This is a genomic window from Acidovorax sp. Root275 (assembly GCF_001428965.1).
Classification (GTDB): domain Bacteria; phylum Pseudomonadota; class Gammaproteobacteria; order Burkholderiales; family Burkholderiaceae_C; genus Acidovorax; species Acidovorax radicis.
Window position 1 is genome coordinate 148,886 of the sequence record NZ_LMJH01000011.1, and the last position, 53,951, is coordinate 202,836.

The following is a 53,951-nucleotide window of genomic DNA, read 5'->3' on the forward strand; positions in this document are numbered from 1 at the left end:
CGCCGCGTTGCCCCAGGTGGCGTGTTGCACGGCCACCATCCCGTTCACTGACACGCTCACCGCTTGCGCCAGGGGCTGCACCGCCGCCACATCGGCCACCCCCGCACCCACGATCAGTGCGCCATGGCAGGCCTGGTCGGCCAGGCGGCTCCATTCGCCCTGCAGCCCCCAGGCCGCAAACCGCGTATCGCACACCTCGATGGCGGCGCGCACCGAGGTCATGGCAGCCAGCACCTCGGCCGCACTGTAGGGCGTGGAGCGGGCTGGCAAATCGGCACCCAGCTCGTACACCAGCTCGGCCTCGACCCCCATCACGGCGAACCCTGCAGCAGACAAATGCACCGCCTGCACGGTTTGCGCCACAAACACCGAATCACGGGTGAGCGCTGCCCGCGTGGGTTGGGCCTGGGGCGACGCGGCGCCCACCTTCCAGCCTGCAATCTCCCCCCGCTCGCGCACCACGATGTCTTGCACGGCATAGGCCTCGGTCGCATCGCGCGGGCGCAGCGCTGCGGGCAAATCGAGCGGCCGGGGGGTGCGCCCCTGGCGGGCCATGGTGATGACGGCCGCGCTGGCAAAGGGATCGAAAGCGGTGTCGGGCATAGGGAAAGCGTCCTGGGCTGGGTCAAGTCGCTGGATTATGGCGACCTGCCACCTCCTACCATCAGCAACGATTGCCACCCATTAGCCGGCAAAAACACTTTGCCGCCGCCCGTGCCCTCCTAGAATGGGCCCCGCAGGAGAGCACGGCAGGCCACACGCCCGCCGCTGCACCGAAGGCGCAAACTCCCATACACGCTCAGGTCCCGTACTGCACCATTCATCAAAGCCGTCTGGAGAGCCGCCACGGGCACACCGTGGCGCACCGAAGGAGCAAACCGCGCGCCATGTGGGCTGTGTGGTGAATCTCTCAGGTACCAAGGACAGGGGGAGCGGCAGCTTGGCGGACGCGCGCCAACTGCTTGCTATATAAAAAATAGCTACCAACGCACGTCCATCAAGCGCTGAACCCTTAAAAGGCTTCAAAAATGCGCGTGATTGTTTTGGGTGCCGGCTTGCTCGGCGTGACTTCGGCTTATTTCCTGCAACAGCTCGGCCACGAAGTGACCGTCATTGACCGCCAGGGAGCCCCCGGCGCCGAAACCAGCTTTGCCAACGGTGGGCAGATCTCGGTCAGCCACGCCGAACCCTGGGCCAACCCCAGCGCGCCGCTCAAGGTGCTGCAGTGGCTGGGCAAAGAAGACGCCCCCTTGCTGTTTCGCCTGCGCGCCGACATGCGGCAGTGGCTCTGGGGCCTGGCCTTTCTGCGCAACTGCACGCCGGCGCGCACGCGCCACAACATCGAGCAGATCGTGAGCCTGGGCACCTACAGCCGCAGCGTGCTGCAGCAGTTGCGTGCAGCCACCGGCATCCAGTACGACCAGCGCACGCAAGGCATCCTGCACTTCTACACCAACGCGAAAGAGTTCGATGGCGCCCTGGCCCCGGCCGAGCAGATGCGCGCCCTGGGCTGCGAGCGCCAGGTCATCAGCGCCGACGAGGCCGTGCGCATCGAGCCAGCGCTGGCCCACATCCGCCCGCAGCTGGCAGGCGCCACCTTCACGGCCGAGGACGAATCGGGCGATGCCAACCAGTTCACGCGCGAGCTGGCCAAACTGTGCGAGGCGGCGGGTGTGCAGTTCCGTCTGGGCCACCACATCACGGCGCTGCGCGAGGCAGGCGGCAACATCGACCATGTGGAAGTGACCAACGCCGAGGGCCGCTTCGAGCGCGTGCAGGGCGACGCCTTCGTGCTGGCCATGGGCTCGTTCAGCCCGCTGCTGGCCCAACCGCTGGGCATCCACCTGCCGATCTACCCAGCCAAGGGCTATTCGGTGACCATGCCGGTCAAGGACGCGTCCAAGGCGCACCAGGTGAGCCTCACGGACGACGAGTTCAAGCTCGTGTTCTCGCGCTACACCAGCCAGCAGGGTGATCGTTTGCGCATTGCCGGCACCGCTGAATTGAACGGCTACGACCGCCACCTGAACCAGGTGCGCTGCGACGCCATCGTGCGCCGCGTGGAGCAGCTTTTTCCTGGTGCGGGCGACGCCAGCCAGGCCCAGTTCTGGACCGGCCTGCGCCCCGCCACGCCCAGCAATGTGCCGCTGATCGGCAAGACGAAGCTCGCCAACCTGTTCCTCAACACCGGCCACGGCACGCTGGGCTGGACGCACGCCTGCGGCTCGGGCCAGGCGCTGGCCGACATCGTGAGCGGGCGCGCGCCGCAGGTGGATTTCGACTTCCAGGGGCTGGAACGCGACCGGCGGCCGGCCGCGCTGCTGCCCTCGCGCACGACGGCCTGAACCGGCGGCCCGGCGTTATGGGGCCGCGCCCGTGGCCTGGGCCACGAAGGCGGCCACGGCCAACATGTCCTTTTCGCTCATGCGCTCGGCATACGAGGGCATCGCGCCGATGCCCGCCTTCAACGCCCGCAGCACGCGGCCCGCATCGGGCTTGAGTTCATCCAGCACCGGGCCGACCTGTCCCTCGGCGCCCGCAGCCTGCAGCGTGTGGCACACGGCGCAGGCGGGCTGGATCTTGGTGAACAGCTCCTTGCCGCGCGCCAGCTCGGCCGGGTCGGCGGCCCAGCTGGCACCCGCCCACAACAACGCCACCCCCACCAGCAAGCCACACCCCGGCACCCGATGCCGTCCGATAGCGGCACGCACCCACGCCAGTGCCACGGTGGAACTGGCTTTGCCAGGCCACGGCTGCCGTCCCCCCTCCGGGGGGACGGCGCAAAGCGCCTCAGGGAGGAACAAGGTCATGCCACGGTCAACGTGACGGCATGGTCGCGCCAGCTGGCGTTGTTGTAGCCGCCCAGGTTTTCCTCGCGCTGCTCGGCCTGCACGTTGCCCGCCGTGTCGGTGGCGCGGCTGGCCAGCACCTGCGTGCCGGCCTCCAGGCGCACCGGCAGTGCAAACTGCCGCCATGCGAAGGGCCCCAGGTCCGGTCCGATGAGTTTGGCCGCCTGCCAGGTCTTGCCACCATCGGCCGAGACCTCTACCCCCTTGATGCCCCGCGTACCCCCAAAGGCCACGCCGTGCACCTGCACCTGGCCCGCCTTGAGCGGGCCCTTGTCGGGCAGGGGGCCGTTGATCCAGGACTTGACGCCCATCTCCCACACCGAAGGCTGGTCGGGGCTGGCCTTGGAGCCGGGGGGCGACATGCGGTAGCCGTGCGACATGATGCGCGCCTGTGACTGCGCACTGGCGAAGGCCACGCGCTTGACGTACTTGATGTTGTTCACGCCCTGGTAGCCCGGAACCACCAGCCGCAGCGGCCCACCGTGCGCCAGGGACAAGGGCTCGCCATTCATCTCCCAGGCCAGCAACGCGTCGTCCAGCGCTTTCACGGGGACCGAGCGCTCTACCAGCACAGACAGCGGGTCCACACCCTCTGGCAGTTTTTCGCCACCGGTGCCCGTGAGGTAGGCCGCGCCGTCGGCCAGCCCGCCCAGCGCAGCCACCACGTTGCGCAGCGGCACGCCGCTCCAGACCACACAACCCGCAGCGCCCACGGACCAGGGCGTGCCACTGGGCTTGCTGGGGAAAAAGCCCCGTCCATTGCCCGAGCATTGCAGCACCGTGGCCACGGTCTCGACGCCCAGGGTTCTGAGTTCGGCCAGCGTCAGGCTGCGTGGGTTCTTCACCCCTTCGATGGCGACGCTCCAGGCATCGCGGTTGTCCAGGATGGCCGCATCAGGCGCGGGCAGGTTGTTGCGCACGTACAGCTGGTTCGACGGGGTGATGACGCTGGTGCCGAACGCGGAGCGCCGGGTTTCCAGGGTGCTGCTGCTGTGCACGATCAGCGCGTCCGGAGATTTCCATCCCGCATAGGCGGGCAGCGGCTTGGCAGGGCTCGTGGCCTGCTGCGCCCTGGCAGTGCCAGCCCATCCGGCCAGGCCCAGCGCGCTCAGGGCTGCGGCACTTCCGGCCAGCATGTGGCGGCGTGGCAGGGTCATGGAATCTTTCATGGAAACGTCTCCAGATAATGTGGGTGAACAAACGGTTTTCTCCCCGCCCTCGCCTGACAGGGGCATGCCGGGGCGGGCCCAGCCCGCATTCTGTGCGGCAGCCTTTGCCGTGGCGCGCAATGCGTCGTTAACAAAAGTAACAAACACAAAACATCGGAAACACTCGTACACAGGTACGAACGCCGTGGGCATATTCGCGCTTTGTTTTGGGGGGGAGGAAAGCGCAATGAACACAAACAGGAAACCCACCGGCGGCAAATGGGGAGTGCTGCTTTTCCTTTGGCTGAGCTCCAGCGCGGTGCAGGCCCAGCTGACGGCCATCGTGGCCGCGGAGCCCACCGCCCGCAAGGCGGCGCATTCCATCCTGCGCACCTCCGCCGAGTCCGGTCTGTCCAAGGCCGCTGGCCAGACGGTGGCGCTGACCACCAGCGACGAGTTGGCGGATGTGATGCGTGCGACGCGCAGTGCGGGCTACGACATCTTCATTGGCCCGGCCCAGGTGGCCGCATCCGCGCTGCAACGCGGCTATGAGCTGGTGGGCGCCACGCACAAATCGGACCGATACCTGCTGGTCGGGCTGCAGCAGATCGCAGCGGTGCCCGCGATGAAGGGCCGAAGGCTCTACTTGCCCCAGCAGGATTCGCTGTACACGTACATGGCGCGCGGCATGCTCAACGAGGCCGGGCTGTCGTTCCAGGATCTGCGCGCCGTGCAATACGAGAAGTTCCCCCAGGCGGGCCTCACGGCCCTGACGCTGGGTACGGCCGACGCCACCGTGGTGCGGGAGGACGACTGGGCAGAATGGTCTGCGGCACACCCGGGCATCGCGCGCGTGCTGGCCACATCGCAGCCCGTGCCGGGCGGGTTTTCCATTGTGGTGAAGAAAGATCTGTCTGCTGATGCGCGCAACAAGCTGGCCCAGTGGTTCAGTGCATCGTCCTCCGCCAGCGGCCTGCCGCCGGTGTCTGTGCGCCCGGAGGCTGTGGAATACCGCCGCGTTGCCGAGCTGGGCCTCTTCACGCCCACCAGCCTGCCGGGCGTGAACCGTATCACCGCGCGCGAGGCACAGAATCTGCAGGCGCAGGGCGCCACGCTGGTGGACACGCGCACCGAGAAGGAATTCAAGGCCAAGCGCATCCGGGGCGCCGTGTTTGCCGCTTATGTGGAAAAGAGCCTCAAGGACGTGGCCTTCAATGCTGCCCAGGACGATTTCCAGGCACTGGACAAGCTCCAGAGCCTGGACAAGGCCAAGCCCGTGATTTTTGCCTGCAACGGCGCCGAATGCTGGAAATCCTACAAGGCTGCCAAGGTGGCCGCCGCCAAGGGGTTCAAGTCGGTGTACTGGCTGCGCGGAGGACTGCCCGAGTGGGACGAAACCGGTCTGCCCACCGAAGGTGGCTAGGAGCCTGCGCAAGGCCTCCGGCCCCTGTCCTTACAATTGGTCGCTTCTCAACACCCAAGGGCGCGCAAGGCGCCCTTTGTATGGAAATAGCAATACTGTTCGCCCTCATCTTTCTCAACGGCCTGTTTGCCATGTCAGAGATCGCTCTGGTCACGGCCCGCAAAGCCCGGTTGCAAAAGCTGATTGATGAGGGCGATAGCGGCGCCGCCGCCGCCGTGAAGCTGGGCGAAGACCCCACGCGTTTTCTGTCCACCATCCAGATCGGCATCACGTCCATCGGTGTCTTGAACGGTATCGTGGGCGAGGCCGCGCTGGCCGCACCGCTGGCTGCGTGGCTTGAATCGCTGGGCGTGCCCCTGCCCTACGGGGGCTATGCGGCCACCGGGCTGGTGGTGGTGCTGATCACGTATTTCTCCATCGTGGTGGGTGAACTGGTGCCCAAGCGCATCGGCCAGTCCTACCCCGAAACCTTTGCCCGCCTGGTCGCACGGCCCATCAACTTTCTCGCGCTGGCCACCAAGCCTTTTGTGCTGCTGCTGTCCACCTCCACCCGCACGCTGCTGCGCCTGATGGGTGTGAAGGAAACCAGTGGCAGCCCCGTGACGGAAGAAGAAATCCACGCCATGCTGGTCGAGGGCACGACGGCCGGGGTGATCGAATCGCACGAGCACACCATGGTGCGCAATGTGTTCCGGCTGGACGACCGCCAGATCGGCTCGCTGATGCTGCCGCGCGGCGACGTGGTGTGCCTGGACGTCGATGCTCCGTTTGAAGAGAATCTGGCGCGCATCGAGGAGTCGGACCACGCGCGGTTTCCGGTGGTGCGCGGAGGCATGGACAACATCCTGGGCGTGATCAATGCCCGCCAGTGGCTGGCCCGCGCGCTGCGCGACCGCAGCCAGACCCTGGCCGACCAGACGCTGCAGGCCGTGCTGTACGTGCCCGAAACCATCACCGGTATGGAGCTGCTGGACAACTTCCGGCTGCAGGACGTGCACATGGCGTTTGTCATCGACGAGTACGGCGAGGTGCAGGGCATCGTCACGCTGCAGGACCTGATCGAGGCCATCACCGGCGAGTTCCAGCCGCGCGACCCCGAGACCTCGTGGGCGCTGCAGCGCGAGGACGGCAGCTGGCTGCTGGACGGCCACATCCCGGTGCCCGAGCTGAAAGACCGGCTGAACCTGGACTCCGTGCCCGAGGAAGAACGTGGCCGCTACCACACCCTCAGCGGCATGATCATGTTGCTGACCGGGCGCCTGCCCAAGGTGACCGACGCAGTGCAATGGGAAGACTGGAAGCTCGAAGTGGTGGACATGGACGGCAAGACCATCGACAAGATCCTGGCCACACGCCTGACGCCCGAGGAAAAGGCCGAGGCCGAGGACAGCCCGGCGGCCTGATCGCGACGGCCCTATTCGCCGTCCACAAAAACGGTCAGCACCCCGGTGTAGCCGTACAGATGGTGGTGCGCAATTTCACCCCCGGCAAAAAAGCCGGCCAGCGGCACATCGCCCAGCGCGTGGCGCACGATCTGCAGCTCGGCACTGGGCCCGCCAAAATGGGGGCCGCCCCGGCCCGAGCAGCTCACATAGATCGCCCCGCAGATGCGCCGCCCGGTCTGGGGCAGAGCGCTGGTGCCCCGCGCCGCAGCCCCCGGTGCCGCGGCCAGATCGCCCAGGGTGTCTGACGACACCATCGGCGCAGGCTCCAGCTCCTCGGGTTCCAGCTCCTCGCGAATCTCGGCGCAGATCCGCATCAGGTCGGCGCGCGCCGCTGCCACATTGCGCTGGCAGAACGCCAGGTGCATGCCAGCCTCCACATGGTCGGCCAGGGCCACGCCCCGGCGGCTGCCGTCGAGCCCCACGATGTGGCGCACGCGCGTATCGGTGCCGAAGTGCCCCGTGCGGCGCTGGCCCTCAGGCTGCTCGCCTGCGCTGACCAACCCGGCCAGCGTGGCGCGCACCTTGCGCAGCGCGGGCTGGGGGTCTCCACTGTCCAGCGAGACCTGCAGCGTATCGAGCAGCACATCCAGCGCGGGCTCGCCATCCAGCGCCAGAACGACGTTGTCCTGCGCGGCGGTGATGGTGCGCAGCGCGCCCACGGGCTGGCAGCCCTGCGTGACGCGCGACACCAGCGCCACCCCCGCGCCAAACGCCACGCCCGACAAGCCCCCGTCAAACACCCCACTGGCGCCGCCCTGGCCGGCCATGTTGCCGTCGCCGCCCACGGCAAACTGCACACTGCTGGTGCGGCTGGCAGAGAGGCCACCAAACAGGTAGCCGGTGTCGGTGCGTGCGGCCATCTCGGCCAGCAATTCGGTCAGTTCGGGGGTGCGGCCATCGGCATGCACCAGCGCCGTGTGGGCCACAAAGCCTGCGCCCGGGTGCGGCGCGTGCGTGGGCAGCGGTGCCACGCCGGAGAACACACGGTACTGGTCGGCCGGCACATCCAGCAGCATGACCGACAGCGCCGGCTCGTCAAAGTATTCGGCATTGTTGGCCGACACGCCCACACCCACGGTACCGGTCCAGTCCGTCACCTCGGGCAGCTCGCCACTCAGGTAGTCGAGCAGCGCCTGGGCTTCGTTGCCGTAGTGGTCGGTGACGTAAAGCAGGCCCAGGGTGGATGCCGAAGCGTATTCGGGCAGCGCCATCTGGGCGCGCAATTGCGCCAGCACCAGCGCGGCGGCCATGCGCCACTGGGGGTGGGTGGCGTGGCCGGAAGGGAAAAGTTTCATGGGGTGGATCTCCATGCCAGGGCGGTGGTGGGCCGGTGTTGCGCCCACCTGCGGGTTGTTGCCACACCCGCCCGCGTTGGCGTCAGCCCGCTCGCTTGCGGGCCGCTGGGCTGCGGGTGCGGCTGCTGGCTTTTTTGGCGGCGGGTTTTGCCGTGGTTTTGCGGGCCGCAGGCTTCGGGGTGGCGGTGGTCTTTTTGGTGGCGCCCGGTGCAGCGGCACGCTTGGCGCCGCCCTGCATGGTCTGCATGCCCTTGGCGGCGAATTGGGTGGCCATGCCGGTGGCCGTCTTGAGGGCTTCCTTGGCGAGGCCCGTAGCCATGTTCTTGGTGGTGTCGATGGCGGTCTGCTTGGCCGCGTCCTTCATGGCGTTGGCGGCGATCTGCTGGAACTGGCCGGTGAGCGCGCCCCACCACTGCATTGGGTCCACCACGGTGGGCGCGGCGGCGGCGGCCGATGCCTTGCTGCCCTTCGCCTTGGCCTTGGCAGGCTGGGCGGCGGGCTCGGCTTCCTCGCGCTCGTCTTCTTCTGCTTCTTCGGCAGCGCTCGCGCGGCCCGTGACACGGGCGGCAGCCCCAGCGACGGCGCCCGCCGCTCCGCTCACGGTGTCGGCGGCTTTCTGCACACCGCTCATCACGGTGTCGGCGGTCTTGAGCTTGAAGGCATTGGCCACGTCGCCCATGCTGAAGTTCATGCCCTTGAGCGTGGCCAGGGTCATCTTCTGCACCTCCAGCGCCTGTATGGTGGCGGCCAGCGCGCGCGAGTTCTGCTCCAGCCAGAACTGCACGGCCTTGAGTTCGTCGATGCGCTTCTCGAGTTCTTCGACGCTGATGGTGGGCGCCACCCAGTTGCTGAGGTTGGGCAACTGCGGAATGCTGTTGGACGCCCCTTTGGCCAGGCTCTGCAAAAAGTCAAAACCTGGGACAAGTTTGCCGAAACCGAAATTCGATGTGTCGCTCATGGCCGCTCCGCAAGAGGTGGACGAGGGTGATCTGTGGTGGAGGCACAGCTTACTCCAATGCGTTGCGCCCGCGAAGGCGCTGCGGCGGCGGGAACCTCAGTGTTTATGCCCATCCATCATGCTGCCCGCAGTGGCACCACCGGGTGCCGCCGTGCCCACAGGCACCGTCAGGTTGAGCTTGCTTTCCGCCCCCTTGGCATCCTGGAACACCAGGGTGATGGGCACCGAGCTGTCCTTGGCCAGGGGCGCCTTCAGGTCCAGCAGCATGACGTGGTAACCACCGGGCTTGAGCTCCACGGTCTTGCCCGCAGGCAGATCGAGCATGGGCACGGCGCGCATCTTCATGATGTCGCCTTCCATCTTCATCTCGTGCACTTCGGTGATGCCAGCGGCGGGCGATTCGGCGCGCACCAGGCGGGCGCCGTCCTTGGCGGTGAGGCGCATGAAGGCGCCCGTGGCCTTCTGGCCCTGCACGCTGGCACGGGCCCAGGCGCCTTCGACCTTGACGGCGGCCGTCTGTGCCCATGCGGGGGCGCTGGCCAGTGCTGCGGCCAGTGTGGAAACGAGGGCGGCGCGGTGAAGCAGTTTTTTCATGATGGATGTCTTTCGGAGGTCAGCTGGAAATGGGGTGGAGCAGGCGCGGGGCGGACCTGACTGTCAATGATTGTGCGCACCACCGCCGCCTGTGGGCAGAATCTCCAGCGCTGCCGCAGGGGACTTCAGGTCCGACAGCTTCTGGCCCGCCTTGGGCACGTCAGTCCAGTCGTTCTTGCCTTCGGCGCAGGCCTGGCGCACGGGCCAGTACACGGTGCCGGCCTGCTCGGGCGCCTGGGCCACGAGCACGAACTCGTCGTAATGGGCGCTTTGCAGCATGTCGTCCGGCGTCTTGGCCGTCCAGGTGATGCGCACCACGTCTTCGGTGATGCTGCGGCCGTGGCTGGTGTACGGCTGTGCAAGTTTTTCGCGCTGTACCTCCAGCGTCCAACCGGGCTTGGGCATGGGACGCGCGCCGCGCATGCCGGCCGGGATGTCCACCGCGACCTGCCGCGTGGGCGACGCGCCGCAGCCGTGGCCGACCTTGAAGCTCGCCTTGTAGCTGGCGCCTGCCGGGGCCACCTGGTATTCGAGCACCACATGGGCGGATGCAGAGCCAAAAAGGCCTCCAGCGCTTAATAGTAAAGCGGTGGCAGCTATATTTTTCATAGTTTTTGATTTCATATTCAGACCTTGCGTTTCAACGATTCATTGCCTTCAACACTGGCGCGCCCGAGGCGAGCGCCACCGCGGAACCGGCTTCGCCGGGCCGCTGGAGGCGTCCCCCTTGGGGGAAGCGGCGCAAGCCGCTCAGGGGGTTACTTTCAATTCAGCCAGGTAGGTGCGCTGCGGGTAGGGGTGGAAGTTCCAGAACTGGTAGTTGTTGAGGTTGTCGATGCCCACGGCAGCGCTCACCTGCTTGGTGATCTGGTAGCGCACACGCACGTCGGTGGTGAAGTAGCGGCTGGCGCCCTGGTAGGCAAAACCGTTCACGTCGGTGTTGTCCAGCGTGCTGTATTGCTTGCCGCTGTAGCGCGCACCCAGGGTGTACGACCACTTGTCGTCCGGCCGGTAGGTTGCCACGGCGCTGGCGCGCCACTCGGGGATGCGCGGCTGCCACTTACCCACGCTGGCGGGAAACTTGTCGTTGCGGGTGATCTTGGAGTCCGTCCAGGTCAGGCTTGACCCGAGGTCGAGCCCACGCAGAAGAACATTGGCGGCCTGGTACGACAGCTCGATGCCCTTGGTGCGGATGGCATCCACGTTCTGCACGTTGGTCACGTTGGGCGTGACGAGCACGTTGGTCTGCGAATACAGCGCGTCCTTGGTGCGCTCAAAAAACGCGGTCAGGCGCAGCAGCCCATTGCCCATATCCCGCTCGGCCGTCAGCTCGGTGGTCCAGCTCTTTTCGGGCCTCAGGTTCGGGTCGTTGTTGATCAGCGTGCCGCTGCCGTTGATGCCACCCTGGTACAGCTCGGCCACGGTGGGCATGCGCACGGCGCGGCCGGTGGAGGCCTTGAGCACCCACAGGTCGCTGGCCTGGTAGGCCACTGCAGCCTTGGGCGACACATAGGTTTCGTTGCGCTCGGGGTGGCTCAGCGTGGTGGTGGCATTGCTGGTCTGGCCGTTGCTGGCACTCCAGCGCTCGGCGCGGGCGCCCAGCACGGCCTTCCACTTTGGCGCGATCTTCCAGGTGTCTTGCGCCCACAGGCCAATGAGCTGGGTGTCGCCGTTGAAGGCCTGGTTGCGTGCACCTGCAGCGCCGTTGATCCAGTTCGTCGTGGCGTTCTCCACGGTGCGCAGCTGGTAGCTGTCGCGCTGCAGCCCAAAGTCCACGATGTGCGCGCCCTGCACCCCATCCGGACGCCAAGTGCCTTTGGCGGCCAGCGTGTTCCAGCCTGTGCCCTTGCTGTTGACGATGCGCCCTGCGCCACCGTTCAGCGCGGCGGGCAGCGCCACGGTGGCGGCCCGCAGGGTGTCGGTCTGGTAGTCGTACAGGCTGGCGGCCACCTCCCAGTCGAACGCGCCCTGGGTGTGGCTTTTGACCGAGAGCCCGTGCATAAAGTGCGTGAGGTTCTCGTTGGAGACATTGAAGTCCGTGGGCGCGAGCGTGTACGAGCGGCCGTTGATGTTGACCGTGCCGCCGTACACCGCATTGCCATTGGCGTCGCGCAGGTAGCTGGTGGGGCGCCCTTCGGATTCGTTGTGCCACCAGCCCAAGGTGTAGGCCGCCCGCACGGTGGGCGAAAAGTCGTAGGCGATCTTGGCCTTGATGTGGTCTTGCTGCGTGTGGTACTGCGTGGCCGTGCCCAGCAGGTACCAAGGCTGGTTGCTGCGGTTGTTGCCCGGCACCGCGCCGGTCACGGGCGTGCCCGCGTTGCCCACGGTCCCGGCGGACACCAGCCGCGTGGGGAAGGTGAGCGGCTGGCCTTCGCTGTCGGTCTTGTTGAAGTTGAGGAACCACGACCAGTCGCCATTCTTGTTGCCGACGGATGCGCTGACCTGCTTGCCCGCGTAGGTGGCATTGGTGCCGTACAGATCGAACGGCTGGTGCTGGACGCTGACCTGCCCATGCGCCTCGAACTTCGTGGGCATGCGCGTCACATAGTCCACCACCGCGCCCACGGAGTTGCCCGTGTAGGCGGCAGAGAACGGGCCGTAGAGCACGTCCACGCGTTCGATCTCCTCGGGGGTGACCAGCATCCAGCGCGGCGCGTTGGTGGGGCCGTTGCCCAGGTAGTTGCTCAGCAAGATGCCGTCGGCGAACACCATGGACCGCGCCGGGTTGCCCGTGCCCGAGGCGCGCGTGGACAACACGGCGTGGTTGTAGTCGCCGATGTAGCGCTTGCGCACCAGCAGGCTGGGCAGGTACTTGAGGGCGTCTTCGCTGTCGGTGGCATTGATCGAATGCTCGATCTGCTCGCGCGTCACGCCCTCGATGGTGGTGGGGATCTGCGTGGGCAGCGAGGTGGGCTGGCCGCCGCGGATGGTGACCACGCCCAGCTCCTTGACGGGTGCGTTGGTGCTGTCTGCGGTCTGGGCCCACACGGGCATAGCCCAGGACAGGGCAAGGGGAAAGGCACTGGCCACGGCCAGCGCCATGCGGCTTTTGCGCATGGGAACTCCTGAATTTCAAGCCAAATAGGCCGTCAGCGCTTAACTATCAAGCGCAAACAGCTATCAAACAAATAGCAATTTCAGGAGAAGGCCGGAGGCCCGCGCGGCGGCAGCGGCGCGGCGGTGCGCGCAGCAATGTGCGCGGCGGGTATAGGGCGCAGGGCATGCGCCAGGGGATGGACTACAGGCAGCTGCGCCTGTGACGCTGGGGGAGGAGCGCCCACATGCGCGCACAACGGGCAGTCCAGCGTGTGGCTGGGCACCTCCTTGGCGCCGTCGTCGGTCTTGACCAGCACCTTGATGGCGCCCGAGCCCGAACAGATCAGCTCCATCGCCTGCGGATTGACCAGGGGCGACGCCACCGCCACCCCCATGGACAACACAAACCACGCCAGCACAAGGCGGGCGAGCCGGCGAAGGCTGCGGATGGTTTGGAGGGAGGGCATGGTGCGGATTGTAGGGGGCGGGCGCGTGAACTCCTTGACGGAGGTCATCTGCGCGACGGACTGCGTCCCCGCCCGCACCTAGGATGCGTGCTGCATTCACCACCATGACGGAGACAACACCATGCTGACACTCTGCGGCTTTTCGGCCAGCAACTACTACAACAAGGTCAAGCTCGCCCTGCTCGAAAAGGGCCTGCCCTTCACCGAGGAACTGGCCTGGGTGGGCGAGACCGACCGCAGCGCTAGCCCGCTGGGCAAGGTGCCCTACCTGCGCACCCCCGAGGGGCCGCTGTGCGAATCGGCGGTGATCGCCGACTACATCGAGGCCGCCCACCCCGCGCACCCACTGGTCCCCGCCAACCCCTACCAAGCCGCCAAGGTGCGCGAGCTGATCACCTTTCTGGAGCTGCACCTGGAGCTGGTGGCACGCAACCTGTACCCGCAGGCCTTCTTTGGCGGCACTGTGAGCGAAACCGCCCGTGAAAAGGTGGGGGCGCAACTGGAAAAGAACATTGCCGCCTTCGGCCAGCTGGCGAAGTTCAGCCCCTACGTGGGTGGCGACACCTTCACCCTGGCCGATTGCGCCGCCATCGTGCACTTGCCGCTGGTCAGCTCGGCCACCAAGATCATCTATGGCCGCGACTACCTGGCTGGCCTGCCGGTGCGGGATTACCTGACCCGCATGGCCGAGCGCCCGCACGTGCAGCGCGTGAATGCGGATCGCAAGACCAATACCGCGGAGATGCTGGCACGGCCGCCCAAGCGCTGAGCACCCTTCTTCAGCAAAGGGCCGGGGCGTCATCCCTTGACCCTGGTCAACCAGGGGCTCTGCACGCAGGCGCACCATGCAGGTATCCGCTCACCCGAGGAGACACCACATGGACAAGACCCAAGCCGCCCCATTCCGCCAACTGCTGCTGGCCCAGCAATCCGGGCTGCGGGCGCAGTTGGCTGCGCAACGCGGCGGCGTCATAGGCCGTGCAGAGGCCGCTGCCGACCACTTTGGCCAGCCCGAGGACCCACGGGCCCAGCTGGCCACCGAGCGTGAACTGGAATTTGCGCTGGACGAACGCGAAACCACCCATCTGGCCGCCGTGGAAGCAGCTTTGGCCCGCATCGAAGCCGACACGTACGGTGAATGCACGGACTGCGGCACCCACATCACCGCCGCCCGCCTGCATGCCACCCCCGAAGCTGCGCGCTGCGTGCATTGCCAGGAGAAGGCCGAGCAGCATCGCCGCGCAGCCTGAATCGGCGCACGCTGCTCCAGCGTTCCGCCGCCACTTCCAGCAAAACCTCCGCCAACGCACCCATACTGGCTGCTATCCTTTACAGGATGCGCAGCCTGTTTCACCTTGCCTTTCACGTGACCGACCTCGATGCCGCCCGCCGCTTCTACGGCGGTGTGCTGGGCTGCCAGGAAGGCCGAAGCACCGACACCTGGGTGGATTTTGATTTCTTTGGCCACCAGATCTCGCTGCACCTGGGCACACCCTTTTCCAGCGCCCGCACGGGCCATGTCGGCAATCACCTGGTGCCCATGCCGCACTTCGGCGCCATCCTGGAATTGCCCGACTGGCATGCGCTGGCCGCACGCCTGAAAGCAGCTGGCACCGCCTTTGTCCTGGAGCCACAGGTGCGTTTTGAAGGCCAGCCCGGGGAACAGTGGACGATGTTCTTTCACGACCCGAGCGGCAATCCCATCGAGATCAAGGGCTTTCGCTCGCTGGACGCGGTGTACGCACCGTGAGCTACACCTTCGCATCGGCCACCATCCTGCTGTTGCTGATCACCGATCCGCTGGGCAACATCCCCATCTTTGCCAACGCACTGCGCGGCGTGGCGCCCGAGCGCCGTGCAAGGGTGATCCTGCGGGAAGTGCTGATCGCGTTTGCGCTGCTGATGGTGTTCCTGTTCTTCGGCGCGGAGTTTCTGCGGGTGATGAACCTGAGCGATCTTTCGCTGCAGATAGCAGGCGCCGTCGTGCTGTTTCTGATCGCACTGCGCATGATCTTTCCGCCCGAATCCGGGCCACAGGCCGAATTGCCTGGAGAGCCGCTGATCGTGCCACTGGCCATTCCGGCCTTGGCGGGCCCCTCAGCCCTGGCCACGGTGATGTTGCTGGTGGCCCAGGCCCCCGAGCGCCGTTGGGAATGGGTGGGTGCGCTGTGCGTGACCATGGCCGTGTGCGCCGTGGTGCTGTTGATGGCCGAACGCATCCAGCGCCTGGTGGGAGAACGCGTGGTGATGGCGTTTGAACGCCTGATGGGCTTGATCCTGGTCGCCATCTCGGTGGAGATGCTGATCCGGGGGATCAAGCAGCTCGCGCAGCAGCTGTAGCCGCCGCTCGCCCCCAACAGCGAGGGAGGGGAACCGGGGATTCCACCTCCGCTCCGCCCTGAGGGCTGGCATGCCAGCAACTACAGTGCGCCGCCGGCGCGCAAGCTCAACGGCGTTGCAGCAACGGGATGGTGCCCAGCGCGAACACCGAGTTGGGCACCCCCACCCGCGCCATCAAAGGGCGTGGCTTAGCGTTCAGCTTGGGCCGGGGTGCGACAGGCGCCATCTCCTCAGCAACCACCCCCTTGGCATGCTGCTCGGCCACAAGGTCCTGCAAAGTCACTGACTGCAGGTACTCCATGACCCGCGCGTTGAAGGTGGACCAAAGTTCACCCGTCATCGACTTCACCTGGGCAGCCTGGCCGACATCCAGGCTTTGCAGATCGTCAGTCTTGAGGTTTTCGACGGCCAGGATGATCTCGGCAACCGAGATCTGGTCGGTGTTCCGGGCCAGGGTGTAGCCGCCGCCAGGGCCGCGTGTACTGTCCACGAGCCCGGCACGCCGCAGGGCACTGAACAGCTGCTCCAGGTACGACAGCGAGATGCCCTGCCGTGCGCTGATCGTCGACAGTGCTACCGGCCGCATCTTCTGGCGCAGTGCCAAATCCGTCATTGCCGATACCGCAAGTTGTCCTCGGGTGGTGATCCGCATCGTTGCTACTCCTTGTGAACGTTGACAGTTCCAGACCGCTGCGCGAACCGCTGCGGAAAGGGGCCAAGGGTTCAATGTAGGGCGTTTGATACTTCGCGTATATTCGTTTTATCAAAGTAAATAATTCGCTTTTTCCGCAGTATCTACCCCCATGAACTTTAAACACCTCCGATATTTCTGGACAGTTGCCAAAGCCGGCGGCGTCATGCGCGCTGGAGAACAACTGCACACCACGCCCCAGACGCTGTCCGGCCAGATCAAGCAACTGGAGGAATGGCTGGGCCACGACCTGTTTCGCAAGCGCGGGCGCGGGCTTGAACTCACCAGTGAAGGCCGTGTCGCCCTGGGATACGCCGAACAGATCTTTGCGCTGGGTGACGAGTTGGAGAAATCCATCCGCCTCTCGCGTGGCCAGGCCAAGCCGCTGGAATTTCGTGTGGGGGTGGCCGACTCCATTGCCAAATCCGTGGCCTATCACCTTCTGGAGCCGGCGCTTGGAATGCCTGAGCAGGTGCACATGACCTGCCAGGAGGGGAAATTTCCAGAACTCATCGCACAACTGAGCCTGCACAAGCTCGATCTGGTGCTCGCGGACGAGCCGGTCTCCAAGAAGATCGGTGTCAAGGCGTTCAACCACCCTTTGGGAACCAGCGGCATGAGTTTTTTCAGCGCACCTGGCCTGAGGGCGCAGCTGGATGGAACATTCCCCCAATGCCTCCAAGGAGCCCCCATGCTCATCCAGGGGCCCATGTCCTCCGTGCGCCAGCAGCTCGATCACTGGCTCAATAAACACCATCTTCAGCCCCGGATCGTGGGAGAGTTCGATGACAGCGCCCTCATGAACGCCTTCGGCCGCGAAGGCCGGGGAGTTTTCACCTCACCCACGGTGCTCGACGCGGAAACCACCACCCAGTTCGGTGTCGAGGTGATCGGTCGCACTACAGAGCTGGTCGAGGAGTTTTTTGCAATCTCCGTGGAGCGGCGCATCACGCACCCTTGCGTGGTGGCAATTACCAAGGCGGCGAAGGCTGATCTTTTTGGGCGATGAGCGACCTCCCGATGCGGGCTACAACTGCGCAGGGAATTCCCCGCGAGGAGCTGCCCTGTCACAGCCAAAGCGGCTTTGCTCTGGCTACAGAAAACCGGTGCTCAGCAATGGGGTCAGTTGGCGCAATAGCTGAACACAGCCGCCACCTCCCTGAGCCACCAGGGTATTTGCCTCGTTGAGTACGCGCGACGGGCTAACGGAGGGCTGCCCTCATCACTTGCCCCAGCAGGACACAGCAATTGCCTGACACGTGTGGGCGCAGCGCCAGCCAAGGCCCACAAACAAAAACGCCCACTACGAAGTGGGCGTTTTGCTTAGCAGATGCCTGCTATTTTTTTGGTTGCGCGAGAAGGATTTGAACCTCCGACCTTTGGGTTATGAGCCCAACGAGCTACCAGACTGCTCCATCGCGCGGTAAGAAATAAATTATACCCTATTATTCAGCTGCTGCCGAATTATTTTCAGTTTCAGCTGCACGATCCACCAGTTCAACCAGGGCCATAGGGGCGTTGTCGCCCACGCGGAAGCCCATCTTCAGAATACGGGTGTAGCCACCAGGACGCGCATTGAAGCGGGGGCCCAGGTCGTTGAACAGCTTGGTGACACTGTCACGATCGCGCAGGCGGTTAAAAGCGAGGCGGCGATTGGCAACGGTGTCCACCTTGGCCAAGGTGATCATGGGTTCGATCACACGGCGCAGTTCCTTGGCCTTGGGGACGGTGGTCTTGATGACTTCGTGCTCGATGATCGAGTTCATCATGTTCTGCAGCATCGCAAGGCGGTGCGAGCTAGTGCGATTGAGTTTGCGGAGGCCGTGACCGTGACGCATGGTGCTTTTTCCTTATTTAAAATTAAATCAGGCAGCCGTATAAGGTACTGCCCGAGGCACTGTCCCCTTCAAGGGAACCAAAAACCGAGCCCTCCTATTCGGAGAGCCCAGAATTATAACTTAACGCTTGTCCAGACCGGCTGGTGGCCAGTTCTCCAATTTCATGCCCAGCGTGAGACCACGCGATGCGAGCACTTCCTTGATCTCGTTCAGCGACTTACGGCCCAGGTTAGGCGTCTTGAGCAACTCGTTCTCGGTGCGCTGGATCAGGTCACCGATGTAGTAGATGTTCTCAGCCTTCAGGCAGTTGGCCGAACGCACGGTCAATTCCAGCTCGTCCACAGGACGCAGCAGGATCGGATCGAACGTTGCGTTGCCGCGTGGACCTGCAGGTGCGTCGAACGCGGCCAGCTCGCCGCCTTCCAGCTGTGCAAACACAGCCAGTTGTTCAACCAGGATCTTGGCCGATGCACGCACTGCGTCTTCGGCAGTGATGGCACCATTGGTTTCGATCTCGACGACCAGCTTGTCCAGGTCGGTACGCTGCTCCACGCGGGCGCTTTCCACCGTGTAGCTCACGCGCTTCACAGGGGAGAACGATGCGTCCAGCACAATACGCCCAATCGACTTGGTCGATTCGTCTGCATAGCGGCGCAGGCTGCCAGGCACGTAGCCACGGCCCTTCTCGACCTTGATCTGCATGTCCAGCTTGCCGCCAGCCGACAGGTTGGCAATCACATGGTCAGGGTTGACGATTTCCACGTCATGAGGGGTCTGGATATCACGCGCCGTGACCACACCTTCGCCATCCTTGCGCAGGCTCAACGTGACTTCGTCACGGTTGTGCAGCTTGAACACCACGCCCTTGAGGTTCAGCAGGATGTTGACCACATCTTCTTGAACGCCGTCAATGGACGAGTACTCATGCAGAACGCCTGCAATGGTGACTTCCGTCGCTGCGTAACCCACCATGGACGAGAGCAGGACGCGCCGAATGGCGTTGCCCAGCGTGTGGCCGTACCCACGCTCGAACGGCTCCAGTGCGACCTTGGCACGATTGTGGCCAAGCTGCTCGACATTGATCGCCTTGGGTTTCAGCAAATTGGTTTGCATTCAGACTTCCTCTCAATACCCCCAGCTCGTTACACCGGTAAGGCTGGTGAAGCGCCTAAACCGCGATGCCTCGCGGTTTAGGGACGGTTTTCTCGAAATACGTACCGAGCGATTAGCGCGAGTACAACTCAACGATCAGAGATTCGTTGATGTCGGCGCCAAACTCATCACGGTCTGGCACCTTCTTGAAGATGCCTTCAGCCTTTTCAGCATTCACTTCCACCCAAGCCGGCATGCCTACTTGAGCGGCGAGTTGCAGGGCTTCCACAACGCGGTTTTGTTTCTTCGACTTTTCACGCACTGCAACCACGTCGCCCGTCTTCACGAGGTACGAAGCGATGTTCACGGACTTGCCGTTCACGGTGATCGCCTTGTGGGACACCAGCTGACGCGCTTCAGCGCGGGTCGAGCCGAAACCCATGCGGTACACCACATTGTCCAGACGCGATTCCAGCAGGAACAGCAGGTTGGCACCGGTGTTGCCCTTTTTGCCGTCAGCAGCTTCGAAGTAGCGACGGAATTGCTTCTCCAGCACGCCGTACATGCGCTTGACCTTCTGCTTTTCACGCAGTTGCAGACCATAGTCAGAGGTACGGGCACCAGAGGTGCGGCCGTGCTGACCAGGCTTGGAGTCGAATTTGGACTTGTCGGCGATCGAGCGACGGGCGCTCTTCAGGAACAGGTCCGTGCCTTCACGGCGGGAGAGTTTGGCCTTGGGGCCGAGGTAACGTGCCACTTGAGCTTCCTTTGTGTCATCTACCGCAAACCATTGCGGGAGCCGCCTGAGGCGCTTGCGCGTTCACAGGCGGCGGTGGGCTTAGAGAGATTAGATACGACGACGCTTTTGAGGGCGGCAGCCGTTGTGGGGCACCGGGGTCACGTCAGAAATCGACGTGATGCGGATGCCCAGTGCGCCCAGTGCGCGCACCGAAGATTCACGGCCAGGACCAGGGCCCTTGATTTCAACGTCAAGGTTCTTGATACCTTGGTCGATGGCAGCGCGGCCAGCCACTTCCGAAGCCACTTGAGCTGCGAAAGGAGTGGACTTGCGTGAGCCCTTGAAACCTTGGCCACCGGACGAAGCCCACGACAAGGCATTGCCCTGGCGATCAGTGATCGTGATGATGGTGTTGTTGAACGAGGCGTGCACGTGTGCAATACCGTCCGAAACGTTCTTCCGGACCTTCTTGCGAACGCGCTGAGCTGCGTTATTGGCAGGAGACTTAGCCATGATGATCTTTCAATCTTTATTTCTTCAGTGCAGCTGCACCCTTGCGCGGACCCTTGCGAGTGCGTGCATTGGTACGGGTGCGCTGACCACGCATTGGCAGACCGCGGCGATGGCGGAAGCCACGATAGCAGCCGATGTCCATCAATCGCTTGATGTTCATGGTGGTTTCGCGGCGCAGGTCACCTTCAATGGTGAACTGCTCGATTTGCTCGCGAATTTTTTCCAGATCGCCGTCCGTCAGATCCTTGATCTTCTTGGAGTAAGCGATACCAGTTGCTTCGCAAATCTTGCGAGCGCGGGTGCGACCAATGCCAAAAATGGCGGTCAAACCGATTTCCGCGTGCTTGTGCGGCGGAATGTTAATGCCAGCGATACGTGCCATATGCGTCCTCTAATACTTTCCAATCAACCTTGGCGCTGCTTGTGACGCAGATCCGTGCAGATCACGCGCACCACACCCTTGCGGCGGATGATCTTGCAGTTGCGGCAGATTTTTTTGACCGAAGCCGAAACTCTCATTGCATTCTCCTAAAACTTGTCCATCCGTCCCGGCTGTTTCGCACGGAACACAATTTGTGCCCGCGAAAAATCGTGGGGCGCCAACTCAACCGATATCCAGTTCTTGCAGGCAGTGTCGCGATGCGAACACTACCTTCCTCATCATCAACCGCCACCTGCATTGCCTTTGAAGTTGGCCTTCTTGAGCAGCGATTCGTACTGTTGCGACATCATGTAGTTTTGAACCTGGGCCATGAAGTCCATGGTCACAACCACAATGATCAGCAGCGAGGTTCCACCAAAGTAGAACGGAACGTTGTACTTCAAGATCAGGAACTCTGGCAGCAAACACACAAAGGTGATGTAGACAGCGCCCGCCAGAGTCAGGCGAACCAGAATCTTGTCGATATAACGTGCCGTTTGCTCACCCGGGCGGATGCCTGGAATGAACGCACCGCTCTTCTTCAGGTTGTCTGCAGTTTCCCGGCTGTTGAAAACCAGGGCCGTGTAGAAAAAGCAGAAGAAGATGATTGCAGCGGCATAGAACATCACGTAGATCGGCTGACCTGGAGTCAGTGCGCCCGAAATGTCCTTCAACCATCGCATCGATTCACCCGCACTGAACCAATTCACTACGGTTGCCGGCAACAGGATGATCGACGAAGCAAAGATCGGGGGAATCACGCCTGCCATGTTCAGCTTCAAGGGCAAATGCGACGACTGACCGCCATAGACCTTGTTACCCACCTGCCGACGAGCGTAATTCACCAATATCTTGCGTTGGCCACGTTCCACGAACACCACGAAGTAGGTCACCAGACCAACCACGAGGACGATGAAGATAGCGGCCAGAATGCTCATGGCACCTGTACGAACCAATTCCAAAAGACCACCGATGGAACTTGGCAGGCCAGCAGCGATACCTGCAAAGATCAGGATCGAGATTCCGTTGCCCAAACCCCGCTCTGTGATCTGCTCACCCAGCCACATCAGAAACATCGTGCCGGCTGTCAGGCTGACAACAGCCGTCATGCGGAACCCGAAACCAGGACTGAGCACAAGACCTGCAGAACTTTCCAGCGCCACCGCAATACCCAACGACTGGAACAGAGCAAGACCCAAGGTGCCATACCGCGTGTACTGCGTGATTTTCCTGCGACCGGCTTCGCCTTCCTTCTTCAACTGCTCGAATGTGGGAACCACATAAGTCATCAACTGCATGATGATCGATGCCGAGATGTACGGCATGATCCCCAGCGCGAAAACCGTGAAACGCGAAAGCGCACCACCCGAGAACATGTTGAACAGATTCAGTATCCCGCCTTGCTGGCCACTGAAGAGCTGCTGGAGTTGGGCTGGATCGATACCGGGCACAGGGATATGAGCCCCGATGCGATACACGACCAGCGCAAGCAACAGAAAAACCAGACGACGGCGCAGGTCGCCGAACTTACCGGTCTTTGCAATTTGAGCTGCGCTAGTAGCCACAGATGCCTTCCTTCAGAGCCACACTCAGGCGACGCTGCCGCCAGCAGCTTCAATCGCTGCCTTGGCACCAGCCGTAGCGCCCACGCCATTCAGCTTGACAGCCTTGGTCAGGGAACCGCTCTTTATGACCTTCACCACCTTAGCCAGTTCACCGATCAGACCAGCTTGCTTCAGAGCCAGCACATCCACCTCGGCTAGGCCGAGTTGATCCAATGCCGTCAACGTCACTTCTGCGTTGAACTTGAGCAAGTGCGACTTGAAGCCACGCTTGGGCAAGCGGCGTTGCAAAGGCATTTGACCGCCTTCAAAGCCAACCTTATGGTAACCACCGGCGCGAGACTTCTGACCCTTGTGACCACGGCCAGCGGTCTTGCCCAGACCGGAGCCGATACCACGGCCTACGCGGCGCTTGGCATGCTTGGCGCCGTCTGCGGGCTTGATGCTATTGAGTTCCATGATCTATCTCTCAGAGGACTTTGACCAGATAGCTGATCTTGTTAATCATGCCGCGCACTTCGGGCGAGTCCTGCAGTTCGCTCACGCTATTGAGCTTGCGCAGACCCAGGCCGCGAACGGTAGCGCGGTGCGATTCCTTGGTGCCAATCGGGCTGCGCACCAGTTGAATCTTGACGGTTTGTTGCGTAGTCATTTCCAGCTTCCTATCAGGCGAAGATGTCTTCGACCGTCTTGCCGCGCTTGGCGGCCACATTCGACGGGGTGGTCGAATTGACGAGCGCATCAAAGGTGGCACGGACCATGTTGTAGGGGTTCGACGAACCATGGCTCTTGGCCACGATGTCGGTGATGCCCACCACTTCGAAAACAGCGCGCATGGGGCCGCCAGCGATGATGCCGGTACCCTTGGGAGCTGGGTGGAGTTCCACCGAAGCCGCACCGTGGTGACCCTTCACCGAGTGGTGAATGGTGCCGCTCTTGAGCGAAACCTTGACCAGGTTGCGACGGCATTCTTCCATCGCTTTTTGCACAGCAGCAGGCACTTCCTTGGACTTGCCCTTGCCCATGCCAACGCGGCCATCACCGTCGCCAACCACAGTCAGTGCAGCGAAACCGAGAATACGGCCACCCTTCACGACTTTGGTCACGCGGTTGACCGCGATCATTTTTTCGCGCAGACCGTCGTCTTGACCTTCGGTCTGCACTTTGGGTTGAAATTTAGCCATTTTGTATTCCGCTCCGCTTAGAACTGCAGGCCGGCTTCACGGGCTGCGTCGGCCAGGGCCTTGACGCGACCGTGGTAGGCAAAGCCTGCGCGATCAAATGCAACCTTCTCGACGCCTGCAGCCTTTGCCTTTTCAGCAATGCGCTTGCCAATGGCCGTGGCGGCGGCGGCGTTGCCACCCTTGCCCGAACCACCGAGTTCCTTGCGCACGTCGGCTTCTGCAGTGGAGGCACTGGCCAACACCTTGCTGCCGTCGCCAGAAATCACGCTGGCATAGATATGGAGGTTCGTGCGGTTCACGGTGAGACGCGCCACGCCTTGCTGTGCAATGCGGATGCGGGTCTGGCGCGAACGACGAAGACGCTGCTCTTTCTTGGTCAACATGTTGCAGCTCCTTATTTCTTCTTGGTCTCTTTGATCGTGATCTTTTCGTCCGCGTAGCGGATACCCTTGCCCTTGTAGGGCTCGGGAGGGCGAACAGCACGAATCTCAGCAGCGATTTGACCGACGCGTTGACGATCGGCACCCTTGACCACCACTTCAGTGGGGGTTGGGGTAGCCACCGTAATACCAGCGGGCATTTCGATATTGACCGGATGCGAATAACCAACAGCCAGGTTCAGCTTGGAACCCGAAGCAGCGGCCTTGTAACCCACGCCAACCAAGCTCAGTTTCTTTTCGAAACCTTTGCTGACGCCGACCACCATGTTGTTGACCAACTGACGAATCGTGCCGCTCATGGCATTGGCTTCGCGGGAGTCATTGACAGGCTCAAAGCTGAGCTTGCCTTCATTGCTCGATACCTTCACCAGCACATTTTGTGCAAGCGACAGGGCGCCGCCAGAACCCTTGACAGAGATCTGGTCATCTTTCACGGACACATCCACGCCAGCGGGGATGGTCACGGGCATTTTTCCTACTCGGGACATTTCAGTTTCTCCTCAATGCCGCGGGTTAGGCCACGTAGCAGAGCACTTCGCCACCGACACCGGTAGCACGCGCTTTGCGATCAGTCATCACGCCCTTGGGCGTCGTGACAATTGCCACACCCAGACCGTTCATGACTTGTGGAATGGAATCACGGCCTTTGTAGACACGCAGTCCGGGGCGGCTGACACGCTCGATGCGCTCAATCACGGGACGACCTGCGTAATACTTCAGGGCAATTTCGAGTTCCGACTTGCCAGCTTCGGTTTTCACCTGGAAGCCGTCGATATAACCTTCGTCCTTCAGCACCTGGGCGATGGCAATCTTCACTTTGGAAGAAGGCACCAGAACCGTGGCCTTGGCGACCATCTGTGCATTACGGATGCGGGTCAGCAAGTCAGCGATGGGATCACTCATGCTCATGTTTAATCTCTCCTGCCTGCTTACCAGCTGGCCTTGGTGACACCGGGGATGTCGCCTGCAAAAGCCAGTTCGCGGATCTTGGCGCGAGCCAGACCGAATTGACGGAAGGTGCCACGTGGACGACCGGTGATTTCGCAACGGTTGCGCTGACGCGTGGGATTTGCATTGCGTGGGAGCTTTTGCAGACCTAAACGGGCCGCATCACGCTCTTCGTCGCTGCGCTTGGCATCGCCAGCGATTGCCTTCAGTTCCGCATACTTGGTTGCGTACTTGGCCGCCAGTTTTTCGCGCTTCAGTTCGCGCTGGATCAAAGCTACTTTAGCCATGCTTCGCCTCAGTTCTTGAACGGGAAACGGAAGCCAGCGAGAAGCGCCTTGGCTTCTTCATCGGTCTGGGCCGTCGTGGTGATGCTGATATTGAGACCGCGCAGGGCGTCGACCTTGTCGTACTCAATTTCAGGGAAAATGATCTGCTCTTTCACGCCGATGTTGTAGTTACCACGGCCGTCAAAAGCGCGACCGGAGATACCACGGAAGTCACGCACGCGGGGCAGAGCCACGGTCACGAAACGGTCCAGGAACTCATACATCTGCACGCCACGCAGCGTGACCATGCAACCGATGGCCTGACCTTCGCGGATTTTGAAACCAGCGATAGCTTTCTTGGCCTTGGTCACCACGGGCTTTTGACCAGCAATCTTGGTCAGATCAGCCACAGCGTTGTCCATCACCTTTTTGTCCGAGACTGCCTCGCTCACGCCCATGTTCAGGGTGATCTTGGTCAGACGGGGAACCTGCATCGGCGAGGTGTAGCCGAACTGCTTGATCAGTTCGGGAGCGACTTTGTCGCGGTAAATTTCTTGCAGTCGTGCCATGTTTACCCCTTAGGCCGCCTTGATTTCAGCGCCGCTGGACTTGAACACGCGAATGCGCGAACCGTCGGCCTGCACCTTGATGCCCACGCGATCAGCCTTGCCAGTAGCGGCATTGAAGATGGCAATGTTGGACTGATGAATTGGCATGGACTTTTCAACGATGCCGCCCGTCGTACCCTTCATGGGGTTTGGCTTGGCGTGCTTCTTGACCATGTTGATGCCGTCGATGACCACATAGGAGTCATCCTTGCGCAGCGACACTGTGCCGCGCTTGCCCTTATCGCGCCCTGTCAGCACGATGACTTCGTCGCCCTTGCGAATCTTGTTCATGGCGCGTCCTTAGAGAACTTCAGGAGCCAGGGACACGATCTTCATGAACTTCTCGGTACGCAGTTCACGCGTCACGGGTCCAAAGATGCGGGTGCCGATAGGCTCCAACTTTGCATTCAGCAACACTGCTGCGTTGCCGTCGAATTTGACGAGCGAGCCATCACCGCGGCGGATGCCCTTTGCGGTACGAACGACCACTGCGCTATAAACCTCGCCTTTTTTGACGCGGCCACGCGGAGCGGCTTCTTTGATACTCACCTTGATGATGTCGCCAACGCTTGCATAGCGACGCTTCGAGCCACCCAGCACCTTGATGCAAAGGACGGACTTGGCGCCGGTATTGTCGGCAACCTCTAACCGAGATTCTGTCTGGATCATTTCAATATTCCCAACTTGCACCAGAAGACCACGGCCCCAGAGAACTTCTCAAGGGCTGCAAATCAGCCAGTCAGTCTTGGGCCCGTCGTCCGCACCGCAAACCATTTGCAGCACTTCCCGCTGGGCAGAAACTTCACGTAGGAAACGCGAAGCCCTCGATTATTGCCAAAAGCTTTTGGGAAGTCAAGCGCCCTATCACACCGGCACGTGCAAATACTGTTGCGCCAGTGCCAGAAAGGCTTCGAGTTGCGGATCTGTCCCCAGTTCTTCGCGCAACAGCTCTGCGACAGAAGGCGCCAAAGCCATCGCCTTGCGGGCGTCCAAGAACAGCAGCCGGGAACGGCGGGCAAGAACGTCCTCCACCGTGCGGGCATACTCAAAGCGTGCGGCAAATCGCACCATGGCAACGGTCAATCCGCCTCCAAGCGCAGTCTGCGCACCGGGGAGCCCCAGAACGGCAGCCGCCTCCCCGCCATAGGAATGCAACCCTTGGGCATCGCTGATGCGGTGCTTGACAGCTTCTTTGGGCGTCCCGACCAAGGGTAAATGGTTCGTGACACCGGCTGGCTTTTCCGGAAGCAGTCCCGTGCTGAAGCATTTTTGCAACACATCTTCAGCCATCGCACGGTAAGTGGTCCATTTACCGCCCGTCACGGTGATCAGGCCGCTGCGACTGGCCAGCACCGTGTGCTCCCGGCTGATCTTCTTGGTGTTGTCGCCATCATCGTCCTGCGGCTTGACCAGAGGGCGCAGACCGACCCAAATACTCCGGATGTCCTCCACCTTGGGGGCGCGGGTGAGATAGCGGGCCGACTCTTCCAGAATGAAACGGACCTCCTCCCCAAATGGCTCGGGCTCGCGCACGATGTCCTGGCGCGGACTGTCCGTGGTTCCCAGAATGAGCTTGCCCAGCCATGGCACCGCAAACAGGACCCGACCGTCGGCGGTCTTGGGCACCATCAAGGCGTGGTCGGACGGGAGGAACTCCCGGTCCACCACGATATGAACCCCCTGGCTTGGCGCCACGATGGGCTTGACGGGCCGCCCGATGGCCTCGCCATCCATCTGGCGCAAGGTGTCCACCCAAACTCCGGTGGCATTGACCACGGTGCGTGCGCGCACCGTGAATTGCTGCCCGCTGTCGGAGTCTTCACAAGTAAATCCAACCACCTTGCCAGCCTCATGCACCAAGGCACGCGCGGGACAGTAATTGACCAGCAAGGCACCCAGACTCGCCGCAGTCCGCGCCAGCGCCAGGGCAAGACGGGCATCGTCGAACTGGCCATCCCAGTACTTGACGCCACCCTTGAGCCCCTCGGAGCGGGCTGTGGGCAGGCATTCAAGGGTGCGGGCACGGCCCAGAAATTGGGTCGCGCCAAGCCCGGCTTTTCCAGCCAGTGCGTCGTACATCATGAGTCCGATGCCGTAGAAAGGCGTCTCCCAGAATCGGTACGACGGCATGACGAACGGAAGAGGCTGCGCCAGATGCGGCGCATTGTTTAGCAGCGTTGTGCGCTCGTGCAGCGCTTCACGGACCAGAGCAATGTTTCCCTGCGCCAGATAACGAACCCCCCCGTGCACCAGCTTGGTGGCGCGGGAAGAGGTCCCCTTGGCAAAGTCGTGGGAATCCACCAAAACCACGCTGAAACCACGCGCCGCCGCATCCAGAGCGACACCAAGCCCTGTCGCCCCGCCGCCAATCACAGCGAGGTCGTATTGGTGCGGCTCGGCCAGACGGGCCAGCAGGTCGGCGCGTCGTGTGGGAAGGGGGGCTGTGGCAATGGTCATGGGGTGATTGTCCATGGGCGGAAGCAAAATTTAAGGGTTTACCCTTAAATTCTTGGCACTTCCAAAAGAGAAAACGCGCCTTCGGGCCAGAGACACCGAGGGCGATATGGAGCGAAAAAGGCAGCCAGAGACCTTGTGAGCCCTGGCTGCCGTCGGCGGGGTCGTCAGGAACGCGACCTCAGGAGATCAACGTGCCTTGCCGTCTTTCCATGCCTGCAACAGGGTGCCGTACGCAATCGTCTGACCCTTTGGCTTCTCATTGGCCAACTTGGCCCATGGCGCTTGCTTGTCGCTCAGCCACTTGGCGTTGTCGCTCTTCGGATTGAGCTTGGGAGCGCAATGCGCCATGCCAGCGCGCTCCAGGCGGGCCATCACCTGGTCCATTTCGTCGGCGAGCGTGTCCATGGCGCCCTGGGGCGTCTTCTCACCCGTCACAGCCTGGGCCACGTTCTTCCACCACAGCTGGGCCAGCTTGGGGTAGTCAGGCACGTTGGTACCGGTGGGCGACCATGCCACGCGGGCGGGGCTGCGGTAAAACTCCACCAGACCACCCAGTTTGGGTGCCAGGTCGGTCATGGCCTTGGACTGGATATCGCTTTCGCGGATCGGGGTCAGGCCGACGATGGTCTTCTTGAGCGACGTGGTCTTGGCCGTCACGAACTGGGCATAGAGCCAGGCGGCGGCGGTCTTGTTCGCGTCGTGGTCCTTGAAGAAGGTCCAGCTGCCCACGTCCTGGTAGCCGTTTTGCATGCCTTGCTTCCAGTACGGGCCGTTCGGGCCGGGGGCCATGCGCCACTTGGGCGTGCCGTCCGCGTTCACCACGGGCAGGCCGGGCTTGGTCATGTCGGCCGTGAAGGCGGTGTACCAGAAGATTTGCTGCGCGATCTGGCCCTGGGCGGGCACGGGGCCGGCTTCGCCGAAGGTCATGCCGGTGGCTTCCTTGGGCGCGTACTTCTTCATCCAGTCCACGTACTTGGTCAGCGCATAGACGGCGGCAGGCGAGTTGGTAGCACCACCACGGGCCACCGAGGCGCCCACCGGCGTGCACTTGTCGTCGGCCACGCGGATGCCCCATTCGTCGATCGGCAGGCCGTTGGGCGCGCCAATATCGGCCGTGCCGGCCATCGACAGCCAGGCATCGGTGAAGCGCCAGCCCAGCGACGGGTCCTTCTTGCCGTAATCCATGTGGCCATAGATGGGCTTGCCATCAATGTTCTTCACGTCGTTGGTGAAGAACTCGGCAATGTCCTCGTAGGCGCTCCAGTTGAGCGGCACGCCCAGGTCGTAGCCGTACTTGGCCTTGAACTTGTCCTTGATGTCCTTGCGGTCGAACAGGTCGGCACGGAACCAGTACAGGTTGGCGAACTGCTGGTCAGGCAGCTGGTACATCTTTCCATCGGGGCCGGTCGTGAACTTGGTGCCGATGTAGTCCTTGAGGTCGATGCCCGGGTTCGTGAACTCCTTGCCCGCGCCGCCCATGTAGTCAGTCAGGCTCATGATCTTGCCGTAGCGGTAGTGCGTACCGATCAGGTCCGAGTCCGAGATCCAGCCGTCATAGATCGACTTGCCCGACTGCATCGAAGTCTGCAGCTTCTCGACCACGTCGCCTTCCTGAATCAGGTCGTGCTTGACCTTGATGCCAGTGATTTCCTCAAACGCCTTGGCAAGCGTCTTGGATTCGTATTCGTGGGTGGTGATGGTTTCAGACACCACCGAGATTTCCTTCACGCCCTTGGCTTGCAGCTTCTTGGCTGCTTCGATGAACCACTTCATCTCGGCCATCTGCTGGTCCTTGCTCAGCGTCGACGGCTGAAACTCGCTGTCGACCCACTTCTTGGCTTCCGCCTCGCCCGCCATGGCGGCCTGGCCCGTCATGACCGCAACTGCCAGTGCCAGCGCTGTGTACCGCGTCTTCATAGTGCCTGTCTCCTCATAGTCATCTCCCCTTTTGGATGCAAGGGCCGCGTGGCTCCGGGGAAGGATCGAGCCGCGCGACGGGAACCTTGGTGGCCGCTCAGCCTTTGCGCATGATCAACGCGAGCAGCAGCATGGACAGCACGAAGCTGAACCAGATCGATGGGTCTTCGCCGAGGCTGAACCACTGCGCCAGCTTGCCGCTGATGCCCACAAAAATCAGATTCACATACGCGGCTGAGAGCAGGCCGATGAACAGGCGATCGCCGCGCGTGGTTTCCAGCGGCAGGAACCCCTTGCGCATCGCCGTGGGGGACTTGAGCTCCCACACCGTCATGCCCACCAGCATCAGCACGATGCATGTGAAGAACACTGCCACCGGCAGGGTCCAGGCCATCCACTCAAACATTTGTACCCCCCTGAGAGCCTGCGGCGCTTCCCCCCAAGGGGGCGCAGCCAGTGGCCGGGCGAAGCCCGTTCCACGACTGCCGCTGGCGTCGGAAGGCCTGCGCACCCTGCAGCGAACTGGTGTAGTTCATGGTTCTGTCTCCCTTCACGCTAGACGCGGCCCATCGCGAAACCCTTCGCGATGTAGTGCCGCACAAACCAGATCACGATGGCGCCCGGCACGATGGTCAGCACGCCAGCGGCGGCCAGCGTCGCCCAGTCCATTCCACTGGCGCTCACCGTGCGCGTCATGGTGGCCACGATGGGCTTGGCGTTCACGCTGGTCAGCGTGCGGGCCAGCAGCAGCTCCACCCAGCTGAACATGAAGCAGAAGAACGCTGCCACACCCACGCCCGCCTTGATCAGCGGCAGAAACACCGTCATGAAAAACCGCGGAAAGCTGTAGCCGTCGATGTACGCCGTCTCGTCGATCTCGCGCGGGATGCCGCTCATGAAGCCTTCCAGGATCCACACCGCCAGCGGCACGTTGAACAGCAAGTGCGCCAGCGCCACGGCAATGTGCGTGTCCATCAGCCCCACGGTGGTGTAGAGCTGAAAGAACGGCAGCAGGAACACGGCCGGTGGCGTCATGCGGTTGGTCAGCAACCAGAAGAACACATGCTTGTCGCCCAGGAACTGGTAACGGCTGAACGCATACGCCGCCGGCAGCGCCACGGTCAGCGAGATCACCGTGTTGATGCCCACGTAGATCAGGCTGTTGATATAGCCCGAGTACCAGGACTCATCGGTGAAGATGGTCTTGTAGTTGTCCCAGGTGAAGTTCTGCGGGAAGAACGAGAACGTCGACAAGATCTCGGCGTTCGTCTTGAAGCTCATGTTGACCATCCAGTAGATGGGCAGCACCGCAAACACCAGGTACGCCAGCAGAAAGATCGTCCGCTTGCGGAATCTGCGCTCAGGCATGATTGCTCCTATTTTTATAGCTATCAGCGCTTATCCAATAAGCGCTATCGGCATTTTTAATGCTCATTCCTGCACCTCGGGCTGCTGGGTGCCCACGCGCTGCATCCAGTTGTAGAGGATGAAGCACAGCAGCAGGATGATGAAGAAGTAGATCAGCGAAAACGCCGCCGCCGGCCCCAGGTCGAACTGGCCCACGGCCTTGGTCGTGAGGTACTGGCTGAGGAAGGTGGTCGCATTGCCCGGCCCGCCGCCCGTCAGCACAAACGGCTCGGTATAGATCATGAAACTGTCCATGAAGCGCAGCAGCACCGCGATCATCAGCACGCCGCGCATCTTGGGCAGCTGGATGTAGCGGAACACCGCAAACTTGCTGGCGCCGTCGATGCGCGCGGCCTGGTAGTAAGCGTCGGGGATCGAGCGCAGCCCGGCAAATGCCAGCAGCGCCACCAGCGGGGTCCAGTGCCATACGTCCATCAGCAGCACCGTCAGCCAGGCCTGTGTGGCGTTGCCGGTGTAGCTGTATTCAATGCCGATCTCTTGCAGCATGCGGCCCATGAGCCCGATGTCGGCCCGGCCATAGATCTGCCAGATGGTGCCCACCACGTTCCACGGGATCAGCAGCGACAGGGCCACCACCACCAGCACGGCGGACGACTTCCAACCCTGGGCGGGCATGGACAGGGCCAGCGCGATACCGAGCGGGATCTCCACCGCCAGCACCGACAGCGAGAACGTGATCTGCCGCCACAGCGCGGCATGCAGCTCCTCGTCACGCATCACGGCGGCAAACCATTCGGTGCCGACAAACACGCGCCGCTCGGGCGAGATGATGTCCTGCACCGAGTAGTTCACCACCGTCATCAACGGCAGGATGGCCGAGAAGGCCACGCAGATGATGACCGGCAGGATCAGGAACCAGGCCTTCTGGTTCACGGGCTTGGTCGTCGTGCTCATTGGAAACCTCCGTGCTGCGCACTGCGGTGCTGAGCGCCTTCGGGCGGCCGGGCGGCGCTCATGGAGTGACCTCCGCGGCCAGCAGTTGTTCGTTTTGATAGAAGCAGGTGTGCTCGCCGAGCACCTGCAGCCACACCGCGTCGCCCGCCGAGGGCAAGCGCGTCTCCGGCGTGAAGCGCGCCTTGAGCGTGTGCTCGCCCACCTTGGCGGTCAGCATCAGGTAGGTGCCGATGTCCTGCACCTGCACCACGGTGCAGGGCAATGCGCCGGCCTGCTGCGGCTGGGCCAGGGCCAGGTACTCGGGCCGTATGCCCACTTGCAGCGCACCGCCCGGTAGCGCGCGGCCCCCAGGGCTGGCGAGGCGCTGCCCGGCCACCGTAAGTTGAGCACCCTCGCTGTGCGCCGGCAGGAAGTTCATGCCCGGTGAACCAATGAAGTGACCCACGAAGGTGTGTGCAGGGCGCTCGAACAATGCATCGGCCGAGCCCACCTGCACCGCCTTGCCGCGCGTCATCACCACCACCTGGTCGGCAAAGGTCAGCGCCTCGACCTGGTCGTGCGTCACATAGATCAGCGTGAGCTTGAGCTCGTGGTGAATCTGCTTGAGCTTGCGGCGCAGCTGCCACTTGAGGTGCGGGTCGATCACCGTGAGCGGCTCGTCGAAGAGCACGGCCGCCACGTCCGCGCGCACCAGGCCGCGGCCGAGCGAAATCTTCTGCTTGGCGTCGGCCGCCAGGCCCGCCGCGCGCTGATTGAGCTGGCCGCTCATTTCCAGCATCTCGGCGATCACGCCCACGCGCTGCTTGATCTGGTCCTCGGGCACCTTGCGGTTGCGCAATGGGAACGCCAGGTTCTCGGCCACGGTCATGGTGTCGTAGATCACCGGGAACTGAAACACCTGGGCGATGTTGCGCTCCTGCGGGCTGGCACGGGTCACGTCACGCCCGTCGAACAGTACCTTGCCATGCGACGGCACGAGCAGGCCCGACATGATGTTGAGCATGGTCGTCTTGCCGCAGCCCGAGGGGCCGAGCAGCGCGTAGGCGCCGCCGTCCTCGAACTCCATCTTGAGCGGCATCAAAGCGTAGTCGCTGTCCTGCTGCGGATTCGGCTTGTACGAATGCGCGAGATCCAAACTGATACGGGCCATCTCAACGCCCTCCTTGTACGGCGCGGTGTCGCGCGGGCGCCCAAACCAGGCGGCCGTCGGCACCAAACACATAGGCCTGCGACGGGTCCAGATGCAGCGTGATGGCCGCCCCCAATTCAAAGTAATGCACGCCGGTCAGCTGCGCGACCAGGTCACCCCACGGCGTGGATGCGTGCACGAAGGTGTCGGAACCCGAAATCTCGGCCAGTTCAACCGTGCCGTTCACGCCTGCGTCGCCGGGACGGGCGTGAACGCGCAGCGCACTGGCGCGCACGCCCACGGTGACGCCACCCGCCGCCGCACCCTGGGGCAGCGGGATCGACAGCACCGTGCCACCCGGAAGCTGCACCCCCTGCGCGGCCACCGTGGCGGGCAGCAGATTCATCGGCGGATCGCTGAAGGCGCGCGCCACGCGCAGCGAGTTGGGCGCGTGGAAGACCTCGGCCGTGGGGCCGTACTGCAGCAGCTGCCCTTCGTCGAGCACCGCGGTGTAGCCGCCCAGCAGCAGGGCCTCGCCCGGCTCGGTCGTGGCATAGACCACCGTGGACTGCCCTGCGGCAAACAGTTGCGTGAGTTCTTCGCGCAGCTCTTCGCGCAGCTTGTAGTCCAGGTTCACCAGGGGTTCATCGAGCAGCATCAGCGGCGCGCCCTTGGCCAAAGCACGGGCCAGCGCCACGCGCTGCTGCTGCCCGCCCGACAGCTCGGCCGGATAACGGTCCAGGAACATGTCGATGTGCAGGCGGCTGGCGATCTCGCGCACCCGGGCGTCGATGTTCTTTTCGCCGCGCAGCTTGAGCGGCGACGCAATGTTGGCCGCCACCTTCATCGAGGGGTAGTTGATGAACTGCTGGTACACCATGGCCACGTTGCGGTCGCGCACCGGCATGCCGGTCACATCCACGCCGTCGACTGTCACGCGGCCTGCCGTGGGGGTGTCCAGCCCGGCCATGATGCGCATCAGGCTGGTCTTGCCCGCCTGCGTGGCACCCAGCAGCACCGTGACGGCGCCGCTGTGCAGCGCCAGGCTCATGTCATGAAGCCAGGTCTGCGGTCCTACCTTTTTGCTGATGCTGTCCAGTGCCAGCTGCATCACGCAACCTTTCTAGTAGGCCCCTCCCGGGGCCGTAGGGATCTGGCGCCGACTGCGCACGCAGTCCGGCACCTCGTTTTCGATTGCGTTCATTTTTGTTCTTTTCTGATCGTATTGAATCAAGGTTTACCCTTAATGAGTTCCTTTTTGTTCGATTTAAAGTATCCGCACCCCATAGCCAATTAATACGCGTGAATACGAATCCTCGACAACTGCTGCTGCTGGAAGAAGTCCGCGCGCGCAAGTCCGCCACGGTCGAGCAACTGGCCGATACCCTCGGCGTGACGCTGCAGACCGTGCGCCGCGACGTGCAGCGCCTGGCCGAATCCGGGCTGCTCACGCGTTTTCATGGCGGCGTGCGCGTGCCCAGCTCCACCGTGGAGAACCTGGCCCACACCCAGCGCGAAACGCTGCATGCCGAGGGCAAGGCGCGCATTGCCCGCGCCGTGGCGAGCCAGGTGCCCAACGACTGTTCGCTGATCCTGAACATCGGCACCACCACCGAAGCCATTGCCAAGGCCTTGCTGCACCACCGCGGCCTGCGCGTGATCACCAACAACCTCAATGTGGCCGCCATCCTGAGCGGCAACCCCGAGTGCGAAGTCATCGTCGCTGGCGGGGTAGTGCGCACGCGCGACCGCGGCATCGTGGGCGAGGCGGCGGTGGACTTCATCCGCCAGTTCAAGGTCGACATCGCGCTCATCGGCATCTCAGGCGTGGAGCCCGACGGCTCGCTGCGCGACTTCGACTACCGCGAGGTGAAAGTCGCACAAACCATCATCGAACAGTCGCGCGAGGTCTGGCTGGCGGCCGACCACAGCAAGTTCAACCGCCCGGCAATGGTGCAGCTGGCCACTCTGGCGCAGATCGACCGCCTGTTCACCGATGCACCACCGCCCGAGCCCTTCCCGGCCCTTCTGCAAGATGCTGAAGTCATCTGCACGGTAGCTGCATAGCTTCACCTATCCTTTGCCCTCATGACCTACCTGCTCGCACTCGACCAAGGCACTTCCAGCTCCCGCAGCATCGTCTTTGACGAGCAGGGCCACATCGTGGCGCAGGCGCAGCTGGAGCTGCCGCAGATCTACCCCCAGCCCGGCTGGGTGGAACATGACCCGCTGGAGATCTGGCGCACCCAGCTGGCTACGGCGCGCGATGCGTTGGCCAAGGCCGGCATTGCCGCCAGTGCCGTGCGCGCCGTGGGCATCACCAACCAGCGCGAGACCACCGTGCTGTGGAACCGCAAGACTGGCCAGCCCGTGCACCACGCCATCGTCTGGCAGGACCGGCGCGCCGAACCCGCCTGCGCCCAGCTGCGCAGCCAGGGCCGCGCGGCCACCATCCAGGCCAAGACCGGGCTGCTGGTGGATGCGTATTTCTCGGGCACCAAGCTGCAGTGGCTGCTGGACCACGTGCCCGGCGCGCGCGATGCGGCCGAGCGCGGCGAGCTGGCCTTTGGCACGGTGGACAGCTGGCTGATGTGGAAGCTCACCCACGGACAGGTGCATGTGACGGACGTGAGCAACGCCTCGCGCACCATGCTGTTCAACGTGCACACCAACCAGTGGGACGATGAGCTGCTGGCGCTGCTGCGCATCCCCAGATCGCTGATGCCCGAGGTACAGCCATCAAGCTCGCACTTTTGCGACATCGCCGCCGACCTGCTGGGCCACGCCGCGCCCGTGGGCGGTGTGGCAGGCGACCAGCAAAGCGCGCTGTTCGGCCAGGCCTGTTTTACCGCCGGCATGGCCAAGAACACCTATGGCACGGGCTGCTTCATGCTGATGCACACGGGCGGCAAGTTCCAGACATCGCACAACGGCCTGCTCACCACCAGTGCAGCGCAGACGGGCCGCCAGCCCGAGTTTGCGATGGAGGGCAGCGTCTTCGTCGGCGGCGCCGTGGTGCAGTGGCTGCGCGACGGCCTGCGCGCCATCTCGACCAGCAGCGAGGTCGAATCGCTGGCGCAAAGCGTGCCGGATTCGGGCGGCGTGATGATGGTGCCGGCCTTCACCGGCCTGGGCGCCCCGTACTGGAAGCCCGACTCGCGCGGCACCATCACGGGCCTCACGCGCGGCACCACGCTGGGCCACATTGCGCGTGCCGCCCTGGAGAGCATTGCCTACCAAAGCGCCGCCCTGCTTTTGGCCATGAGCCGTGATGCCGTGGCCGCTGGCGGCGCACCGGTCAGCGAGTTGCGCGTGGACGGCGGTGCCTGCATCAACGACCTGCTCATGCAGTTCCAGGCCGACCTGCTGGGCATTCCGGTGGTGCGCCCTGCGGTCATCGAGACCACTGCGCTGGGCGCCGCCTACCTGGCAGGGCTGTCGAGCGGCGTGTACCGCAGCACCGACGAACTCTCGCAACTGTGGCGCGCCGATCGCCGCTTTGTGCCGACCCTGAGCAACGCGCGTGCCCAGGAGCTGATGGCGAACTGGGAGCATGCGGTGCGGCAAACGACAGCGGCGTGAGATAGGGGACGCGCCCCGGAGTCGCCTCCGGCGCCTAGACACAGCCGCCAGGGGCGGCGGTTCTTCGGGCACGTCAATGGCACATGCCGGGCCCCGCCCCCAACGAGGGCGGCTTCGCACGGTTCGGCGCTACCATCGTGGCCCGTTCACATTCGCGCGACCGCCCCATGACCGCCCCCACTTCCGCAACCGCCAGCCCGCAACTCCCTACCATCGCCTTCATCGGCGGCGGCAACATGGCCAGCGCCATCATTGGCGGGCTGATCCACCAAGGCCACCCGGCCAGCCAGATCGAGGTGGTCGAACCCTGGGCCGAGGCGCGCGACGCGCTGCGCAAGAACTACGGCATTGAAGCCCAGCCTGAAGCCGGGCCCGCCTTGCAGCGCGCGCGCATCGTGGTCTGGGCCGTCAAGCCCCAGACCTTCAAGGACGCCGCCTCCCAGGCCAAGGCCCACACAACAAACGCCCTGCACCTCAGCGTGGCCGCCGGCATCCGCTCGGGCAGCATCGCCCAATGGCTGGGCACCGAGCGCATCGTGCGCACCATGCCCAATACACCGGCCCTGGTGGGCAAGGGCATGAGCGCGCTGTATGCCCGCCCTGCGGTGAACGCGATCGAGCGCGAGAGCGTGGAGGCCATCATGGCGTCCACCGGCGAGTTCCTGTGGGTGGACAGCGAACCCCAGCTCGACGCCGTCACCGCCCTGTCGGGCTCGGGCCCCGCCTATGTGTTCTATTTCCTCGAAGCCATGACACGCGCCGGCATGGGCATGGGCCTCTCCAACGCACAGGCACACCAGCTGGCCGTGGGGACCTTTGTGGGGGCGTCAGAACTGGCCCGCCGCTCCGAGGAGCCGCCGGCCGTGCTGCGCCAGCGCGTCACGTCCAAGGGCGGCACGACTTACGCTGCCTTGCAGTCCATGGAAGCGGATGGCGTGGGGGCCGCTTTCGAGCGCGCCATGGAAGCCGCGCGCAAGCGGGCCGATGAACTGGGGGATGAATTTGGGGCGTGAACGTTGGGGGGCGGAGAGGTTCGTTGCAGCCCCCTAGTCCCGGCACGCGGAGGGCCCCGGCCGCCAGGCGACGCAGCCAGCGCCCGTTATCCGCGTGACTCAATATCCAGCCCGTGCCTGCGGGCACTTCGCCTTGCTGGCAGGTTTGATCTCCACCACCTGCCAACTGGCATCCAGCATCCAGGCACTGGTCCGTTTGCGCGTGATCTGCTGGCCTTTGCCCAGGCTGCTGACATTGACCGCGATGGCCTTGTCAGATTTTCCGTAGCGGCATTCCACCTCAAACTCCAGGCCTTCCCTGGCGCTGACCGTTGGCAAGGGAACCTCCACCAGCTTCAACGGCGGTTTGGCCAATTCGGCAGGGGGCATGCTGTCGTAGGCGCTGCTGGCGTCCACCACAAACCCTGCGCGCGAAAAATGCTCCAGGCCACTGGCAGGCGCAGCGCCGCCGGATGAGCGCACCCAGAACCCCGCGCTCTTGCCCGCCACGGTGTCCGACGACAGTGGCGCCCACTGCTGGCGCAATTCTTTGCGCGACGGCAGCGCTGCGCTGGCAGGTGCCAATGCCATTGCAGGGACAGCCGCCGGGGCAGGCGCCGCCGCAGCCATGGCTTTTGGGGCCGGTGCTGCCTTCGCTGCAGGCGCGGCGGCTTCCTCGCCCTGGAACTTGTACTTGCCGTCAAACGGCACATCCCCCCAGGCACTGGCACAGGCCTCGACATGCAACTGCATGCCCCCCGCTGCGCGCTTCAAGGTCATCGTGCAACGGCCTTCGCGAAAATCCCAGCCGCCAGGCGCATCGGCCAACTTGCCTTCGCCAGCGCCACTGCGCAATTGGCCCGCCTTGCCCATCTCGGACACCTCCAGCGTGAACTTGCCGTTGGATTTGACGGTGAGCAACCGCTCAAAACGGCTGTCGCTGGCCTCATAGACACCCGCTTTGGGGTAAGGGCTGTAGTCGGCCGCCAACACGGGCGCCGTCAGACACGACAGCACCACGCCCACGGACAAGAAACGCAGGGCACGCGCAGTGTTTGTTTTATTTTTCATGCTGCCAGGGAGAAGGAGTTTTTATGATCAGGGACACACGCCGCACGCCCAACGCTGCGGCAGGCAGTGTCGCCCTGCGGCGGGCTTTGCATTGCGCTGCCGTGCGGCGGCGCGATCTTACCGACCGGAGTGGGATCTTTGGGGCTCCTTGGCACAATCGCTCGGCCATGTCACAACTCTTACATCCCTTTGAAGCCTGGCACCACACGTCATGCGCTGCCGACAGCACCGTGGTGGTTCCGGATGGTTGCCGTGACCTGATCCTGCATGCCCTCCCCCACCAGCCGCCCATCTGGTTTGTGACCGACCTGGCGGACAGCACCTACACCGTGCCCGGCACGGTGGGCGAGCGCTACTGGGGGTTTCGCATGCAGCCGGGCACGCAGGTAGATGCAGAGCGCCTGCTGGCCCTGCTGCAGAGCCAAACCATGAACGAACCCCACGATGCCCTGCCGTTGCTGCACGACTGCATGGCGCTGGATACGCGGGTGGCCGATGCCCTGCAAAGCCTGGCGCGCCACAGCCAGGTGGCCCAGGCAGCGCGGCAACTGGGTGTGTCGGAGCGCACCCTGCAACGGCTGGTGCAGGCCGCCACCGGCCGTGCGCCGGCCTATTGGAAGTGCCTGGCCCGCGTGCGCCGTGCTGCGCAGGCGTTGCCGGGGGCACCGTCGCTCGCGGAGTGCGCAGCGGACCATGGCTACACCGACCAGGCCCACATGACGCGCGAATTTGGTCGCTGGCTGGGCCGCACGCCCGCAGCGGTGGTGGCTTCGCCGCAGTGGCTGGCGGCTATTGGCGCTTCTGGCTATTGCTGATGGAGCACGCCAATCCCAGGTAGTGGGACACCTGCTTGGCGGTGAGATCTTCTACCGTGCGCAATTTGAGATGCCTGCGCTGTTTTCCCGCCCCCTCCAGCACCTTGAATGCATCCGGGAGCTGGGCGCCGTCGCCAAACTCCAGCGACACATGCTGGGTGTACGCAAACAGGCCACAAAAGGGCTGGGGTGCCGAGAAGAGGATGCCGCCGTACTTGACCTCCTCGCGCACATCGCGCCCCAGGCCAAGAACAAGGGCACGCGCGCCCTGCAGCAAGCCGTGTTGCTCTGGATGGTGCTGCTTAATGTCCAGCAGCAGTTGATGGACGCGGTCTTCGGCCATGGATGGAGAGGTGCGATAAGGGGTTTGAATGAAAGATGCCGACTGGCTGGAGGCTCTGAGGCAATGTAGCGAAGGGCGTGGAAACCGGCTTGTAAAAACCCGCCACCAAATCGCTGACCAGCACGGCCCGCACGCCGCAGTCAGCCCGTCACACCCAGCCACCGCAGCAGATAGCTGCCCGCAATGCCCGCAAACACCGTGGCACCCAGCCAGTGGTTCACGCGGAATGCCTTGAAACACCCTTCGCGCGAGCGCGTGCGGATCAGCGTGAAATGCCACAGCACCTGCGCCAAGGCTACGGCTAACGCTACATAAAAAATAGCACCCAACGCATACCCATCAAGCGCCAGAACCCAAATTGACAAGAAAAGCAGGTAGAACACCACAATGGCGGCCACATCCAGACGGCCCAGGGTGATGGCCGAGGTCTTGATGCCGATCCGGAGGTCATCGTCGCGGTCCACCATCGCGTATTCGGTGTCATAGGCCAGCACCCAGAACAGGTTGCCCAGCCACATCCACCAAGCCACGGCAGGCACGCTGCCCTGCACGGCGGCAAACGCGATCACGATGCCGAAGTTGAACGCGATGCCCAGCACCGCCTGCGGCATGGCGATGATGCGTTTGGTGAAGGGATAGGCAATGGCCACCAGCACGGCGGGCACCGACCAGGCAATGGCGGCGGTGTTGGTGGTGAGCACCAGGCCAAACGCCAGCAGCGCCAGCACGGCCCCCAGGGCCAGCGCCTCCTTCACGCCCACTGCACCCGTGGTCACCGGGCGTTGTGCGGTGCGCTTGACGTGTTTGTCGAAGTCGCGGTCGGCCACGTCGTTCACGCAGCAGCCGGCGCTGCGCATGAGGATGGTGCCCAGCACGAACACCACCAGCAAATGCCAGCCCGGGAATCCGTCGGCCGCGATCCACAGGGCGGAGAGCGTGGGCCACAGGCACACCAGCCAGCCGGCGGGACGGTCCCAGCGGATGAGATCAAGGTACAGGGCGAAGCGGCTGCGCGGGGTGACGGACGGCATGCGTTGGCGAGTGCGGAAGGGTTTTAGGAAACCCGCCGAACGTGCGGGCGCACCGAATGTAGCAGCAGAGTCTCCCATGCCCACCCACCGGGGGGCACGGCTTGAAAGCTGCTAAAGGAGGCGCGCGACCACCGGCGTCAACGCCTGCGCCAGCCGCGCATGCTGGTCTGCATCCAGGTGCACACCGTCCACCGGGCTGGCCGTGACCACCTGGCCCGCATCCAGGAAATGGCAGTCCATCGTGCGGGCGACTTCCTCCAGGGCGGCTGCCATGCCGACGCACCGCAGGTCACCTCCCTCGAACTTGGGCGTGACCGGGCCATGCGCCACCGTGATGGGCGGCGGCGCCACCACCAGGATGGGCGGCACCGGCATGCCGGGCTCGATGGGCGCCTGCCGGATGGCCGCCACGATCGCGGCCAGCCCCTGCGACGAATGCCAGGCACTGTTCTGGTGGCTGGACTGGAAGTCGTTGGTGCCCAGCATGAGGACCACCAGCGCCAGCGGGGAGTGGATTTCGATGCGCTGCGCCAGGCCCTGAAGGCCATTGCGGCCGGGCTTGAACGGGTCGTCCCACACGGTGCGCCGGCCATTAAGACAGTCTTCGATCACCCGCACCTCACGCCCCTGCTCAAGCAGGGCCAGCTCCATGGCACCGGGCCAGCGCTGCCCAAACGGCAGGCGCTGGCGGGTGCCCGGCACGATGCCCCACGACAGGGAGTCGGCGTACACCAATACGTGCTGCACCCCGGTGCCTCACTCTTCCAGCAGCGAGCGCAACATCCAGGCCGTCTGCTCGTGCACCGTGAGGCGCTGGGTCAGCAGGTCGGCGGTAGGCTCGTCGCTGGCCTTGTCGGCCAGCGGGAACAGGCTGCGGGCGGTGCGGGCCACGGCCTCATGGCCTTCGACCAGCACGCGCACCATGTCCAACGCCTTGGGCGGCTTGGCCGGCGCGTCGGGCACCGTGGCCAGCTTGCCGAACTCGGCGTACGAGCCGGGGGCCACATGGCCCAGCGAGCGGATGCGCTCGGCGATCGGGTCCACCGCGTTCCACAGCTCGGTGTACTGCGCCATGAACATGGTGTGCAGCGTGTTGAACATCGGGCCCGTCACGTTCCAGTGGAAGTTGTGTGTGGTCAGGTACAGCGTGTACGTGTCGGCCAGCAGGCGCGACAGGCCCTGGGCGATGGCGGCGCGGTCTTTTTCGCTGATGCCGATGTTGATGGTGGGGGCGGTGGTCTTGGAGGCCTTGGCCATGGAAAGCTCCTTCGTTGGGATGGCGGTCAATCGATGGAATCCGCCGTGCGCTGCGGTCCGGAGGGCTCCGGACCNCTAAAGCCATCACTGCATCTGGCTCAAATTCCCGATGCGCACCAGCATCTCGGTGAACATCTGCATGTCCGCGTCCAGGTCCACCACTTCCTTGAACTCCTTGGCGTTGTGGGCCGTGTACTTCTTGCCGGGCATGGCGGGGCCGAAGTTGATGGCGTTGGGCATGAGCTTGGCCGTGGTGCTGCCGGCCGTGGGCACGGGCTTGGCTTCCAGGCCCGTGGTGTCACCAAAGGTGTTGAGCAGCGTGGAGAGCCAGGCGCCCTTGGGGTCGCGGGCCATCCAGTTGCCCTGTTGGTGGTCCACCTCCACCGCCACGCCGGCCTGGGTGCCCCAGGCCTTGATCTTGGCCGACGTGGCCTGCGAGAGCGCCTCGGGCGTGCTGCCGCGGGGCATGCGCACGTTCACCAGCACATCGATCTTGCCATCCTTCTCGCGCACGAGGTTGGGCGACATCGTCAGCGGGCCCATGAAGTCGTCGGCATACGCCAGGCCCAGCGTGCGGCCCAGGTAGTCGGTGCCGTACAGGTCGGTGAGGTAACGCACGGCCTGCGCGTAGCCATTGGGGGCCAGCGCCACGCCCGACTCCTTGAGGAACAGCGCCAGGCGCGGCAGCGGGTTCACGCCTTCTTCAGGGCGGGAGCCGTGGGCCGATGCGCCAGTGACCTTGATCTGCACGGCGGCGCCGTCTTGCGTGACGTCGATGCTGAAGACCCCGCCCTGTGGCTTGTACTTCTCGACGAACGCAGCCTTGGCGGCGTTCAGGCGCGCAGCCACATCGGCAGTGTTGCCGCCTTGCAGCTTGGCCGTGGCGGTCTGCGGCACGGCGTTGGTCGATGCGGCGCCGGCCATGGCGGTGATGGCGGTGGCGCTGGCACTGGCCACCGATCCCAGCGCGAACGAGGCACGCAGCGCGCCGGAGCCCTTCTCGGCCACCACAGCGGGGTACTTGCTGTCGAGCACGATGTTGTACTCAGGCAGCGTGGTCTTGGCGCGGTAGTACTTCATCGCGTCGCCGCCGGTTTCTTCCGTCGTCTCGATCATGAGGCGGATCGTGCGCGACAGCGGCAGGCCGCTTTCCTTCACCGCCTTCATCGCGTAGAGCACGGTGGCGATCGATCCCTTGTCGTCGATCGAGCCCCGGCCGTACAGGTTGCCACCCACGCGCGTCAGCTTGAAGGGGTCCAGGCGCGTGCCATCGTCCAGCACCCATTCGTCGGCCACCACGGGCACCACGTCGGCGTGCGTGAGGATGCCGAACTCCTCGGTGCCGCTGCCGGGCAGCTTCACTTCAAAGACACGGTTGTCCACGTTGCGGAACTGCAGGCCAAAATCGCGGGCCATGCCCTCCACCAGCGCACCGAAGGCAATGATGGACTTGTCTTCGTGCGGCGGCACCTTCTCGGACCGGAACGTGGGGAGCGCCACCATCTTGGCGGTGGTGTCGATCACTGCCGCCTGGTTGTGCAGGCGGTTGTACAGACCGAGCAGACGGCTGATGTTGACCAGGTCGTCCCCCGCCAGCGGCTGCTTGGCCGCATAGGCCGAGACGCTGGCGCGCAGCATCGGGTTCTCGCGGGCGGCCTGGGCCAGGAACTCGCCGAAGCTGCCTTGTGCCGCAGCGGGCAGCGAAGCCACCAGGCGGTCCATGTCGGCCTTCTTGACCGTGCCCGCCACGGGGGCGTGCGAGGAGGGAATGCTGGAACACGCGGCCAGGCCCACGGCCAAGCCAGCGGCCATCAGGATCTTCTTCATTGATTGCTTTCCTTGGGTTGTGGAGTGCGCATGGCGCCCGCGGGTTGCATGTGGCGCAACCCCGCAGTGCGGGCGACAGGTTGGTGCCACCCGTGGCGTTTTGTCCTCAGCGACCTTCTACCGCGCCACACGCCATGCGGGCGAAAGTGTAGTCCCGCCAGGCAGACCCAGGAGGGCTCAGGACAGACGTTTCACGCCCGGCAGTTCGCATGCGTACACCGCGTTGCGCAACGCCGCGATGGCCTCGTAGCGCGTGAAGCTGCGCCGCCATGCCAGCACCACGCGGCGCACGGGTGGCGGGCCGCCATCTTCCTCGCGGATGGGCAGATACCGGATGTAGGTCTCGTCGCTCTTGCGGCGGCGCGACACGGTGAGCAGCGCATCGCGCGGCACCGACAGGCGCGGCACCAGTGTCACGCCCATGCCCGCCGCCACCATGTGCTTGATGGTCTCCAGCGAAGAGCCTTCGAACGACTTGCGGATGCCCTCGGCATTGCTCGCAAAACGTGCGAATTCGGGACAGACCTCGAGCACATGGTCGCGAAAGCAGTGGCCCGCGCCAAGCAGCAGCATGGTTTCGCTCTTGAGTTCAGCCGCCGTCACGGACTTCTTGGTCGCCAGCGGATGCGAGCTGGGCACCGCTGCCATGAAAGGCTCGTCATACAGCGGCGCCATGGCCAGCCCCGTGTCCGGGAAGGGCTCGGCCAGAATGGCGCAATCGATCTCGCCCGTGCGCAGCATCTCCAGCAGCTTCACCGTGAAGTTCTCCTGCAGCATCAGCGGCATCTGCGGGTTGCGCACGATCGACTGGCGCACCAGCTCGGGCAGCAGGTAAGGGCCGATGGTGTAGATCACGCCCAGTGTGAGCGGCCCCGCCAGCGGGTCCTTGCCGCGTTTGGCGATCTCCTTGATGGCCGCCGCCTGCTCCAGCACGCTCTGCGCCTGGCGCACGATTTCTTCGCCCAGCGGCGTGACGGAGACCTCGCCCGCGCTGCGCTCAAAGAGCTTCACATCGAGCTCTTCTTCCAGCTTCTTGATGGCCACCGACAGCGTGGGCTGCGATACATAACAGGCGTCGGCCGCATGACCGAAGTGTTTCTCCCGCGCCACGGCAACGATGTACTTGAGTTCGGTGAGGGTCATGGTGTGTTCCAGCAGGCCGTTTCATGCCTTGAGATAGTCGGATTTTCCACCCAACCAGCGCGCCACGTGCTTTGCGGCCAATTCCGGGTGGCGATCCAGCATCACCGGAGCCAGCTCACGCGCCCATTCCAGCAGGTGCGTGTCAGTGGCCAGGTCGGCAAAACGCAGCAGCGCGTCGCCCGACTGGCGTGCGCCCAGGAACTCGCCAGGGCCCCGTATTTCGAGGTCGCGCCGGGCGATTTCGAAGCCATCGTTGGTCTCGGCCATGGCGCGCAGGCGCTCCTTGGCGGTTTCGCCCACACGGCCACTGTCGTTGGTGGCATACAGCAGCACGCAGGCCGATGCGGCCGCACCGCGCCCCACGCGCCCGCGCAGCTGGTGCAGCTGGGAGAGGCCAAAACGCTCGGCATGCTCGATGACCATGAGCGAGGCGTTGGGCACGTCCACGCCGACCTCGATCACGGTGGTGCTCACCAGCACGCCCATCTGACCGCTGGTGAACAGCGCCATCACGGCTTTCTTCTCGGCCGTGGGCATGCGCGAATGCAACAGCCCGACCATGCAACCCGGCAGGGCTTCGCTCAGATCAGCGTGGGTGGCCGTGGCGTTACTCAGATCCAGCGCCTCGCTCTCTTCGATCAGCGGGCACACCCAGTACACCTGCCGCCCAGCCTCCACCTGCGCGCCGATGCGTGCAATCACCTCGTCCTTGCGGCTGTCGGCGATGAGCTTGGTGACGATGGGGGTGCGGCCCGGGGGCAGCTCGTCGATGACGGAGACATCCAGGTCGGCGTAGTAGCTCATGGCCAGCGTGCGCGGGATGGGGGTGGCACTCATCATGAGCATGTGCGGCTCCATACCGTGGGCGGCCAGCTTCTGCCGCAGCGCCAGCCGCTGCGCCACGCCAAAGCGGTGCTGCTCGTCGATGATGGCCAGCGCCAGGTTCTTGAACTGCACCTGCTCCTGGATCACCGCGTGGGTGCCCACCACCAGGGCGGCTTCGCCGCTGGCCACCAGCGCCAGCATGGCGGTGCGGTCCTTCTTTTTCTGCCCGCCCACCAGCCAGGCCACCTTGCGGCCGCGCGCGGCCAGCAAGGGTTCGAGCCAGCCGATCATCTTGGCGAAATGTTGCTCGGCCAGGATTTCGGTGGGCGCCATCAGCGCGCACTGCCAGCCCGCGTCCATGGCCAGGCAGGCGGCCAGGGCCGACACCACCGTTTTGCCCGACCCGACGTCGCCCTGCAGCAGCCGGTGCATGGGCACCTTGCGGGCCAGGTCGGCCGCAATCTCTTCGCCCACGCGGCGCTGCGCCACCGTGAGGCTGAACGGCAGCACGGCCAGCAACTGCTCGTGCAGCGGCAAGGAACCGTCTGCGGCTTTTTGTGCGCGCAACACGGGCGCACGCAGCATGTCGCGCGCGCGGCGCGACTGCTGCTGCGACAGCTGCTGGGCCAGCAGCTCCTCGGCCTTGAGGCGCTGCCACGCGGGGTGGCTGTGGTCTTCCAGCGTCGACAGCGCCACATCGGGCGTGGGGTGGTGCAAAAAAGTGAGCGCCTCGCGCAAGCTGAACAAGCGCTGGAGGCCATTTTGGCTATAAAAACGGGCCAAAGGCGGCTCGGCAGCGGATGGTAAGGTGTCTGACAAATCCACCCGAGCCAGCGCGCCGACCACGGCACGGCGCAGGTAGGGCTGGGGCAAACCGGCGGTGGTGGGGTAGACCGGCGTCAGCGCGGCGGGCAGTTCGCCACCCGCTACGCGAAACGCGGGATGCATCATTTGTCGCCCCCAGAAGCCGCCCTTGATTTCGCCCCGGATGCGCAGGCGCGCACCCACGGCCAGGGTCTTTTGGTGCGAGGGGTAGAAGCTGAAGAAGCGCAGTTCGCACGCCCCGGTGTCGTCCTCCACCTGCACCAGCAACTGGCGGCGCGGGCGCAGCTGAATTTCGCTGGAGGTCACCGTGGCTTCGATCTGCACCATCTGCCCATCGCGCGCATTGGCCAGTGGGGTGATACGGGTTTCATCTTCATAGCGCAGGGGCAGGTGCAGGGCCAGGTCGATGTCGCGCCGAAGTCCCAGCTTCTGCAGCGCCTTCTGCGCCACCGACGCGCCGCCCTTGACCACGGCAGGAGGTGCCGGAGCCTTGGCGTTGCGGGAAACTCTGGGGGCGGCGGCGGGCATGTAGCGGGTTCTACGAACGGCAGGGACTGGGCAAAAAGGCTACCATGGTTACCGTTGCTCACACCTGAAGGCGGGCGTTTTTTCCGAGCCCAGGGTTCTCGTCATGCTCAAGCGCATCCACATTCAACATCTCACCCTGGGCATGTATCTGCACGAGTTCTGCGGCTCGTGGATGGACCACCCCTTCTGGCGGGCCAAGTTCCTGCTCAAGGAACCCAAGGACCTGGCCCGCATCCAGGCCACGGCGATCCAGGAATGCTGGATTGACACCAGCAAGGGGCTGGACGTGGCGCCCGGCACCGTGTCGGTGTCGCGCGAAGAGGCCGACGCCCAGATTGACACCGACTTCAGCCGCCTGGAGGATCTGCCCCCCCTCAAGGTCACGCTGCCGCCTCCTCCACCGCCGCCGAAGCGGGACCGCAAGCCCACGGACATGGCCAGCGAACTCAAGATGGCCGCCGCGATCTGCGTGAAGTCCAAGCAGGCCGTGGTCTCGATGTTCAATGAGGCCCGCCTGGGCCGCGCGGTGGATTCGGCGGGCGCACAGAGCCTGGTGGAAGAGATTTCGGATTCCGTCACCCGCAACCCAGGCGCGCTCATCAGCCTGGCGCGCCTGAAGACGGCCGACGACTACACCTACATGCATTCGGTGGCCGTGTGCGCGCTCATGGTCGCGCTGGCGCAGCAGCTCAAGCTCAAGGACGAGCAGCAGCGGCTGGCCGGCATGGCGGGCCTGCTGCACGACCTGGGCAAGGCGGCCATTCCGCTGACTGTGCTCAACAAGCCCGGCAAGCTCACCGACCAGGAGTTCACCGTGGTGCGCAGCCACCCGGTAGAAGGCTTTCACATGCTCAAGGAAGGCGGCAACGTGCCCGACGCCGTGCTGGATGCCTGCCTGCACCACCATGAAAAGGTCGATGGGTCGGGCTACCCCAACAAGCTCCAGGGTGAGGGCATCAGCGTGATCGCGCGCATGACGGCCGTCTGCGACGTGTACGACGCCATCACCTCCGACCGGCCCTACAAGCGCGGCTGGGACCCCGCCGAGTCGCTGCGCCGCATGGCCGAGTGGACCACGGACCATTTCGACGCCCGCATCTTCCAGGCCTTTGTCAAAAGCATCGGCATCTACCCTGTGGGCTCCCTCGTGCGCCTGACCTCAGGGCGCATCGGCGTGGTCACCGAACAATCGGCCGCCGCGCTCACCGCCCCCACGGTCAAGGTGTTCTTCTCGACCAAGTCCGACCTGCGCATCCCGCCCGAAATGGTGGATCTGTCCGCGCCGCACTGCAACGAAAAAATCGTGGCGCGCGAAGACCCCGACAAGTGGCGCTTTCCGGACCTGAACGAGCTGTGGTCGGGCTTTGCCGAAAAAGTCTGGTAGCCCCATGCCCACGCTGACCACCCTCACGCTGAACCCCGCCCTCGACCTGGCCACCACCACCGGCCACGTTGCGCCCACCCACAAGCTGCGCTGCGGCCCGGTGCAGCGCTTTGCGGGTGGCGGCGGCATCAACGTGGCGCGCGTGCTGCACCGCCTGGGCGCTGATGTGCTGGCCTGGGCGCTGGCGGGCGGCGCGGCGGGCGCACAGGTACGGCAGTTGCTGGCCGACGAGGGCGTGCCCACGGTGCTGCAACCCATTGCAGGCGATACGCGCGAGAACTTCTCGGTGGTCGAGACCACCACGGGCCAGGAGTTTCGTTTTGTGCTGCCCGGCCCCACGCTGCAACCCGCCGAATGGCAGGCCTGCCTGGATACGCTGACGGCACAACTGCCGCCGCCGCGCTGGCTGATCGCCAGCGGCAGCCTGCCGCCCGGCACACCCGAAAACTTCTACGCCCAGCTGGCGCGGGCCCTGTCCGTCCGGGGGGTGCGTGTGGCCATCGACACCTCGGGCCCACCGCTGGCGGCTGCGCTGCAGGCCGGGGTGGCCCTGGTCAAGCCCAGCCTGCGCGAACTGCGCGAGGTGGTGCGGCAACCGCTGGAGCATGCGGCGGACTGGTGCGCCGCCGCCCAGTCGCTGGTGCACAGCGGCGCCGCCGAGATAGTGGCCCTGTCGGTGGGCGAACAAGGTGCCGTGCTGGCCACGCGCGAGGGCGTGTGGCAGGCGCCCGCCCTCAATGTGCCCGCCACCACGGGCACCACGGGCGCGGGCGACTGTTTCCTGGCGGCCCTGGTGTGGGCGCTGGACCGGGGCGACGCCCCTGCCGAGGCCCTGCGCTGGGGCGTGGCTGCAGGGGCCGCTGCCCTGCTGCACCCTGGCACGACACTGGCCCAGGCCGACGATGTGCAGCAGCTGGTGCACCACGTGCCGGCACCGGTTGGGTTCGCCACGCAGCCATAGCGACAGCCATCGCCGCACCCGGCGGGCCTCACAGCCACGTGGGACAATCGCGCCCTCCGCAATTTTTACCTTGGCACGGGCCCGTTCGGCCCTCAAGCACGATGACTGATCTCTCCCCCGGCGCATCCAGCGCACCGCTGGCCACCAGCGCGCCCCACGCCCCGCGCGTCTTCACCCTCAGCGACTTCGATTTCTCGCTGCCCCCCGAACTCATCGCCCAGCATCCGGCCCCCGAGCGCAGCGCCTCGCGCCTGCTCGACGGCCGTGCCATGCAGCCCGTGGACCGCATCTTTCGCGAGCTGCCCGGACTGCTGCGCGAGGGCGACCTGCTGGTGTTCAACGACACGCGCGTGGTCAAGGCGCGCATCTTTGGCGAGAAGGCCAGCGGCGGCAAGCTGGAACTCCTGATCGAGCGCGTGCTGCCCGCCGAGGCGGGCAACCCCGGCAACGAAGTCGTGGCCCACATGAAGGTCAGCAAGAAGCCCCTGCCCGGCAGCACCGTGCACATGGCCGGGGGCCGCAAGGCGGGTGGTTTTGACGCGATGCTGCTGGGCCGCTGGCCCACCGAGGACGGCCCGCTGTTCCGCTTCGCGCTGCACGGCCCTGCGGGCGAATCGCCCTGGGAGCTGATGGACCGCCACGGCCACCTGCCGCTGCCGCCCTACATCGAGCGCCAGCAGAACAACGACCACGACCCTGACGAGGCAGAGGACAGCCAGCGCTACCAGACCGTGTTTGCGCGCGCTCCCGGCGCCGTGGCCGCGCCCACCGCGGCGCTGCACTTTGACGAAGGCGTGCTGGCCGACCTGGCCGCGCGTGGCATCGAACGCGCGAGCGTCACGCTGCATGTGGGCGCGGGCACCTTCCAGCCGTGCAAGACCGAAAATCTGGCCGAACACCAGATGCACAGCGAGTGGTACGAAGTGCCCCTGGCCACGCTGGCGGCGCTGGAACGTTGCCGCCAGCGCGGCGGGCGCGTGGTGGCCGTGGGCACGACCACCGTGCGCACGCTCGAATCCTGGGCCCGCTCGGGCCAGGCCACGGGCGACACCAACATCTTCATCACACCGGGCTTTGCGTTCCAGGTGGTGGATGTGCTGATCACCAATTTCCACCTGCCCAAGAGCACGCTGATGATGCTGGTGAGCGCGTTTGCAGGCTATGCCCACATCATGGGCCTGTACCGGCATGCGATGGCGCAGCAGTACCGCTTCTTCAGCTACGGCGATGCGATGCTGCTGGAGCGCAGCGCGCCGCGCTGACGCCGTTGCGGCACGGCGTCATGGGCAGGTGGTGACTGGCGCCAGTCGGGGCGCGGCTCCCAGCTCGGGCAGGCGGTTGGCCGACGGCACGCGCACGCAGTAGGTGCCAGCGGCGCCCTGGACCCGGGAGACACGGCCCCCATCCGCCCCCACCGACTCGCGCACCGACATTTCATGCCCCATGGGCAAACCGGGTGCAGGTGCCTCCCGCCGTACAGTCAGGGCATCCGGTGCAGGGGAGCCATGGCGCCGCTGCCAGGTGCGCTCCCGCTGCAGCGCACGTGCAATGCTGTCGGCCTCCCACGGTGCAGATGCAGCAGATGCTGGCAGGGGGCTGGATGGGGCGGTTTGAGAAGGCACCGCAGCCTGCGCCGGTGGAGCCGCCCGATCTGCGGCCCCATGGCGCTCGCCGTCCACACCGGCGCCCGCAATTCCCACTGCGGCACGCGCCGCAGGCGCAGGGTCCGTCGGCGCATGGGCAGAGCGGCCCGCCGCCACCGCCGGGTGCCCCAAGGCAGAGCGCGGCAGCACCTGTGCAGCCGCCACCTCAGCCTTCGGCGCACGTGGTGGGGGTGCTGCGGGTGGCGGGGCCATGACCGTCACCCACTGCATCGCGGCTGTGGCGGGCTGCCGCGCGCGTGGCTGGCGCACCTCTTTTTTCATCCACACCGTCAGCAGCGCCGCATGCAGAACCAGGGACAGCGCCACGGCCATCCCCAGGCGCCAGCGGCGCAAGCGACTCCCCAGGCCGAACCGCAACGGCTCAGGCCCCGCGCTGGCCGTCGGTTTCCTCCCCATCGTGCGGCACCCACACCAGCAGGTCGCCCGGCTGGCACTGCAGGTATTCGCAGATGGCCGAAAGCGTCTCGAAGCGCACCCCCTTGACCTTGCCACTCTTGAGCAGAGAAAGGTTGGCCTCGGTGATGCCCACGTGCGCCGCCAGATCGCGCGACTTCACCTTGCGGCGCACCAGCATTTCATCCAGGGTCACAACAATTGGCATGCAGCGCCCCGGTTACACGAACGCATCGGCTTCGGCCTGCAGGCGGCGGCCCTCGGCCAGCACATGGGCCAGCAGCAGCATCATGAGACCCACCACCAGCACGCTCATCTCGAACGATCCGACGCCGAGCGCGATCATCCCGCCGTTCTGGCCCGACGCCAACCACGACAACAACGCCGTCACCCCCACCTGGTAGAGCAGCGACGTCACGAACATCGCCAGAAAGCCCCAACCCACACCGCGAAACCCCCGCACGACCACAGCCCCGAACACCTCACCCGCCAAAAACGTGCGGCAGATGCGGTGCACACACAGCACCACATAAAACATGGCCACAGCGGGAATGCATTCCAAAGCCACCCCCACCCAACGCCACTGCAACTCCATGGACTGCGGCGGTGTCAGGCCCACCAGCAGGGCCTGCGCCGGCACGACCGTCAGTGGCATCCAGCCACCCCAGCCCGCCTCCTGCCCGATGGCCGCCCACCGTGCCAGCGAGAACCCCAGCGACACCAGGGCGCACGCCCAACTGGCCGCCAGCAACCCCCAGGCCAGGCGCCGAAACGAAGAACTTTGGACAGGAGAGACCTGAGAAGTGGCGTGAGAGGACATGATTTTTTCTCAAATTTTTCTGTAAAACAATAATAATATACCGCCATACAGAAATTTTTAAAAACCATGGCCCACCAAAAAAACTCCCCATTCCACCGTCTCTCGCGTTTGTCCTTGTCTTTTGCCCTCGCGGCCTCCCTCCTGGCTGCCTGCGGCAGCGTCCCGGTGTCATCGCTGTGGAAGCTGCGCAGCTTGAACCTGGAAACGCTGGACCCCGCCGCGCTGCGCGCCGCAGTGGTGCACCAGCCTGGCTTGCAGATCCATGGCGACGCGCTGGTGCTGTCGGTCAGCGTGTCGCGCAAAGTGCGCCTGCCCAATGGCAGCACCACCACCGAACTGCTGGAGGAAAAACTGCCGCTCCAAGAACTGCGCAGCACCGCCGAGCGCAGCGCGCTGGCGGACTACGACCGCCCCCAGACGCAAACACAGGTCTGGCGCATCGACCCCGCAGCCCTGCCAAGGCTGCAGGCACTGCGCACGAAGGCGCTGGGATGGAAGGCCACGGACGACGGACGACGCGAGCTGGGCCTGGGGCTGGAACTGGCCGGTTGCCAAAAAGGCGGCGGCAAGACCCGGGCGGTGACCACGCTGATGCGCTTTACCGAACGGGGCGAATACATCCCCATCGTGCGCAACATGGATCTGGCCGAAACCATGCCTGCGGCTGAACTGAAAAAACGCTTTCCGGACTGCCCGGCAGACTAAGAACCTGCGGGTATCAACCCTGGTGCTGCTCGCGAAACGCGCGCGCCTTGCCAAAGTGCCCGTTGCCAATGAAAGGCACGGGCGGGCGCAGCGCCGACAGCGG

General features: G+C 64.4%; 62 protein-coding genes, 1 tRNA gene and 1 riboswitch (1 of these 64 cut by a window edge). Of the genes, 16 read left to right on the plus strand and 47 right to left on the minus strand.

The features are described from left to right. A partial coding sequence (locus tag ASE52_RS24180; protein WP_241777096.1) for a 2-keto-4-pentenoate hydratase occupies nucleotides 1-603 on the minus strand: 603 nt, incomplete at its 3' end. A 220-nt stretch (nucleotides 604-823) separates the two neighbouring features. Beyond that, nucleotides 824-937, plus strand: a riboswitch (glycine riboswitch). A 91-nt stretch (nucleotides 938-1,028) separates the two neighbouring features. Here ASE52_RS24180 and ASE52_RS24185 point away from each other — a divergent pair. Then, entirely contained in the window at nucleotides 1,029-2,345 is a 1,317-nt protein-coding gene (locus tag ASE52_RS24185) for a D-amino acid dehydrogenase (RefSeq protein ID WP_057229903.1), read from the plus strand. 15 nt (nucleotides 2,346-2,360) lie between these two features. Here the strand turns inward: ASE52_RS24185 and ASE52_RS24190 are convergent, their stop codons facing one another. Both ASE52_RS24190 and ASE52_RS24195 read right to left on the minus strand, forming a co-directional pair. Beyond that, nucleotides 2,361-2,669, minus strand: coding sequence for a cytochrome c (locus ASE52_RS24190; protein WP_010466263.1), 309 nt, complete (start codon nucleotides 2,667-2,669; stop codon nucleotides 2,361-2,363). A 137-nt stretch (nucleotides 2,670-2,806) separates the two neighbouring features. Further along, entirely contained in the window at nucleotides 2,807-4,018 is a 1,212-nt protein-coding gene (locus tag ASE52_RS24195) for a sulfite oxidase (protein ID WP_057229905.1), read from the minus strand. Between the two features lie 226 nt (nucleotides 4,019-4,244). Here ASE52_RS24195 and ASE52_RS24200 point away from each other — a divergent pair, with 226 nt between their 5' ends. Both ASE52_RS24200 and ASE52_RS24205 read left to right on the plus strand, forming a co-directional pair. Beyond that, nucleotides 4,245-5,420, plus strand: coding sequence for a rhodanese-like domain-containing protein (locus tag ASE52_RS24200; RefSeq protein WP_057229907.1), 1,176 nt, complete (start codon nucleotides 4,245-4,247; stop codon nucleotides 5,418-5,420). Between the two features lie 80 nt (nucleotides 5,421-5,500). Next, nucleotides 5,501-6,823: a hemolysin family protein gene (locus ASE52_RS24205; protein ID WP_010466269.1), complete on the plus strand. Its 1,323-nt coding sequence runs from the start codon at nucleotides 5,501-5,503 to the stop codon at nucleotides 6,821-6,823. An 11-nt stretch (nucleotides 6,824-6,834) separates the two neighbouring features. Here ASE52_RS24205 and ASE52_RS24210 read toward each other — a convergent pair whose 3' ends face one another. From ASE52_RS24210 to ASE52_RS24235, 6 genes are all read right to left on the minus strand, one after another. Then, nucleotides 6,835-8,160 (minus strand): FIST N-terminal domain-containing protein, encoded by a 1,326-nt coding sequence (locus ASE52_RS24210; RefSeq protein ID WP_057230069.1) that lies wholly within the window; start codon nucleotides 8,158-8,160, stop codon nucleotides 6,835-6,837. An 82-nt stretch (nucleotides 8,161-8,242) separates the two neighbouring features. Continuing rightward, complete coding sequence (locus ASE52_RS24215; protein WP_057229909.1) at nucleotides 8,243-9,118, minus strand: PhaM family polyhydroxyalkanoate granule multifunctional regulatory protein; 876 nt, start codon at nucleotides 9,116-9,118, stop codon at nucleotides 8,243-8,245. A 96-nt stretch (nucleotides 9,119-9,214) separates the two neighbouring features. Then, the gene (locus ASE52_RS24220) at nucleotides 9,215-9,712 is read right to left on the minus strand and encodes a copper chaperone PCu(A)C (RefSeq protein WP_057229911.1); all 498 of its coding nucleotides are present in this window, start codon (nucleotides 9,710-9,712) and stop codon (nucleotides 9,215-9,217) included. A 63-nt stretch (nucleotides 9,713-9,775) separates the two neighbouring features. Further along, a complete protein-coding gene (locus tag ASE52_RS24225; RefSeq protein ID WP_241777097.1) occupies nucleotides 9,776-10,321 on the minus strand; it encodes a YcnI family protein in 546 nt (181 codons plus the stop codon). Nucleotides 10,322-10,462: 141 nt separating this feature from the next. Continuing rightward, the gene (locus tag ASE52_RS24230) at nucleotides 10,463-12,769 is read right to left on the minus strand and encodes a TonB-dependent receptor (protein ID WP_057229915.1); all 2,307 of its coding nucleotides are present in this window, start codon (nucleotides 12,767-12,769) and stop codon (nucleotides 10,463-10,465) included. Nucleotides 12,770-12,849: 80 nt separating this feature from the next. Further along, on the minus strand, nucleotides 12,850-13,215 hold the full coding sequence (locus ASE52_RS24235) for a DUF2946 family protein (protein WP_057230071.1): 366 nt from the start codon (nucleotides 13,213-13,215) through the stop codon (nucleotides 12,850-12,852). Nucleotides 13,216-13,336: 121 nt separating this feature from the next. Here ASE52_RS24235 and ASE52_RS24240 point away from each other — a divergent pair, with 121 nt between their 5' ends. From ASE52_RS24240 to ASE52_RS24255, 4 genes are all read left to right on the plus strand, one after another. Continuing rightward, nucleotides 13,337-13,984, plus strand: a complete 648-nt coding sequence (locus tag ASE52_RS24240) for a glutathione S-transferase (protein WP_057229918.1) — start codon at nucleotides 13,337-13,339, stop codon at nucleotides 13,982-13,984. A gap of 109 nt (nucleotides 13,985-14,093) precedes the next feature. After that, a complete protein-coding gene (locus tag ASE52_RS24245; protein ID WP_057229922.1) occupies nucleotides 14,094-14,465 on the plus strand; it encodes a TraR/DksA family transcriptional regulator in 372 nt (123 codons plus the stop codon). Between the two features lie 86 nt (nucleotides 14,466-14,551). Continuing rightward, the gene (locus tag ASE52_RS24250) at nucleotides 14,552-14,965 is read left to right on the plus strand and encodes a VOC family protein (RefSeq protein WP_010466288.1); all 414 of its coding nucleotides are present in this window, start codon (nucleotides 14,552-14,554) and stop codon (nucleotides 14,963-14,965) included. After that, nucleotides 14,962-15,555 carry a MarC family protein gene (locus ASE52_RS24255; RefSeq protein WP_010466290.1) on the plus strand — a complete coding sequence of 198 codons (594 nt, stop codon included), beginning with the start codon at nucleotides 14,962-14,964 and terminating at the stop codon, nucleotides 15,553-15,555. The genes ASE52_RS24250 and ASE52_RS24255 overlap by 4 nt, the downstream gene beginning before the upstream one ends. Before the next feature lie 106 nt (nucleotides 15,556-15,661). On the opposite strand, the gene ASE52_RS24260 is transcribed toward ASE52_RS24255, so the two are convergent. Further along, entirely contained in the window at nucleotides 15,662-16,207 is a 546-nt protein-coding gene (locus tag ASE52_RS24260; protein WP_057229924.1) for an Rrf2 family transcriptional regulator, read from the minus strand. A gap of 151 nt (nucleotides 16,208-16,358) precedes the next feature. On the opposite strand from ASE52_RS24260, the gene nhaR reads away from it, so the two are divergent. Beyond that, nucleotides 16,359-17,255: a transcriptional activator NhaR gene (gene nhaR / locus ASE52_RS24265; protein ID WP_029414312.1), complete on the plus strand. Its 897-nt coding sequence runs from the start codon at nucleotides 16,359-16,361 to the stop codon at nucleotides 17,253-17,255. A gap of 337 nt (nucleotides 17,256-17,592) precedes the next feature. Here the strand turns inward: nhaR and ASE52_RS24270 are convergent. The 25 genes from ASE52_RS24270 to ASE52_RS24390 form a co-directional block, all read right to left on the minus strand. Then, nucleotides 17,593-17,669: transfer RNA gene (locus ASE52_RS24270), tRNA-Met, on the minus strand. Nucleotides 17,670-17,691: 22 nt separating this feature from the next. Next, nucleotides 17,692-18,084 carry a 50S ribosomal protein L17 gene (gene rplQ / locus ASE52_RS24275; protein ID WP_029414313.1) on the minus strand — a complete coding sequence of 131 codons (393 nt, stop codon included), beginning with the start codon at nucleotides 18,082-18,084 and terminating at the stop codon, nucleotides 17,692-17,694. Nucleotides 18,085-18,204: 120 nt separating this feature from the next. Beyond that, complete coding sequence (gene rpoA / locus ASE52_RS24280; protein WP_008906514.1) at nucleotides 18,205-19,197, minus strand: DNA-directed RNA polymerase subunit alpha; 993 nt, start codon at nucleotides 19,195-19,197, stop codon at nucleotides 18,205-18,207. Between the two features lie 112 nt (nucleotides 19,198-19,309). Further along, complete coding sequence (rpsD, locus tag ASE52_RS24285; RefSeq protein WP_010466299.1) at nucleotides 19,310-19,933, minus strand: 30S ribosomal protein S4; 624 nt, start codon at nucleotides 19,931-19,933, stop codon at nucleotides 19,310-19,312. A 90-nt stretch (nucleotides 19,934-20,023) separates the two neighbouring features. Then, nucleotides 20,024-20,428, minus strand: a complete 405-nt coding sequence (gene rpsK, locus ASE52_RS24290) for a 30S ribosomal protein S11 (protein ID WP_005793662.1) — start codon at nucleotides 20,426-20,428, stop codon at nucleotides 20,024-20,026. A gap of 16 nt (nucleotides 20,429-20,444) precedes the next feature. Continuing rightward, nucleotides 20,445-20,810, minus strand: a complete 366-nt coding sequence (rpsM, locus tag ASE52_RS24295; RefSeq protein WP_008906516.1) for a 30S ribosomal protein S13 — start codon at nucleotides 20,808-20,810, stop codon at nucleotides 20,445-20,447. A gap of 23 nt (nucleotides 20,811-20,833) precedes the next feature. Continuing rightward, nucleotides 20,834-20,947: a 50S ribosomal protein L36 gene (rpmJ, locus tag ASE52_RS24300; protein ID WP_005793651.1), complete on the minus strand. Its 114-nt coding sequence runs from the start codon at nucleotides 20,945-20,947 to the stop codon at nucleotides 20,834-20,836. 144 nt (nucleotides 20,948-21,091) lie between these two features. Beyond that, nucleotides 21,092-22,414: a preprotein translocase subunit SecY gene (gene secY / locus ASE52_RS24305; protein WP_029414314.1), complete on the minus strand. Its 1,323-nt coding sequence runs from the start codon at nucleotides 22,412-22,414 to the stop codon at nucleotides 21,092-21,094. Nucleotides 22,415-22,438: 24 nt separating this feature from the next. After that, the gene (rplO, locus tag ASE52_RS24310) at nucleotides 22,439-22,870 is read right to left on the minus strand and encodes a 50S ribosomal protein L15 (protein WP_010466313.1); all 432 of its coding nucleotides are present in this window, start codon (nucleotides 22,868-22,870) and stop codon (nucleotides 22,439-22,441) included. A 10-nt stretch (nucleotides 22,871-22,880) separates the two neighbouring features. Beyond that, a complete protein-coding gene (gene rpmD, locus ASE52_RS24315; protein ID WP_007861725.1) occupies nucleotides 22,881-23,063 on the minus strand; it encodes a 50S ribosomal protein L30 in 183 nt (60 codons plus the stop codon). Between the two features lie 13 nt (nucleotides 23,064-23,076). Continuing rightward, the gene (gene rpsE, locus ASE52_RS24320) at nucleotides 23,077-23,595 is read right to left on the minus strand and encodes a 30S ribosomal protein S5 (protein WP_010466320.1); all 519 of its coding nucleotides are present in this window, start codon (nucleotides 23,593-23,595) and stop codon (nucleotides 23,077-23,079) included. A 17-nt stretch (nucleotides 23,596-23,612) separates the two neighbouring features. Further along, nucleotides 23,613-23,978 carry a 50S ribosomal protein L18 gene (gene rplR / locus ASE52_RS24325; protein WP_010466322.1) on the minus strand — a complete coding sequence of 122 codons (366 nt, stop codon included), beginning with the start codon at nucleotides 23,976-23,978 and terminating at the stop codon, nucleotides 23,613-23,615. A gap of 11 nt (nucleotides 23,979-23,989) precedes the next feature. After that, a complete protein-coding gene (gene rplF / locus ASE52_RS24330) occupies nucleotides 23,990-24,523 on the minus strand; it encodes a 50S ribosomal protein L6 (protein WP_029414315.1) in 534 nt (177 codons plus the stop codon). Between the two features lie 25 nt (nucleotides 24,524-24,548). Further along, a complete protein-coding gene (gene rpsH / locus ASE52_RS24335; RefSeq protein WP_008906523.1) occupies nucleotides 24,549-24,944 on the minus strand; it encodes a 30S ribosomal protein S8 in 396 nt (131 codons plus the stop codon). 20 nt (nucleotides 24,945-24,964) lie between these two features. Continuing rightward, entirely contained in the window at nucleotides 24,965-25,270 is a 306-nt protein-coding gene (gene rpsN, locus ASE52_RS24340) for a 30S ribosomal protein S14 (RefSeq protein ID WP_007861712.1), read from the minus strand. A gap of 8 nt (nucleotides 25,271-25,278) precedes the next feature. Continuing rightward, a complete protein-coding gene (rplE, locus tag ASE52_RS24345) occupies nucleotides 25,279-25,818 on the minus strand; it encodes a 50S ribosomal protein L5 (RefSeq protein WP_010466330.1) in 540 nt (179 codons plus the stop codon). Nucleotides 25,819-25,827: 9 nt separating this feature from the next. Then, nucleotides 25,828-26,148: a 50S ribosomal protein L24 gene (rplX, locus tag ASE52_RS24350; protein WP_010466332.1), complete on the minus strand. Its 321-nt coding sequence runs from the start codon at nucleotides 26,146-26,148 to the stop codon at nucleotides 25,828-25,830. Nucleotides 26,149-26,157: 9 nt separating this feature from the next. Further along, nucleotides 26,158-26,526, minus strand: a complete 369-nt coding sequence (gene rplN / locus ASE52_RS24355; protein WP_007861702.1) for a 50S ribosomal protein L14 — start codon at nucleotides 26,524-26,526, stop codon at nucleotides 26,158-26,160. 195 nt (nucleotides 26,527-26,721) lie between these two features. Continuing rightward, entirely contained in the window at nucleotides 26,722-28,314 is a 1,593-nt protein-coding gene (locus ASE52_RS24360; protein WP_057230074.1) for a glycerol-3-phosphate dehydrogenase/oxidase, read from the minus strand. A 186-nt stretch (nucleotides 28,315-28,500) separates the two neighbouring features. Further along, the gene (locus tag ASE52_RS24365) at nucleotides 28,501-30,231 is read right to left on the minus strand and encodes an ABC transporter substrate-binding protein (protein WP_010466338.1); all 1,731 of its coding nucleotides are present in this window, start codon (nucleotides 30,229-30,231) and stop codon (nucleotides 28,501-28,503) included. A gap of 97 nt (nucleotides 30,232-30,328) precedes the next feature. Next, the gene (locus tag ASE52_RS24370) at nucleotides 30,329-30,637 is read right to left on the minus strand and encodes a DUF2160 domain-containing protein (RefSeq protein ID WP_010466340.1); all 309 of its coding nucleotides are present in this window, start codon (nucleotides 30,635-30,637) and stop codon (nucleotides 30,329-30,331) included. A 149-nt stretch (nucleotides 30,638-30,786) separates the two neighbouring features. Continuing rightward, nucleotides 30,787-31,599: a carbohydrate ABC transporter permease gene (locus tag ASE52_RS24375; protein WP_010466341.1), complete on the minus strand. Its 813-nt coding sequence runs from the start codon at nucleotides 31,597-31,599 to the stop codon at nucleotides 30,787-30,789. A 63-nt stretch (nucleotides 31,600-31,662) separates the two neighbouring features. After that, nucleotides 31,663-32,553: a sugar ABC transporter permease gene (locus tag ASE52_RS24380; RefSeq protein WP_010466344.1), complete on the minus strand. Its 891-nt coding sequence runs from the start codon at nucleotides 32,551-32,553 to the stop codon at nucleotides 31,663-31,665. 58 nt (nucleotides 32,554-32,611) lie between these two features. After that, nucleotides 32,612-33,703, minus strand: coding sequence for an ABC transporter ATP-binding protein (locus tag ASE52_RS24385; RefSeq protein WP_057230076.1), 1,092 nt, complete (start codon nucleotides 33,701-33,703; stop codon nucleotides 32,612-32,614). A gap of 1 nt (nucleotide 33,704) precedes the next feature. After that, entirely contained in the window at nucleotides 33,705-34,793 is a 1,089-nt protein-coding gene (locus ASE52_RS24390) for an ABC transporter ATP-binding protein (protein ID WP_057229926.1), read from the minus strand. A gap of 191 nt (nucleotides 34,794-34,984) precedes the next feature. Between ASE52_RS24390 and ASE52_RS24395 the strand changes: the two genes are divergently transcribed. The 3 genes from ASE52_RS24395 to proC all read left to right on the plus strand — a co-directional run bounded on the left by ASE52_RS24395 (nucleotide 34,985) and on the right by proC (nucleotide 38,277). Next, on the plus strand, nucleotides 34,985-35,749 hold the full coding sequence (locus tag ASE52_RS24395) for a DeoR/GlpR family DNA-binding transcription regulator (RefSeq protein ID WP_010466350.1): 765 nt from the start codon (nucleotides 34,985-34,987) through the stop codon (nucleotides 35,747-35,749). 21 nt (nucleotides 35,750-35,770) lie between these two features. Next, nucleotides 35,771-37,264: a glycerol kinase GlpK gene (glpK, locus tag ASE52_RS24400; RefSeq protein ID WP_057229928.1), complete on the plus strand. Its 1,494-nt coding sequence runs from the start codon at nucleotides 35,771-35,773 to the stop codon at nucleotides 37,262-37,264. 167 nt (nucleotides 37,265-37,431) lie between these two features. Continuing rightward, on the plus strand, nucleotides 37,432-38,277 hold the full coding sequence (proC, locus tag ASE52_RS24405) for a pyrroline-5-carboxylate reductase (RefSeq protein WP_057230078.1): 846 nt from the start codon (nucleotides 37,432-37,434) through the stop codon (nucleotides 38,275-38,277). 99 nt (nucleotides 38,278-38,376) lie between these two features. Here the strand turns inward: proC and ASE52_RS24410 are convergent, their stop codons facing one another. Further along, complete coding sequence (locus ASE52_RS24410; protein ID WP_057229931.1) at nucleotides 38,377-39,327, minus strand: hypothetical protein; 951 nt, start codon at nucleotides 39,325-39,327, stop codon at nucleotides 38,377-38,379. A 167-nt stretch (nucleotides 39,328-39,494) separates the two neighbouring features. On the opposite strand from ASE52_RS24410, the gene ASE52_RS24415 reads away from it, so the two are divergent. Then, the gene (locus tag ASE52_RS24415; protein ID WP_057229933.1) at nucleotides 39,495-40,142 is read left to right on the plus strand and encodes a helix-turn-helix domain-containing protein; all 648 of its coding nucleotides are present in this window, start codon (nucleotides 39,495-39,497) and stop codon (nucleotides 40,140-40,142) included. On the opposite strand, the gene ASE52_RS24420 is transcribed toward ASE52_RS24415, so the two are convergent. The 7 genes from ASE52_RS24420 to recG all read right to left on the minus strand — a co-directional run bounded on the left by ASE52_RS24420 (nucleotide 40,117) and on the right by recG (nucleotide 47,921). Beyond that, entirely contained in the window at nucleotides 40,117-40,485 is a 369-nt protein-coding gene (locus ASE52_RS24420; RefSeq protein ID WP_057229938.1) for a DUF1801 domain-containing protein, read from the minus strand. The two genes, ASE52_RS24415 and ASE52_RS24420, sit on opposite strands and share 26 nt — an antisense overlap. Nucleotides 40,486-40,625: 140 nt before the next feature. Continuing rightward, nucleotides 40,626-41,516, minus strand: coding sequence for a 4-hydroxybenzoate octaprenyltransferase (gene ubiA / locus ASE52_RS24425; RefSeq protein ID WP_057229939.1), 891 nt, complete (start codon nucleotides 41,514-41,516; stop codon nucleotides 40,626-40,628). 111 nt (nucleotides 41,517-41,627) lie between these two features. Further along, entirely contained in the window at nucleotides 41,628-42,263 is a 636-nt protein-coding gene (locus tag ASE52_RS24430; RefSeq protein ID WP_057229940.1) for an SGNH/GDSL hydrolase family protein, read from the minus strand. 9 nt (nucleotides 42,264-42,272) lie between these two features. Then, entirely contained in the window at nucleotides 42,273-42,773 is a 501-nt protein-coding gene (locus ASE52_RS24435; RefSeq protein ID WP_010466365.1) for a Dps family protein, read from the minus strand. A gap of 84 nt (nucleotides 42,774-42,857) precedes the next feature. Then, entirely contained in the window at nucleotides 42,858-44,600 is a 1,743-nt protein-coding gene (locus tag ASE52_RS24440; RefSeq protein WP_140426332.1) for a dipeptidase, read from the minus strand. Nucleotides 44,601-44,777: 177 nt separating this feature from the next. Then, nucleotides 44,778-45,743 carry a LysR substrate-binding domain-containing protein gene (locus ASE52_RS24445; RefSeq protein ID WP_010466369.1) on the minus strand — a complete coding sequence of 322 codons (966 nt, stop codon included), beginning with the start codon at nucleotides 45,741-45,743 and terminating at the stop codon, nucleotides 44,778-44,780. A gap of 21 nt (nucleotides 45,744-45,764) precedes the next feature. Continuing rightward, the gene (gene recG / locus ASE52_RS24450) at nucleotides 45,765-47,921 is read right to left on the minus strand and encodes an ATP-dependent DNA helicase RecG (RefSeq protein WP_057229941.1); all 2,157 of its coding nucleotides are present in this window, start codon (nucleotides 47,919-47,921) and stop codon (nucleotides 45,765-45,767) included. A 103-nt stretch (nucleotides 47,922-48,024) separates the two neighbouring features. Between recG and ASE52_RS24455 the strand changes: the two genes are divergently transcribed. The 3 genes from ASE52_RS24455 (at nucleotide 48,025) to queA (ending at nucleotide 51,528) form a co-directional block, all read left to right on the plus strand. Next, complete coding sequence (locus ASE52_RS24455; RefSeq protein ID WP_057229942.1) at nucleotides 48,025-49,305, plus strand: HD-GYP domain-containing protein; 1,281 nt, start codon at nucleotides 48,025-48,027, stop codon at nucleotides 49,303-49,305. 4 nt (nucleotides 49,306-49,309) lie between these two features. Next, nucleotides 49,310-50,266, plus strand: a complete 957-nt coding sequence (locus ASE52_RS24460) for a 1-phosphofructokinase family hexose kinase (RefSeq protein WP_057229946.1) — start codon at nucleotides 49,310-49,312, stop codon at nucleotides 50,264-50,266. 101 nt (nucleotides 50,267-50,367) lie between these two features. Then, nucleotides 50,368-51,528 carry a tRNA preQ1(34) S-adenosylmethionine ribosyltransferase-isomerase QueA gene (queA, locus tag ASE52_RS24465; protein ID WP_057229947.1) on the plus strand — a complete coding sequence of 387 codons (1,161 nt, stop codon included), beginning with the start codon at nucleotides 50,368-50,370 and terminating at the stop codon, nucleotides 51,526-51,528. An 18-nt stretch (nucleotides 51,529-51,546) separates the two neighbouring features. Here the strand turns inward: queA and ASE52_RS24470 are convergent, their stop codons facing one another. From ASE52_RS24470 to ASE52_RS24480, 3 genes are read right to left on the minus strand one after another with little or no spacing between them, the layout of a single operon-like run. Continuing rightward, nucleotides 51,547-52,263 (minus strand): hypothetical protein, encoded by a 717-nt coding sequence (locus ASE52_RS24470; RefSeq protein ID WP_140426333.1) that lies wholly within the window; start codon nucleotides 52,261-52,263, stop codon nucleotides 51,547-51,549. Nucleotides 52,264-52,291: 28 nt separating this feature from the next. Then, entirely contained in the window at nucleotides 52,292-52,531 is a 240-nt protein-coding gene (locus ASE52_RS24475; protein ID WP_010466376.1) for a helix-turn-helix transcriptional regulator, read from the minus strand. Between the two features lie 12 nt (nucleotides 52,532-52,543). Beyond that, the gene (locus ASE52_RS24480) at nucleotides 52,544-53,143 is read right to left on the minus strand and encodes a DUF2975 domain-containing protein (RefSeq protein ID WP_081474698.1); all 600 of its coding nucleotides are present in this window, start codon (nucleotides 53,141-53,143) and stop codon (nucleotides 52,544-52,546) included. Nucleotides 53,144-53,257: 114 nt separating this feature from the next. On the opposite strand from ASE52_RS24480, the gene ASE52_RS24485 reads away from it, so the two are divergent. Beyond that, nucleotides 53,258-53,848 carry a hypothetical protein gene (locus ASE52_RS24485; protein WP_057229953.1) on the plus strand — a complete coding sequence of 197 codons (591 nt, stop codon included), beginning with the start codon at nucleotides 53,258-53,260 and terminating at the stop codon, nucleotides 53,846-53,848. A 13-nt stretch (nucleotides 53,849-53,861) separates the two neighbouring features. Here the strand turns inward: ASE52_RS24485 and ASE52_RS24490 are convergent, their stop codons facing one another. Then, nucleotides 53,862-53,951, minus strand: partial view of a uracil-DNA glycosylase gene (locus ASE52_RS24490; protein WP_057230082.1) — the final stretch only. 627 nt of this gene lie beyond the right edge of the window; the window shows 90 of its 717 coding nt (coding positions 628-717); its start codon lies off the right edge, out of view; the stop codon is at nucleotides 53,862-53,864.

Excerpts from the sequence above, each read along its gene's own strand:
- ASE52_RS24185 (WP_057229903.1), top strand. The coding sequence starts at position 1,029 with ATGCGCGTGATTGTTTTGGGTGCCGGCTTGCTCGGCGTGACTTCGGCT.
- ASE52_RS24195 (WP_057229905.1), bottom strand. The coding sequence starts at position 4,018 with ATGAAAGATTCCATGACCCTGCCACGCCGCCACATGCTGGCCGGAAGT.
- ASE52_RS24200 (WP_057229907.1), top strand. The coding sequence starts at position 4,245 with ATGAACACAAACAGGAAACCCACCGGCGGCAAATGGGGAGTGCTGCTT.
- ASE52_RS24205 (WP_010466269.1), top strand. The coding sequence starts at position 5,501 with ATGGAAATAGCAATACTGTTCGCCCTCATCTTTCTCAACGGCCTGTTT.
- ASE52_RS24210 (WP_057230069.1), bottom strand. The coding sequence starts at position 8,160 with ATGAAACTTTTCCCTTCCGGCCACGCCACCCACCCCCAGTGGCGCATG.
- ASE52_RS24215 (WP_057229909.1), bottom strand. The coding sequence starts at position 9,118 with ATGAGCGACACATCGAATTTCGGTTTCGGCAAACTTGTCCCAGGTTTT.
- ASE52_RS24220 (WP_057229911.1), bottom strand. The coding sequence starts at position 9,712 with ATGAAAAAACTGCTTCACCGCGCCGCCCTCGTTTCCACACTGGCCGCA.
- ASE52_RS24225 (WP_241777097.1), bottom strand. The coding sequence starts at position 10,321 with ATGAAAAATATAGCTGCCACCGCTTTACTATTAAGCGCTGGAGGCCTT.
- ASE52_RS24230 (WP_057229915.1), bottom strand. The coding sequence starts at position 12,769 with ATGCGCAAAAGCCGCATGGCGCTGGCCGTGGCCAGTGCCTTTCCCCTT.
- ASE52_RS24235 (WP_057230071.1), bottom strand. The coding sequence starts at position 13,215 with ATGCCCTCCCTCCAAACCATCCGCAGCCTTCGCCGGCTCGCCCGCCTT.
- ASE52_RS24240 (WP_057229918.1), top strand. The coding sequence starts at position 13,337 with ATGCTGACACTCTGCGGCTTTTCGGCCAGCAACTACTACAACAAGGTC.
- ASE52_RS24245 (WP_057229922.1), top strand. The coding sequence starts at position 14,094 with ATGGACAAGACCCAAGCCGCCCCATTCCGCCAACTGCTGCTGGCCCAG.
- ASE52_RS24250 (WP_010466288.1), top strand. The coding sequence starts at position 14,552 with ATGCGCAGCCTGTTTCACCTTGCCTTTCACGTGACCGACCTCGATGCC.
- ASE52_RS24260 (WP_057229924.1), bottom strand. The coding sequence starts at position 16,207 with ATGCGGATCACCACCCGAGGACAACTTGCGGTATCGGCAATGACGGAT.
- nhaR (WP_029414312.1), top strand. The coding sequence starts at position 16,359 with ATGAACTTTAAACACCTCCGATATTTCTGGACAGTTGCCAAAGCCGGC.
- rplQ (WP_029414313.1), bottom strand. The coding sequence starts at position 18,084 with ATGCGTCACGGTCACGGCCTCCGCAAACTCAATCGCACTAGCTCGCAC.
- rpoA (WP_008906514.1), bottom strand. The coding sequence starts at position 19,197 with ATGCAAACCAATTTGCTGAAACCCAAGGCGATCAATGTCGAGCAGCTT.
- rpsK (WP_005793662.1), bottom strand. The coding sequence starts at position 20,428 with ATGGCTAAGTCTCCTGCCAATAACGCAGCTCAGCGCGTTCGCAAGAAG.
- rpsM (WP_008906516.1), bottom strand. The coding sequence starts at position 20,810 with ATGGCACGTATCGCTGGCATTAACATTCCGCCGCACAAGCACGCGGAA.
- rpmJ (WP_005793651.1), bottom strand. The coding sequence starts at position 20,947 with ATGAGAGTTTCGGCTTCGGTCAAAAAAATCTGCCGCAACTGCAAGATC.
- rplO (WP_010466313.1), bottom strand. The coding sequence starts at position 22,870 with ATGGAACTCAATAGCATCAAGCCCGCAGACGGCGCCAAGCATGCCAAG.
- rpmD (WP_007861725.1), bottom strand. The coding sequence starts at position 23,063 with ATGACTACGCAACAAACCGTCAAGATTCAACTGGTGCGCAGCCCGATT.
- rpsE (WP_010466320.1), bottom strand. The coding sequence starts at position 23,595 with ATGGCTAAATTTCAACCCAAAGTGCAGACCGAAGGTCAAGACGACGGT.
- rplR (WP_010466322.1), bottom strand. The coding sequence starts at position 23,978 with ATGTTGACCAAGAAAGAGCAGCGTCTTCGTCGTTCGCGCCAGACCCGC.
- rplF (WP_029414315.1), bottom strand. The coding sequence starts at position 24,523 with ATGTCCCGAGTAGGAAAAATGCCCGTGACCATCCCCGCTGGCGTGGAT.
- rpsH (WP_008906523.1), bottom strand. The coding sequence starts at position 24,944 with ATGAGCATGAGTGATCCCATCGCTGACTTGCTGACCCGCATCCGTAAT.
- rpsN (WP_007861712.1), bottom strand. The coding sequence starts at position 25,270 with ATGGCTAAAGTAGCTTTGATCCAGCGCGAACTGAAGCGCGAAAAACTG.
- rplE (WP_010466330.1), bottom strand. The coding sequence starts at position 25,818 with ATGGCACGACTGCAAGAAATTTACCGCGACAAAGTCGCTCCCGAACTG.
- rplX (WP_010466332.1), bottom strand. The coding sequence starts at position 26,148 with ATGAACAAGATTCGCAAGGGCGACGAAGTCATCGTGCTGACAGGGCGC.
- rplN (WP_007861702.1), bottom strand. The coding sequence starts at position 26,526 with ATGATCCAGACAGAATCTCGGTTAGAGGTTGCCGACAATACCGGCGCC.
- ASE52_RS24360 (WP_057230074.1), bottom strand. The coding sequence starts at position 28,314 with ATGACCATTGCCACAGCCCCCCTTCCCACACGACGCGCCGACCTGCTG.
- ASE52_RS24365 (WP_010466338.1), bottom strand. The coding sequence starts at position 30,231 with ATGAAGACGCGGTACACAGCGCTGGCACTGGCAGTTGCGGTCATGACG.
- ASE52_RS24370 (WP_010466340.1), bottom strand. The coding sequence starts at position 30,637 with ATGTTTGAGTGGATGGCCTGGACCCTGCCGGTGGCAGTGTTCTTCACA.
- ASE52_RS24375 (WP_010466341.1), bottom strand. The coding sequence starts at position 31,599 with ATGCCTGAGCGCAGATTCCGCAAGCGGACGATCTTTCTGCTGGCGTAC.
- ASE52_RS24380 (WP_010466344.1), bottom strand. The coding sequence starts at position 32,553 with ATGAGCACGACGACCAAGCCCGTGAACCAGAAGGCCTGGTTCCTGATC.
- ASE52_RS24385 (WP_057230076.1), bottom strand. The coding sequence starts at position 33,703 with ATGGCCCGTATCAGTTTGGATCTCGCGCATTCGTACAAGCCGAATCCG.
- ASE52_RS24390 (WP_057229926.1), bottom strand. The coding sequence starts at position 34,793 with ATGCAGCTGGCACTGGACAGCATCAGCAAAAAGGTAGGACCGCAGACC.
- glpK (WP_057229928.1), top strand. The coding sequence starts at position 35,771 with ATGACCTACCTGCTCGCACTCGACCAAGGCACTTCCAGCTCCCGCAGC.
- proC (WP_057230078.1), top strand. The coding sequence starts at position 37,432 with ATGACCGCCCCCACTTCCGCAACCGCCAGCCCGCAACTCCCTACCATC.
- ASE52_RS24410 (WP_057229931.1), bottom strand. The coding sequence starts at position 39,327 with ATGAAAAATAAAACAAACACTGCGCGTGCCCTGCGTTTCTTGTCCGTG.
- ASE52_RS24415 (WP_057229933.1), top strand. The coding sequence starts at position 39,495 with ATGTCACAACTCTTACATCCCTTTGAAGCCTGGCACCACACGTCATGC.
- ASE52_RS24420 (WP_057229938.1), bottom strand. The coding sequence starts at position 40,485 with ATGGCCGAAGACCGCGTCCATCAACTGCTGCTGGACATTAAGCAGCAC.
- ubiA (WP_057229939.1), bottom strand. The coding sequence starts at position 41,516 with ATGCCGTCCGTCACCCCGCGCAGCCGCTTCGCCCTGTACCTTGATCTC.
- ASE52_RS24435 (WP_010466365.1), bottom strand. The coding sequence starts at position 42,773 with ATGGCCAAGGCCTCCAAGACCACCGCCCCCACCATCAACATCGGCATC.
- ASE52_RS24440 (WP_140426332.1), bottom strand. The coding sequence starts at position 44,600 with ATGAAGAAGATCCTGATGGCCGCTGGCTTGGCCGTGGGCCTGGCCGCG.
- ASE52_RS24445 (WP_010466369.1), bottom strand. The coding sequence starts at position 45,743 with ATGACCCTCACCGAACTCAAGTACATCGTTGCCGTGGCGCGGGAGAAA.
- recG (WP_057229941.1), bottom strand. The coding sequence starts at position 47,921 with ATGCCCGCCGCCGCCCCCAGAGTTTCCCGCAACGCCAAGGCTCCGGCA.
- ASE52_RS24455 (WP_057229942.1), top strand. The coding sequence starts at position 48,025 with ATGCTCAAGCGCATCCACATTCAACATCTCACCCTGGGCATGTATCTG.
- ASE52_RS24460 (WP_057229946.1), top strand. The coding sequence starts at position 49,310 with ATGCCCACGCTGACCACCCTCACGCTGAACCCCGCCCTCGACCTGGCC.
- queA (WP_057229947.1), top strand. The coding sequence starts at position 50,368 with ATGACTGATCTCTCCCCCGGCGCATCCAGCGCACCGCTGGCCACCAGC.
- ASE52_RS24475 (WP_010466376.1), bottom strand. The coding sequence starts at position 52,531 with ATGCCAATTGTTGTGACCCTGGATGAAATGCTGGTGCGCCGCAAGGTG.
- ASE52_RS24480 (WP_081474698.1), bottom strand. The coding sequence starts at position 53,143 with ATGTCCTCTCACGCCACTTCTCAGGTCTCTCCTGTCCAAAGTTCTTCG.